We start from the raw sequence: 54,250 nt of genomic DNA on the forward strand, positions 1-54,250 counted from the left end.
GAGATGGAGGCCGCGCACTACGCTCAACACTCAGCCCAGCACACCGTTGGGCTGTCACACCGATAGGTCTCCGGACTCACCGGGGCGGTTCACTCTGAGAAAGCGGGGAACCTCAGCGTTATCCAGCTACACTCGGAACCAGAAGAGCCGCTGATCAGGGGAGAAACTCTGGTCTCGCATGCCTTCACATCACACGTCCTCAGACACGAGCTCGAACCGGGGGGACATCCCCGAGCGCCCGCCTCAACCCAACGATGAAACGTGGTTGAGCACAGCCGAACTCGCAGCGCGGCTGAAGATCCCGGTGAAGACCCTCGCCAACTGGGCCGCCTCGGGAGCAGGGCCGCGCTTCGCCCGAATGGGCCGCCACCGCACAGTGCCGCTCGAATCGAACCCCTGACCTTCTCGATCCGGGGCATTTCGAAGGGTTGCTTCCACGACGGGTGCACGGGATAGCTCTCGACACCGCACTTCTGCGGCCGCGTCGACTGTCGGCCGCGGCAACCCTGTGGGTGAACCGAGAGACCTCGAGACACGACATGGCCAGCAGCTTCCTCGTACCCCTACCTTCGGTGGACCGAGACAGGGTGTCTCGCCTCAGCCGACTGCTCGACGAGGCGAGACCTTCCCCTACCTTCCTGCACCGCCGCCACGGCGCAGGCGTGAACCAGCTTATGCGGCGCAAGATCGTGGATGCGGCAGCCTCGCCCAGCATGGTCGACAACGCGAACCAGATCGTCGGAATACGGGCCCGAGCCGTTTCCAGTCGCTGCCGGAGGTGAGATGGCCGACCTCGTCGAGAGGACCGTGCGATGGGATCCGTAGTCGTGCCGTCGACACGATCCGTTACCGCCGTCGATTCGCACACTGCAGGCGTCCGCCCTACCGACTCGACGGCAGCTGACCGCCCCGAGGTGCGCCGCGTCGACACACTGGACGCCTGATCAGAATCGAAACTGTTGAGTTTCTGTGGAGTCTGGCCAAACCACGTCAAATCTCCGGGTACGAGAAAACCCCCTCCGACCGAGGTCAGAAGGGGTTTTCACTGTCGGGCTGACAGGATTTGAACCTGCGACCACCTGACCCCCAGTCAGGTGCGCTACCAAGCTGCGCCACAGCCCGTCTTGCCCCCGTTGCCGGGTGCTCGAAAAGATTACCGCACGATTCTGCGTAGGTACTAATCGGCTGGTAGAGGGGCTGTTTTGGGGTGTCAGGGGCGCCAGAAGAAGTGGTGGGTGACGCCGCTGGGGCTGAGGACCTGTTCGTGGTGGAAGCGGTCGGTGAGTTCTTCGGGGGTGGTCCAGAGGCGTTCGCCGCGGCCGAGGGTGACGGGGGCGACGGCGACGTGCATGGTGTCGATGAGGTCGGCGTCGAGGAAGGCACGGACGGTGGCGACGCCGCCGCCGATGCGGACGTCCTTGCCGTCGGCGGCCTCGAGGGCGCGGGTGAGGGCGTCCTTCGGGGTGGCGTCGAGGAAGTGGAAGGTGGTGTCGGAGAGGGTGAACGAGGGGCGGGGGTGGTGGGTGAGGACGAAGACGGGGGTGCGGAAGGGCGGGTTGTCGCCCCACCAGCCCTGCCAGTCGTGGTTCTCCCACGGGCCGCGCTGTGGGCCGAACTTGTTGCGGCCCATGATTTCCGCGCCGATGTTCACCGCGTAGTCGCGGGTGATGTAGTCGTCGAGGCCATAGGTGCCGCCAGGGTCGGTGCGGTTGGGCCAGTGGGCGGTGGCGCCCGCCCAGGACATGAAGTCGGCGGGGTCGGCGTGACCGAACGGGCGGTCGAGGCTCTGGCCCTCACCGGCGCCGTAGCCGTCGGTGGAGACCGCGAAGTTCTGGACGCGTACCTGAGGTGACATCGGAGACCCTTCTGATTGCGTTCTGCAAGTAGTTGCGAACGTACTCTAGACTGATCTCGTGACGCAACCAGTTTCGCCGAGAAAGTTGCCGGTGCCGCCGGGGAAGTCGGGCTGTCCGATCAACCGGACGGTCGAGCTGCTCGGCGATCGGTGGAGCCTGATCGTGGTGCGCGACATCATGTTCGGCGGGCACACGCACTTCCGCGAGTTGCTCACGGGCTCGATCGAGGGCATCGCGTCCAACATCCTGGCCGCGCGGCTGGCGAAACTGGTCGAGGCGGGGCTGCTGACTCGCGACGACGATCCGAGTCATCGGCAGAAGGTCGAGTACCACCTGACGGAGGCGGCGATTCAGCTCGTCCCCGTGCTGGCGCAGCTCGGCGCGTGGGGCGCGGCCTGGCTCGAGACCACGCCGGAGCTGACCGTGCGGGCCGAACTGCTGGCCGCGGGCGGGCCGCCACTGTGGGACCGATTCATGGACGAGCTGCGCGGCATCCACCTCGAGCACGCCCCGGCGCCGGCCGACGGCGTCCTGGCGGAGTTGACCGCCGCCCATCTGGCGACGAAGGGCTAGCGCTCGTCAGTACGCGGTGATCCGGAGCGCCCGCATCTTGGCGTACAGCGTGGTGCGCGAGATGCCGAGGTCCTGGGCGGCTTTGACCTTGTTGCCGTTGTTCCTGCGCAGGCCCTCGACGATCACGTCGCGTTCGGCGCGGTCGATCGGAGCGAGCGGGCGTGCCGGTTGCTGGGTGCGGTAGGCCTCCGGCAGGTCGGTGATGACCACGGCGCCGGTTCGCCGATTCCGGACGACGTGGGCGACGACGGCGTGCAGCTCCCGCAGATTTCCCGGCCAGTCGTGGGCGGACATCGCCGCGAGCGCGCCCGGGGTGAAGTGCAGGGAGGGGTCGGCGCCCGCCTCGCGGAGCATCGTGGCGACGAGTTCGGGGATCTCGCCGCGGCGACGGGTGAGTGGCGCGAGCTCGATCCGGTCGGTGCATTCGCCCGCCAGGGCGGCGGCGGGGCCGGACAGCAGCTCGGTGGGGCCGCTGACGAGCACGACACGGGGCAATCGCCGATGGGCGACATGGGTTTTCACCACATCGACGAGCTCGTTCGGTAGCAGTTCCAAGCCGTCGACGCAGACCGAGCCCTGCCGGGTGCGGACCAGGGCCGCGAAGTCCCGCGCCCACGTGTCCGGGCCGTCGAGCAGTGCGTCCGCGGCGGTCAGCACGGTCACCGGCAGGTCGGTGGCGTGGGCGCGCGCGGCCCTCGACCGGCCCGATCCCGGCGGCCCGGTGATCAGCAGGGGCGCACCGGTTTCCGGCGACGGGCTGGGGCGTTTCGGCGCTTGCCGCTCGTGCGCCTCGACACTGAGCAGCGTCCCACCCGCCGCTCCACCGATCCTGGTGGCCTCGACCCGGACGGCGATCCCCGACTCGAGCGTCACGTCGACCACGGCGGTTCGACGGACTTCGGCCGCCAGAATGCGCAGGAGGGTGAGATCGGTGGAGCCGAGCAGGTCGGTCGCGAGCTGGTTGGACATCAGCAGATCGCGGCCGATCGCGACCACGGCTCGCCTGCGGGTCTTGGCGACCTGGAACGCCGCGAGCAGTTCGCGGTCGGAGACGCGGCTGCTGTCGAGCAGACGCTGTTCGATGTCGGCGACCGTCCGGCCGACCAGCGGGGCCAACAGTGGGCTCGCCGCCTCGGCGGCGGTGGAGATGTTCAGGACACCTTCGATCCGCCGGGTCGTCGGGTGGAAGATCGGATGGCCGAAGCAGCTCAGCTGCCGCAGCGGCAGCGCGAAGTGCTCGGCCCCGTTGACCGCGACGCTGGTGCGCGTCTCGAGGACGACGCCGGGCGCGTTCGTCCCGATGACTTCCTCCAGCAGCGAGGCGCCGACATCGACGCCCATGTGATCGAACGTCTGGCGCGCGTGGCTGCTCCCGCACCCGCGGTGCGCGATGTGACCATCGCGGTCGACCACCATCGTCGTGAAATCGGTGCCCTCCAGACGCCGGTTGAGGTCGGCGAGCACGGGCAGGGCGGCGGCCATCAGCGGACTCGTCTCGTCCACCTCGCCGTAGGTGAGCCGATCGAGCGCGGACGACGGCTCGAGGCCTGCCAGCGTCGCCCGGTGCCAGGAGGCCGCGATCGGATCACGGGTGCCGCCGAGGGTGTCGAACTCGCTCATCTCACCACCTCGCTCGCCCGATTCGGTCATGCACAAAGGTAGCAAGCGTGGCCTGGGTCACGACTGTTCAGTTCTTGAACACTCGTGACCTCGCGATATTGCGACTGTGGTCTCCATCACGTCCAACGGCGACGTCGACACGATCAGGAGACCGTCATGAAGACCAAGGCCGCAGTCGTCTACCAGGTAGGCAAGCCGATCGAGATCGAAGAGCTCGAGGTCGACAAGCCTCGCGAGGGCGAAGTGCTCATCCGGTATCTGTACGGCGGGCTCTGTCATTCGGATGTGCACATCGCCCGCGGTGATCTGGAGGCGCGGCTGCCGATGGTTCTCGGCCACGAAGGCGCGGGCATCATCGAGGACGTCGGCCCCGGCGTCACGCGCGTCAAGCCCGGCGACCACGTCGTGTGCTCGTTCATCCCGAGCTGCGGCACCTGTCGCTACTGCGCCACGGGCAGGCAGTCGATCTGCGACATGGGCGCGACGATCCTCGACGGCTATCTCCCCGGCGGCCGTTTTCCGCTGACCGGCCCGTCCGGTGACTACGGCGCGATGTGCATGCTGGGCACCTTCAGCCAGTACGGGGTGATCCACCAGAATTCGTGCGTCAAGGTCGACGACGACCTGCCGCTGGACAAGGCGGTCCTGGTGGGCTGCGGCGTCCCCAGCGGTTGGGGCTCGGCGGTCAACACCGCCGAGGTCGCGCCCGGTGATGTCGTCGTGGTGTTCGGCATCGGTGGCCTCGGCATCAACGCCGTGCAGGGCGCGCGATACGCGGGCGCCAAGTACGTCGTCGCGGTCGACCCGCTGCGGAACAAGCGTGAGCGTGCCCTCGAACTCGGCGCCACGCACGCCTTCGCCGATGCCGGCGCGGCCCAGGAGATGATCGTCGAGCTGACCCGCGGCCAGGGCGCGGACGCCGCGATCCTGATTCCCGACCTGCTCACCGCGGAGATCGTGCAGGCGGGCTTCGACGCCGTCGGCAAGGGCGGCAAGGTCGTGCTGACCGGGTTGAACAAGCTCGACGAGATCAACATCCAGCTGCCGGGCTCGATCATGACCCTGTTCCGGAAGGAACTGCGCGGCAGCCTGTTCGGCGACTGCAATCCGACGGTCGACATCCCGAAGATCCTCGGGCTGTACCAGCGCGGCGACCTCGCGCTGGACGAACTCGTCACCCGCACCTACACGCTCGACGAGATCAACCAGGGCTACGACGACCTGCTCAACGGCCACAACATCCGCGGCGTGCTCGTGCACAGCCATTCCTGACACACCGGAGGCAGAGATGACCGAAGTACTGAACCCGACGGACGCGCCCGTCCTGCCGCAGGTCCGCGACTGGCTGGCAACACCGAAGAAACTGTTCATCGGCGGGCAGTGGGTCGACGCGCTGTCGGGCCGCACCTTCGAGACGCGCGATCCCGCCACCGGGCAGGTCCTGACCGAGGTCGCGCACGCCGAGGCGGCCGACGTCGATCGGGCGGTGCGCGCGGCGCGCACGGCGTTCGAGGGCGAATGGTCGCTGTGGACGCCCGCGCAACGCCAGCGGTTGCTGTTCCGGGCCGGCGAGGCGATCTACGCCAACGCCGAAGAGCTCGCGCAGCTCGAATCGCTCGACAACGGCAAGTCTGCCGCGGTCGCGCAGGCCGTCGACATCACCTGGGTCGCCGAACTGTTCGAGTACTACGCCGGCTGGGCGACGAAGATCGAGGGCCGCACGATTCCGGTGTCGGTGCCGTGGGCGCCCGGAACACAGTGGCACGCTTACACTCTCCGCGAACCTGTCGGGGTGTGCGGGGCGATCATCCCGTGGAACTTCCCGCTGCTGATGGCCGCGTTCAAGATTCCCGTCGCCCTGGCCACCGGCAACACGGTGGTGCTCAAACCCGCCGAGGACACTCCGCTCACGGCCCTGCGGCTCGCGGAGATCCTGGCCGAGGTCGGGCTGCCCGACGGGGTGTGCAACGTCGTCACCGGCTACGGCGACGCGGGTGCGGCGCTGGCCGCGCACGAGGACGTGGACAAGATCGCGTTCACCGGGTCGACCGAGGTCGGCCGGCAGATCGTGGACGCGGCCAAGGGCAACCTGAAGAAGGTCAGCCTCGAACTCGGCGGCAAGAGTCCCCAGGTGGTGTACGCCGACGCCGATCTGGACCTGGCGATCCCCGGAACCGCGTCCGGGTTCCTGTTCAATCAGGGCCAGACGTGCACCAGTGGGACCCGGCTGCTGGTGGAGGACAAGATCTTCGAGGAATTCACCCGTGGCGTCGCCGAGGTCGCCGCGGCGAGCAGGCTCGGACAGGGCCTGAACCCCACCACCGAGGTCGGGCCGCTGGTGTCGCAGACACAGCTCGACCGGGTGCTGGGATATGTCGATCAGGGCCTGCGCGACGGCGCCAGAGCGCTGAGCGGCGGCCGACGCCACGGTGACCGTGGCTATTTCGTCGAGCCGACCGTGCTGGTCGACGTGGACTCCTCGTTCAGCGTGTACCGCGAGGAGATCTTCGGACCGGTCGTGGTGGCGACACCGTTCGACGCCGAACGCGGTGTCGCCGCGGCGGCGAACGACACCCCGTACGGGCTGGCGGCGTCGGTCTGGACGCGAGATGTGTCGAAAGCGCACCGCACCGCGCGCCAGATCAAGGCGGGCACGGTGTGGATCAACGCGCACAACGCCTTCGACGCGGCGCTGCCCTTCGGTGGCTACAAGCAGTCCGGCTGGGGTCGCGAACTCGGGGCGGCCGCGATCGAGGCCTACACCGAGCAGAAGTCGGTGAACGCGTTCCTCGGCTGATCGGTGGTCAGGGCTCCGGTACCGGATTCGGTACCGGAGCCCGTTCGGCTGTCCGGATCTAGCTCAGGGTCTTCAGCGCCGCGGCGTCGTAGGGCTTCAGCTCGTCGGTGCGGCCGGCGAGGACCTTGGCGGCCCACTCGGGGTCCTGCAGCAACGCGCGGCCGATCGCGACCATGTCGAACTCGTCGCGCTCCATGCGGTCGAGCAGGTTGTCGATGCTGCCGAGTTCGGCGCCCTCGCCGGTGAACGCGCGCAGGAAGTCGCCGTCGAGGCCGACGGAGCCGACGGTGATGGTGGGCAGGCCGGTGAGCTTCTTGGTCCAGCCGGCCAGATTGAGGTCGGAGCCGTCGAATTCGGGGAGCCAGTAGCGGCGGGTCGACGCGTGGAAGGCGTCGACACCCGCGGCGACGAGCGGCGCGAGGATCGCCTCGAGCTCCTGCGGGGTGTCGGCGAGGCGGGCGCGGTAGTCCTGCTGCTTCCACTGCGAGTAGCGCAGGATCACCGGGAACTCCGGCGACACGACAGCCCGGACCGCCGCCACGATCTCGGCGGCGAACCTGGTGCGCGCCACGGGATCTCCGCCGTAGGCGTCCTCGCGCCGGTTGGATCCGGCCCAGAAGAACTGGTCGAGCAGATAGCCGTGGGCGCCGTGCAGTTCGACGCCGTCGAAGCCGATGCGTTCGGCCGCCGCGGCGGCCTCGGCGAACGCGCCGATGACATCGTCCAGGTCGGCCTGGGTCATCGCCTTGCCCGCGCCCTCCGTGCCGTCGACGCCGATGCCGGAGGGGCCGACGGCGGGCGCGTCGGCGAACGGCGGCTCGCCCTGGTTGCGGACCATGCCGATGTGCCACAGCTGCGGGACGATCGTGCCGCCCGCGGCGTGCACGTCGGCGGCGACCTTCGCCCAGCCCGCCAGCTGCTCCTCGCCGTGGAAGCGCGGCACGCGGTCACTGTTGCCCGCCGAGTCGTGGCCGACGTAGGTGCCCTCGGTGACGATCAGGCCGACGCCGGCCGCGGCACGGCGGGCGTAGTAGGACCGCACGTCGTCGCCGGGGACGCCGTTGGGCGAGAACATGCGCGTCATCGGCGCCATCGCGATGCGATTCGGGACGGTCAGGCCGTTCAGCGCGACGGGGCGGGACAGGATCTCGGCCGTGCGGGCGAGCTCGGAGGTGGTGACGGTCACAAAGCGCTCCTGTAGCTACTTGACAAAGTCGATGGTTGAGAACTTCAAGCAATGCCACCGTAGGGGGAAGTATTTGAGATAGTCAAGTATTTGCGGATAGGGTGATCCTCATGGCAGACGCTCTCCGCACCGACCCGGCCCAGCTCATGGAGCTGCTCTCGGTGGCGCTCGGCGCCTACTACGGCGATTTCACGGTCGCGGCGGCGAGCGAGAATCTCACCGCGAGCCAGGGCAAGACGCTGACGGTGCTGCGCAGGCGCCCGGCCTCGATGCGCGCGCTGGCCGAGGTGCTGACCTGCGACGCGTCCAATGTCACCGGGATCATCAACCGGCTGGAGAAGCGCGGCCTGGTGCGCCGCGAGACGAGCGAGTCCGATCGCCGCGTGACCACTCTCGTCCTCACGCCCGAAGGTGAGCGTGTCACCGACGCGATCCGCGCGAAGATGAACGCCACGAGGGCGGGCCTGGACCGGCTCAGCGAGGACGAACGGGAGCTGCTGTCCGGGTTGCTGAAGCGGGTGTTCTTCCCGCCACGTGACGCTCCCGCCGAGTGACCCCGCCTCAGGCCTCCAGCAATCCCAGACACGTCAGGTCGCTCACGTACTTCCCGATCAGTTCCGGCCCCAGGTGCGGAATGTCGCGCTCGGCGCCGATCCCGGCCGCGCGCACTGCTGCCCGGAATCCCTCGGCGGGCAGGGCCGATCCGGCGAGCGGGCGCCCCGGACGGCGGTACGCGTGCAGCAACGGGAGCAGAGTGTGTTTGCGCTGATCCTCGGGCAGCGCGCGCAAGGCGGTCTCGAATCGCCGGAACCACTCGTCGTAGTCGGCGATGCGGTCCACGCGATGGCCCGCCTCGATCAGCCAGTCGACGAAGACGTCGAGGGAGATGCCGTCGTCGTGCGGGTTGACGACATCGTAGGTGCGGTAGCCGCCGGTCGCGGCCGCGCCGAGGTCCGTGATCGCGGCGGCGACGAAGTCGGCGGGGAGACCGTCGTAGTGCGCGCGCTGTCGTCGGCCCTGGGAATCGGTGCGGTAGAACGACATCGGGGCCAGCCCGGTCACCAGCACGCTCAGCAGCAGCCGGGTGAACACGTCGGGGACGTTCAGCTGGCCGGGATGCTCGCTGTGCGCCAGGATCATGTCCGAGCGGAACACCGCCACCGGCAGGCCGAAGGTGTCCGACGCGGCACGCAGCAATACCTCGCCCGCCCACTTGCTGTTGCCGTAGCCGTTGGCGTAGGTCTCGTCGACGCGGCGGACGGGGCTCATCGTCCGCACGTCGCCGTCCTCGGCGAACGACTCCCCTTGCGCCGCGACCGCCACGGTCGACAGGTAGCTCACCGGTTTCCGGGTCGCGGTGAGCGCCAGCCGGATGACCTCGGCGGTGCCGACGACATTCGGGCCGAACAGCTGCGCGTACGGCAGCACGTGGTTCACCAGGGCTGCCGAGTGCACGATCAGGTCGACATCCTGGGCCAGGCGCTGCCAGGTGGCGGCGTCCAGGCCGAGATTCGGCTCCCCGATGTCGCCGGGTACCACCTCCAGCGTGTCCGCCGCCAGCGCACGGAAGCGGTCCCTCAGCGCTCCGTCGGTCTCGAAGACGGCGTCGAGCCGGGCGCGGGCGGAGCCGGCATCGCCGCCGCGCACCACGCAGATCACCCGGCCGCCGCGGGGTGCCAGGCGTTCCAGCCAGGTCAACAGCAGGAAGCGGCCGAGGTAGCCGTTGGCGCCGGTGATCAGGACCGTCCGGGCGGCTGTGGCCGCGGCCGGGATGTGGTGTGCCGCTTGCAGAGTGGCGGTGTCCAGGAACGCGGCCAGGGCCAGATCGTCGGCACGGATCGTTGTCGCGTCGACACCGTGGACCGTGGCGGCGTCGACGCGGCGGGTGTCCGGTTCGCGTTCGCGGCGGATGTAGCCGGCGAGCCGGGCGAGGTCGCTGTCCGGGGCGAGCAGTACGTTCACGGGCACGTCGACGTCGAGCAGTTCCCGCAGGAGGGTCGAATACGACAGGGCCGCCAGGGAATCGCCGCCCAGGTCACCGAACCGCGCGTCGGGCCGCAGGTCGGTGGCGGCGCAGCCGAGGACCGCCCTGGCCGCCCGCGCGACCACCTCGTCCACCGAGAGGCCCGCGGCATCGCGGCGCAGACTCGCCAGCTCCGTCTCCTGGTCCCGCGCCACCTCGTCGTAGAGGGCGTCCAGCCGCGCGCCGTAGCGCTGTTTCAGCTTGGGCCGCAGCAGCTTTCCGACGCCGGAGAGCAGGCCGTTCGCGATGGTGAACGGTTCCGGCTCGATCAGGAAGTCACGCGGAATCTCGTAGGGTTCCAGCTCGGCCACCACGGCGACGCGGTGCAGGGCGGCGGCCAGCGCGGCCCGCAGCTGGTCGGCCGGTCGGTCCAGAGCGGCCTCGGTCGGCACCACGACGGCGAGGAGATACGCGCGTTCGCTGCTGCCGTAGACGTAGATCTGGCGCACCAGGTCGGCGCCGGCGAAGATCGCCTCCAGCCGTGAGATCGTGACGAACTCGCCCTGCGACAGCTTGAGCACGTTGTTGCGGCGGTCGACGTAGGCCAGCCGGTCGGGCGCCAGCTCGGCGACGACATCGCCTGTGCGGCAGAAGCCGTCCTCGTCGAAGACCTCGGCCGTCACCTCGGGGCGGCGGTAGTAGCCCGCGATCATGGTGGTCGTCTTCAGCAGCAGCTCACCGCGCGGATACGGCTTGTCGGTGCGGAAATAGCCGAGCTCGGGGACGTCGACGAGTTTGTAGTCCAGCACCGGCGGCCGCATCACCTTGGTGTCGAAGATGACGCCGCCACCGGTCTCGGTGGAGCCGTACCCGTCGTGCAGGCGCAACCGCAGCACCGACTCGACGAAACTCCGCAACTCCGGCGCGATCGGCGCACTCCCGCACAGCACGGTCATCAACCGGCCACCCAGGAACTGCTCGCGCAGTTCGGCTTTCACCTGCTCCCCCAGCGCCGTGAGGTCCGCCCCCGGCCGTGTACGGCGCTCGACCTCGGACCGGAACTGCTGCAGGATCATGTCGCAGACCCGCGGCACCAGAAAGATCTCCGTGGGCCGCACCAGGGCGAGGTCCTCGAACAGGGTCGACATGTCCGGCGCAGCCGCGAAGTATGCGGTACCGCCCCGGGCGAGGGTGGCGTTGAGCGTGAGCCTGGCCGCGATATGACTCATCGGCAGGAAGTTCACAGTGATGACGGCGATCGGGCGCGCCGGCTGCCAGCCCGCGGTGACCAGTCGCTGGGTGTACATCGCGCCCTTGGGCGTGCCGGTGCTGCCGGATGTGTAGATCAGCATGGCGAGGGGGTCCTCCCCCGCCGCCGGCACGGTCAGCGGGGCGGGATCGAGTGACCGGCCACGGCTGACCGTGTCGTCCACGGTGTGGACCGCGATCGTCGACCCCGCTTCAGCGAGCCGGGCGCGTGCGGCCGCGAGGGCGTCGCGATGGTCGCCGTCGTCCGCGTGGTGGTCGAACACCAGCAGGGTGCGCGGCGCCGAGCCCGCGAGGACGACATCGACCGCGATCGCCAGGTGGGCGGTGTCCACCGCGAACACCCGCGGTTGCGTCTCGTCCAGGATCGACCGCAGCTGCGCCGCTCCGGCGCCCGACTGCAGCGGTACCGCGACCGCGCCGAGGTGGATCGTCGCCAGGTCGAGCACGGTGTAGTCGGCGCCGGTGAATCCGAGTGTGGCGACGAAGTTCCCCGCAACGACACCCTCGGCGTGCCACGCCGACGCGACCGCGCGGGCACGGTCCCAGATCTCGCCGTAGGTCAGCAGCTCGAACTCCGGCAGCAGTCTGCGGGTGCGGCGGCCGCCCGCCTCGACCGTTTCGGTGCGCCGGACACCCAGCGCGGGCCGATCACGGTAGGCGGTCATGACAGTGGACACGAGCCGCGCCAGTGGCAGACCCGGGGTGGTGACGATCTCGTGCACGTCCGCGTCCGGGGTCGCGGCGCGGATCTGCGCGTCCTCGGCGTACAGCGACTTGATGCGGTCGGCCAATCGGCCCGCGTCCACGTCGACGGTCATGCCTCGCCCCTTCGCACTCCCACGAGCCGCGGCTCCGCAGGCAGGACGCCACGACGGTCCGCGCGAGTGCGCACGACTCCGTCGGCGTTCGCGATCTCGGTGGTCACCATGGGCCCACAGTACGTGGTACCGGCGGTACCGCGCAGGCGGTTCGGTGGACGGTCCAGCGTTACCACGCCGACGCGACGCCCACTCGCGCCCGAACCCGCGAGCACACCGCCGAGTCGCCGTCGCCCCCTCGGCGGCCCGTGAGAACCGTGCGACGCGGTCAGTCGGCGCCGCGCAGCACGCGCAGTGCCGCCCGCTCGATGCGATCCGCGATCTGTTCGTAGGACCCGTACCCCATCCCCGCGCGCACGAGCGCGCCCGCGTAGATCAGCTCGAGCCATTCGATGACCTCGTCGTCGGCGTCCGGCCCGAGCGCGCGTGCGATCCGGCCGCGGATCTCGATGCCGATCCGGGTGCGCAGGTGTTCGACATCGGGGTCACCACCGAGCAGCGCGCTGGTGACGGCACCCGAGAGCTCCTGTTCGTCGGCGACCAACAGGGCGATGCTGCGCAGCTCGGCGAGCACGCGCACGGTCGGATCCGGGTCCTCGCTGGCGGGCGAGGGCGCGGCGAGCAGACGCCGCCAGAAGATCTCGGCCACCAGGTGTTCCTTGGACGAGAAATAGGTGTAGGCGGTCGCCGTGCCGACGCCAGCCTCCGCCGCGACCAGCCGGATCGTCATGCCGGAGAAGCCATCGCGGGCCAGCACGCGCAGCGCGGCCTTGGTGAGCCGGTCCACGGTGTCGGCCTGCTTGTCGGTCAAACGCCGCCGCGTCGCTTCGAGGCTGATGGAATCGCTTTCGGACATGCGTCTGGATGCTACTCGCCGGTTCGGCGAGGCCGTCCGACCGCATCGCGGGCCCGGCTACTTCTTCCGCCGTTCCTGGGCGATCACCTTGCCGACGGCACCGTCCAGCTTCGTGCCCGCGGGCCAGCCGACGTAATGGCAGAGGAACAGCGCGATCTCGCGGAGCTGTTCCTCGGACAGTTCCGCGTTGCGCAGCGCGGCGCCGATCTGGATCTCGGCGATGTCGAGATGGCCCTGCGCGGTGACTGCGCCGAGCAGCAACAGCCTGCGGTCCCGGACGGACAGCCCGGGCCGCGACCAGATGTCGGCGAACAGATGGTCCGCGGTGACGGCGAAGTGCGCGCCGGGGCCGTCGGCGAAGTCCCAGCCGTAGACCTCGCTCATCTTCGCCAGGCCGCGCTGCCTGGTCTCGTTCGGGGTGGTGCCGTCGGTGGTCATGAGATCTCCTTGTCGAGAACGGATCCGGCGACACCGAGGCCGTCGGCCAGCCGGGCGATCGCCAGCTGCGCCAGCGGCAGGTCGACGCCGAGCCGGTCGCCGAGGTCGACGGCCAGCGACAGATCCTTCTCGCCGAGGTCACGCACGTGGCTGAGGATCGGGAACCAGAAGTCGTCGGGGTCGAGCGGGGCGGTGGTGTCGCGCAGCATGATCGCGCCCGGCCCGCCGGTCACCGCGTCGGAGTGCCGCACCACCTTGCCCAGCGCCGTCAGGCTCAGGCCCGCGGCCTCGGCCAGGCGCTGCGCCTCGGTGGCCGCGGTGAACGAGATGAAGTGAAGCAGGTTGCGCGCCAGCTTCATCCGGGTGCCCGCCCCGACTCCCCCGGCGTGCACGATCAGGTCGGCGAACAGCCCGAAGGGTTCCCTGATCCGCTCGACCGCGGTGTCGGTGCCGCCGACCATCACGGCCAGCGTGCCGCCGGTGGCGCCGGGCGCACCGCCGCTCACCGGCGCGTCGACGAATTCGACGCCCTGTTCGGCGCAGCGCGCGGCGAGCGTCTCCGCGGTGCGGTCGCTGATCGTCGAATGCACGGCGACGACCGTGCCCGGCGCCGCGGTGCGCAGAACGCCGGTGACGACGTCGGTCACCTGCGCGTCGTCGACGACGGTCACGCAGATGACCCGCGCGTGCGCCGCCAGGTCCGCCGGATCGGCGACCGCCCGCGCCCCCGCCTCGACGAACGGCGCCGTGGCCTCGGCACGCACATCGCAGACGGTGAGCCCGCCCGGCCACGCCAGCAGCCGGCGCGCCGTCGGCGTGCCCATGTTGCCCAGGCCGACGAATCCGACCGGGAGATAGCCGCTTTCGGTCGTCATCGGATGATCTGCCCGCCGTCGACGTTGAGGATCTGCCCGGTCACCCAGCTCGCCTCGTCGGACAGCAGGTACAGGCAGGCACCCACGAGGTCCTCCGGCGTGCCCATCCGCTTGATCGGGATGCGGGACACCATGTCCTTCACCAGGTTTCCCGGCGTGACGGTCTGGGTGGCCTCGGTGTCGATGGGGCCGGGCGCGATGGCGTTGATCCGGATCTTCGAGCCGCCGAGCTCGGTCGCCAGCTGCTGGGTGAGACCGTTGATCCCGACCTTGGCCAGCCCGTAGAACCCCGAATACAGCCAGGCCGCCGTGGACGACTGGTTGACGATGGAGCCACCGCCCGCGGCCATCATCGGCTTCCACACCGCCCGCGTCATATTGAGCGCGCCGTCGAGGTTCACGCCCATGAACTTCTTGTAGTAGTCCCACGGCACGGTGAGCAGCAGGTCGAGCTTCATCTCGCCGTAGATCGCGGCGTTGTTGACCAGGTGATCGATGGCGCCGAATTCGGCGACGGCGGATTCGGCCAGGGCGACAGCGGATTTCGGGTCGGCCACGTCGACGTGCCGGAAGACGGCGGTGCCGCCGTCGGCGACGATTCCCGCCGCCACCTCGGCACCGCGCTCGGCATTGAGATCGGCGACGACGACATTGGCCCCCTCCGCGGCGAGTGCGGTGGCGTAGGCCGCGCCGATGCCCTGCGCCGCGCCGGTGACGATCGCGGTGCGACCGGTGAAACGTGCCATGGTGGTTCAGCTCCTGTGGATGGTGGGGGTCAGGCGGGCGTGGCGACGAGCTTGGTCTCGAGGTATTCCTCGAAACCGGCGACGCCCATCTCCCGGCCGATGCCGGAGTGCTTGTAACCGCCGAACGGCGCGTCGGCGTGGTACCAGAGGCCGCCGTTGACGCTCAACGTCCCCGTCCGCACGCCCGCGACCACGCGCTCGACGCGCTCGGGATCGGTGCCCCACACCGAGCCCGACAGCCCGTAGGGCGATTCGTTGGCCAGCCGGATCGCGTCGTCGTCCCCGTCGTGCGGGATCACGACGAGCACCGGCCCGAAGATCTCCTCCTGCGCCACGGTCGCCGTGTTGGGGAGTCCGCTGATGACGGTGGGTTCGACGAAGAACCCGCGTTCGCGATCGGCGGGCCTGCCACCGCCGGTCTCGATCCGCCCGCCCTCGGCCCTGGCGAGCTCGAGGTAGCGCTCCACTCTGGCCCGCTGCTGCGCGGAGATGACCGGCCCGCACACGGTTCCGGCGTTCGTCGGATCACCGGCGGCGAGCCCCGACAGTGTCGAGGCCGCGGCGGCGACAGCGGCGTCATAGGAGGCCCGCGGCACCAGCAGCCGGGTGGTGAGCGCGCAGCCCTGGCCGGCGTGCACGGCCACGGTGAACGCGGTGTAGCTCGCGGCCGCCGCGATGTCGGCGTCGTCGAGCACCACCGCCGCAGACTTGCCGCCGAGCTCGAGGAAGGTCCGCTTGAGGGTGGCTGCGGCGCTCGCCATCACCGCGCGACCGGTCCTGGTCGACCCGGTGAAGGTGATCATGTCGACGCGAGGGTCCTCGACCAGCCGCGCGCCGACACCGTGATCGGACGAGGTGACGATGTTGAGTACGCCCGCGGGGATGTCGGTGTGTTCGGCGATCAGCGGACCGAGCACGGCGGCGCACCACGGCGTGTCCGGCGCGGGCTTGAGCACGACCGTGTTGCCCGCGGCGAGCGCGGGCCCGATCTTGGCCAGGTTGATCTGGTGCGGGAAGTTCCACGGCGTGATCGCGCCGACGACGCCGACGGCCTCGCGCCGGATCACCCGCCTGCTGGCGACGCCCATCAGCTCCCTGGTGCCGAGATCCGTTTCCCACGTGTAGTTCTCGGCGAGATCGGCGGCGTAGGAGAGGTCGGCGATCGGGCCCTCCAGCTGCGGTCCGCTGGTGAGCATCACCGGGGTACCGACCTCGGCGATCGTGAGCTCACGCAGTTCTTCGAGGTGTTCGCCCATGACGTCGCGCAGCTGACGCAGGCAGCGGGCACGGAAGGCCGGGTCGCGCGACCAATCGGTCTCGTCGAAGGCCGTGCGGGCCGCGCCGATCGCGGCGTCCATGTCCGCGGCGGAGGCGTCGGCGGCATAACCGAGCACTTCCTCGGTGGCCGGGTTGATCGTCGCGAAGACGCCGGAACCGCCGGGGATCAGCTTGCCGCCGATCAGCAGGGGCGTGCCGTCGGCGGGGACGAGGCCGTTCATAGCAAGGCTCCGATACTTGTCTGGACAGGTGTACGGAATATAGTTCGGATGACGGAAGGGCCGCAAGGAAATCGGCGTCATTTGTCCGAACATAAGTCTGTAGTAGCATCCAGACACATGTCCGAAATCGCGCCTACCGGCATCGAGGCCACTCGACGACGCTTGACCGAGAAACAGGCCGACACCGTGGACCGCCTGACCGCCGCCGCGATCGAGGTGCTGTCCCGAGAGGGCTACTCCGGCACCACGATCCGGCTCGTCGCCGCCGCGGCGAGCGTGGGCACCGCCACGGCGTACACCTACTTCTCCTCCAAGGAACACCTCATCTCCGAGGTGTTCTGGCGCCGCCTGGTCGCCATGCCACCGCTGGACGACACCGCGGCCGACCCGACGACACGGGTCGTCGCCGTGCTGCGGCAGGTCTCGATGCTGGTGGCCGACGAACCCGCGCTGGCGGGCGCGGTCAGCAGCGCGCTGCTCGGCGACGATCCGGACGTGCGGCACCTGCGCCTGCGCATCGGCACCGAGATACGCCACCGGCTCGCCGGCGCGCTGGGCACCCGCGACCCGGAACAGCTGGCGGCACTGGAACTCCTGTACTCCGGCGCCCTGCTCCAAGGCGGCATGGGTCTGCTGTCGTACGCCGAGGTGGCCGATCTGCTCGAAGCCTGCGCGCGCCGCCTGCTGACGGATCCCGCACCCGGCGCCTAGCCGTCGGCGAATCCACGGAAACCTTGTCGCGCGACAGTCGCCGTAGTACTGTCCAGACACATGTCCATCATTTGTCTGGACATCATTCCGGGAAGGATTCCCCATGACGCTGGCCATTCCGCGGCGCGTGTCCGGAGGCGAGGAAGACCACGGGCATCTCACAGAGTTCCGCACCGACCCGATCGCGTTGATGCGCCGCGTGCGCGCCGAATGCGGCGACGTCGGAACCTTCGAACTCGCCGGGCGCACCGTCGTGCTGCTCTCCGGCGCCGAAGCCAACGAGTTCTTCTTCCGCGCCGGTGACGACGACCTCGACCAGGGCGCCGCCTACCCGTTCATGAAGCCGATCTTCGGCGAGGGTGTCGTGTTCGACGCGCCACCCGAGCGCCGCAAGGAGATGCTGCACAACCAGGCCCTGCGCGCCGATCACATGCGTGGGCACGCGAGCACCATCGCCCGCGAGGTCGACCGGATGATCGCGAACTGGGACGACGAGGGCGAGATCGATCTGCTCGAGTTCTTCGCCGAACTGACCATCTACACCTCCTCGGCGTGCCTGATCGGCGTGAAGTTCCGCGATCAGCTCGATTCCCGGTTCGCGCACCTCTACCACGAGCTCGAGCAGGGCACCGACGCGCTCGCCTATGTCGACCCGTACGCGCCGATCGAGAGTTTCACCCGCCGTGACGCCGCGCGCGCCGCGCTGGTGGAGCTCGTGCAGGCGATCATGGATCAGCGCGCGGCCGCGCCGCCGCCGGGCAAGGGCGAGCGCGACATGCTCGACGTCCTCATGTCGGTGCCCGATGAGAACGGCGCGCCGCGGTTCCCCGCGACCGAGATCACCGGCATCTTCATCTCGATGATGTTCGCCGGTCACCACACCACCTCGGGCACCGCCGCCTGGACCGTCATCGAACTGCTGCGCCACCCCGAACTGCTGGAAGCGGTGCGGACCGAGCTCGACGAGCTGTTCGCCGACGGCTCCGAGGTGAGTCACCATGCGCTGCGCCAGATCCCGCGGCTCGAGGCCGCGCTCAAGGAGACGTTGCGGTTGCACCCGCCGCTGATCGTGCTCATGCGGGTGGCGCGCGGGGAGTTCGAGGTGTGCGGGCACAAGATCTCCCCCGGGGACATGGTGGCCGCGACACCGGCGGTGTCCAACCGGATCCCGGAGGACTTCCCCGATCCCGATGCCTTCGATCCCGGCCGCTATCTCGATCCGCGCCAGGACGACATCGTCAACCGGTGGACCTGGATCCCGTTCGGCGCGGGCAGGCACCGCTGCGTCGGGGCGCCGTTCGCGCTCATGCAGCTCAAGGCGATCTTCTCGATCCTGCTGCGGGACTGGGAGTTCGAACTCGCGCAGCCCTCGGACACCTATCGCAACGACCACTCGAAGATGGTCGTCCAGCTGCAACAGCCCTGTCGCGTCCGTTACCGTCGCAGGCAGCGCTGAACACCGAGGGCATCCCGCCCGTCGGCATCGCCAGGAGGAACCGTGTCAGCGCCGTCGATACCCAGCGGATTCGATTTCACCGATCCCGCGCTGTGGGAAACCCGCAACCCCGTCCAGGAATTCGCCGAACTGCGCCGCACCGCGCCGGTGTGGTGGAACGCGCAGACCGACGCGCAGTCGGGCGGCTTCCGTGACGGCGGCTACTGGGTGGTCACCAAACACGAGGACATCAAGGAGATCTCGCGCAATCCCGACCTGTTCTCCTCGCAGCGCAAGGGCTCGGTCATCCGGCTGCCCGGTGAGGTGACGCCCGAGCAGATCGAGCTGACGAGCGCGCTGCTGCTGAACATGGACCCGCCCAAGCACACCAAGATCCGGCGCATCGTCTCGAAGGGCTTCACGCCGCGCGCTGTGGAGAGCTTGCGCGCCGCGCTGACCGAGCGGGCGCAGGCCATCGTGCGCGCGGCCGCGCGCACCGGCGGCGGCGACTTCGTGGAGCAGGTGGCCTGTGAGCTGCCGCTGCAGGCCATCGCCGAACTGATCGGTGTCCCGCAGGAGGATCGGCGCAAGCTGTTCGACTGGTCGAACCAGATGCTCAACTACGACGACCCCGACTACGGCGACGCCACCACCACCGACGCGTCCTCGGCCGCCGCGATGGACATCCTCGGCTATGCCTGGAACATGGCCGAGCAGCGCCGTGCCGAGCCGCGCGGCGACATCGTCAGTCAGCTCGTGCACGCCGACCTCGACGGTGCGGCGCTGGGGTCGGACGAATTCGGGTTCTTCGTCATCCTGCTCGCGGTGGCAGGCAACGAGACCACCCGCAACGCCATCACCCACGGCATGAAGGCGTTCGTCGACCACCCCGAACAGTGGGAGCTCTACCGCAGCGAGCGGCCGGGCACCGCGCCCGACGAGATCGTGCGGTGGGCGACGCCGGTGACGGCGTTCCAGCGCACCGCGACCGCCGACACCGAGCTCGGCGGACAGCGGATCCGCGCGGGCGACCGGCTCGGCTTGTTCTACAGCTCGGCCAATTTCGACGAAGACGCCTTCACCGATCCGTTCCGCTTCGACATCCTGCGCGACCCCAACCCGCATCTGGGTTTCGGCGGCACCGGGGCGCACTTCTGCATCGGCGCCAACCTGGCCCGGCTCGAGATAGATCTGATCTTCCACGCCATCGCCGAGGTGATGCCGACGCTGTCCGAGGTGGCGCCGCCGCAGCGGTTGCGGTCGGGCTGGATCAACGGCGTCAAACACTGGCAGGTCGACTACGGAACGGGGGTGTCGTGATGCGGATCGCGTTGCTGTCGTATCGGAGCAAGGCCCACTGTGGCGGGCAGGGGGTCTACGTCCGGTACCTGAGTCAGGGGCTCGTCGACCTCGGCCACGAGGTGGAGGTGTTCTCGGGGCAGCCCTATCCCGAGGAACTGGACCCGCGGGTGCGGTTGACCGAGGTGCCCAGCCTCGATCTCTACCGTGACGACGACCCGTTCCGCACCCCGCGTCCGCGCGAGATCCGCGACCGCATCGATCTGCTCGAGGTCGCCACCATGTGGACGGCGGGCTTCCCGGAGCCACGGACCTTCAGCCTGCGCGCCGCCCGGCTGCTGGCCGGGCGCGTCACGGATTTCGATGTGGTGCACGACAATCAGTGCCTGGGCTACGGTCTGCTCGACATCGCCGAGCGGCTGCCGCTCGTGGCGACGGTCCACCATCCGATCACCCGTGACCGCGCGGTGGATCTGGCCGCGACTCCGTGGCGGCGCCGCCCCTTCGTGCGGCGCTGGTACGGGTTCCTCGGTATGCAGCAGCGGGTGGCCAGGCGGATTCCGGACCTGATCACCGTGTCCACCTCGTCCGCCGACGACATCGCCGCGGACTTCGGGGTGGCGCCGGAGCAGCTGCGGACGGTGCCGCTCGGCGTGGACACCGCGTTGTTCCGGCCGCGCGAGACCCCACGGGTGCCCGGCCGGATCGTGGCGGTCGCCAGTGCCGACAAGCCGCTCAAGGGGATCGCGCACCTGCTGCACGCGCTGGCCCGGCTGCGTCACGGACACGAGGTCGAGCTCCGGCTGGTCGCCAAGCTCGAGCCGAACGGCCCGACCGAGAAACTCATCGCCGAGCTGGGCCTCGCCGACATCGTCACCCCCGTCAGCGGAATGAGCGACGAGGAGCTGGCCGCCCTGCTGGCTTCCGCGGAGATCGCCTGCATTCCTTCGATGTACGAAGGGTTTTCGCTGCCCGCCGTCGAGGCGATGGCCAGTGGCACGCCGCTGGTCGCCAGCCGGGCCGGCGCACTGCCGGAGGTCGTCGGTGGCTGCGCCACCCTGATCCCGCCCGGTGACGTCGACGCGCTCACCGACGCGCTCGGCTCGCTGCTGCGCGATCCGGACCGGCGGCACCGGATGGGCGCCGACGGCAGGCGGCGCGCCCTCGATCTGTTCAGCTGGTCGGCCGTCGCCGCGCAGACGGTAGCCGTTTACGACCGGGCGATCGACCGCTTCCACTCCCCCGACTCTCCCGACTCTCAGGAGGCTTCATGCTGACCGTCGACTTCGATCGCCTGGGCGTCGGCCCCGGCACGCGGGTGATCGATGTCGGCTGCGGCGCGGGGCGACACGCGTTCGAGGCCTACCGCCGTGGCGCCGACATCGTGGCCTTCGACCAGAACGCCGACGATCTGGCCGGGGTGGACGCGATGTTCGCGGCGATGGCCGACGCGGGCGAGGCGCCGGAGTACGCCAAGGCCGAGGCCGTGCGCGGGGACGCGCTCGACCTGCCCTACGGCGACGGCGCATTCGACGTGGTGATCGCCTCGGAGATCCTCGAGCACGTGCCCGCCGACGACCAGGCGATCGCCGAGCTCACGCGGGTGGTGAAACCCGGTGGCGCGCTGGCGGTCACGGTGCCACGCTGGCTGCCCGAACGGATCTGCTGGGCGCTGTCGGACGAGTACCACGCCAACGAGGGCGGGCACGTGCGGATCTACCGCGCCGACGAACTCCGCGACAAGATCACCGCGCACGGCCTGCACCCGGTGCATCAGGACTACGCGCACGCCTTGCACGCGCCGTACTGGTGGCTCAAGTGCGCGGTGGGCGTACGCGCGGACGACAATCCCCTGGTTCGCGCCTATCACCGGCTGCTGGTGTGGGACATGATGTCGGCGCCCGCGCTGACCCGGACCGCGGAGCGTCTGCTGAATCCGCTCGTCGGAAAGTCCGTCGCCCTGTACTTCACCAAGCCGGAGGTGCCGCGATGACCGGGGACCTCCCAGCCGTGCCGGGCGTGCTCTCGGCCCGCGAGCTCCGCCGCACCGCCGAAACCATCGCCGCCACACAGGAACCCGACGGCGCGATCCCGTGGTTCACCGGCGGCCACACCGACCCGTGGGATCACATCGAATCCGCGATGGCCCTGACGGTCGCCGGAATGTGGACCCAGGCCCGCGAGGCCTACATCTGGTCGGCGAAGACGCAGCGTGACGACGGGTCGTGGCCGATGCAGATCCGCGCGGGCCTGATCGAGAACCACGACGCCGACGCCAACTTCTGTGCCTACCTCGCGACCGGTGTGCTGCACGCGCTCACCGTCACCGGTGACACGGACTTCGCGGCCGAGCTGTGGCCGACGGTGCGGGCGGGCATCGACTTCGTGCTCGGCCTGCAACGGGGCGAGCACGGTGAGATCCACTGGTCCGCAGGCGAATCGGGAACATCCGGGGAGGCGCTGCTCACCGGCTGCTCGAGCATCCATCACAGCCTGGGCTGCGCCGTGACCCTCGCCGAGCGGATGGGTGACCCCCGGCCGGACTGGGTGCTGGCGCGGCGCAGGCTCGGGCACGCCCTGCGGCACCATCCGGAAGCCTTCCTGGACAAGAGCCGCTACTCCATGGACTGGTACTACCCCGTGCTCGGCGGTGCCCTGCGTGGCGAGGCCGCCCGCGCGCGCATCGCGCGGCACTGGGACGAGTTCGTGGTGGCCGATCTGGGCATCCGCTGTGTGTCCGACGCGCCGTGGGTCACCGGCGCCGAGACCTGCGAACTGGTGCTCGCTCTCGACGCCATCGACGACACCGCCAGGGCCACCACGCTGTTCGCGGCGATGCAGCACCTGCGTGATTCCGACGGATCCTATTGGACCGGATTGGTTTTCACCGACGGCAAGCGCTGGCCGGAGGAGCGCACCACCTGGACAGCGGCCGCGGTGATCCTGGCCGCCGACGCGCTCAGCCGCACCACCGCCGCCAACGGCATCTTCCGCGACGCCCTCGCGGACTGAGCGGGCTCAGTGGCAGGCTGCGGTGCGCTGCAGGATGCGCAGCGAACCCGTCACCGACAGTTCGGCGAATTTGCCACTGTCGAGTGCGCGGCGGTAGATGTTGTACGGCGCGCGACCACCGTCGGCGGGATCGGGGAACACATCGTGGATGGCGAGCAGACCACCGCCCGCCACCCAGTGCACCCACTCGTCGTAGTCGCGCTGCGCGGCCTCCTCGGTGTGGCCGCCGTCGATGAACAGCATGGTCAGCGGCGTGCGCCAGATGCGCGCTGCGGCCGAGGACGGCCCGATGACGCCGATGACCGTGTCCGTCAGCCCGGCCCGGATCATGGTGCGCCGGAACGCGGTCACCGTGTCGAAGACGCCGGTCTCGGGGTCGACGAGCCCGGTGTCGTGGTACTCCCAGCCGGGCTGATGCTCCTCGGAACCGCGGTGATGGTCGACGGTGAACACCGTGGCGCCGGTTTCGCGCGCGGCGGCGCCGAGATAGATCGCCGACTTGCCGCAGTAGGTGCCGATCTCCAGGATCGTTCCGGTCCCCGCGTAGTCGCGGGCGGCGGCGTAGAGCGCGCGCCCCTCGTCCGCGGGCATGAAGCCGGTGGCCTGCTCGGCCAGGGCGAACAGCGCACCGGTTGCGGCGGAGATCTCGTCGACGGGTCGTCCCATGCCCCACGCTAACACAGCGACTGGAATACAATCCGGACTACTGTCCAGCGACTTGCCGGACAGCGCCATCCCAGGAGGAATCTCGATGAAGACCCGCCTCAACTGCCCGTGCGGCACCCAGATCAACGCGACCGACGAGGACGACCTGGTCGCGCAGACCCAGGCGCACCTGGCCGAGAACCACCCCGACCACGACTACACGCGCGACGAGATCCTCTTCATCGCCTACTGATCCGGGGCTATTTCGCCGGCAAGGTGTGCTGCAGCCCGCCCACCTCGGTGATCTGCCAGCCCGCGGCGCGGTCGATGGTGAGCGAGTAGGTGACCGTGGTCGCCACGCCCGCGGGGTTCTGGGCGCTGGTGGACACGACCGTGAAGTAGGCGTTGACCTTGTAGACGCCCCCGGATTCCGAGGTCACGTCCGCCGAGAGCGGCGTCGCCGTCGAGGTCCACTGCAGCGGCAGCAGGATCTGTTCGAGCTGGGGTGCGGTGGCGTCGAACTTCGCGGCCAGCTGCGGTGACGTCCCGGCGCGCAGGCGGGTGAACCACGCGGCGACATCGCGGTAGTCGATGGTCGAGGCGCCGACGCCGTAGTCGGTCGCGATCCGCTCGGCGTGCCGGTCGTCGGCCGCGCGCGCGTCGCGGTCGGCGATCGTCGATCTCGCCGAGAAGTACAGCGTGGCGAAGGTGATCGTCGTGACGGCGAGTAGCACGACGGTGGCCGCCACCAGCACGCTGGAGACACAGATCGCTACCGTGCGCGGCGGCCGCTCGGTGGGCTCGGTCGTGGCGGGTTCGACTGTCGCTGTGCTCATGCGCTTCCTTCGCTGGCTATCTGACGGCGATGCGGAACCGCACGGTGCCGTCGGGGTCCACGCTCCGTAGGGCCTGGTCGATCAGGGTGCTGAGGTCGATCGCCGGCGCGCGGTGCACCGCGTCGGTGACCACCGGGCCGAGGATCTGCTCGAGTGGCGCGATGCTCGGGCCGATCTCGGCGATCAGGTCGTTCAGGCGGGCGAGGAACGGCACCAGGCCGTCACCGGTGACGTAGTCGGTCAGCGGCCTGCTCTCCACCAGGGCCGAGCCCGATTCGACGATCGCGCTGAGGGTGACGCCGAACTCGCCGAACTTCGGTCCCGCGGCGCCCAGCGACGGTCCGAGCCAGGCCATGTCGCCGCCGAGGGCTTGGATGTCGGCGAACAGCCGCCGGATGAGGTCGGTGCGGCTGAGCAGTGTCGCCGCCAGCAGGTTCGACGACCGGTGCAGGGTCGTCATGGCCGTCTCGGTGCCGGTGAGCGCGCGGTCGACGGTGTCGACCAGGCGGGCGATCGCCTCGGGCCGGATCTGCGCGAGCAGCTCGACCAGTTTCGCCGACAGCGCGGTGATGCTCATCGGCACGTGGATCCGGTCGGCCGGAACCACCTGTCCGTCTTCGAGATACGGCCCGTCGCCGGAGGTGGGAGCGAACGCGAGGTAGGGCTCGCCGAGCGCCGAGAGCTGTTCGATCCGGATGTCGCAGGCGAGCGGGACGCGGTGGCGGCTGTCGATGCTCAACCGCACCCGGACGCCGCCGGCCTGCTTGCGCACCGACTCGATCTGTCCGACGCGCAGTCCCGCGAGCAGGACCGGCGCGCGCGGTCCGAGCCCGCCGGAGGTGTCGAGATCCATCTCGACGGTGAGGAAACGCTGCCGCGGGTCGACGCCGAGCACCCCGACCGACATGTACCCGACGCCCAGGAGCAGCACCGCGGCGATCGCCGACAGTGACAGCGCGGCACGGAGATTCATCGCACCGCCCCGATCATCCGCAGGGTGTCGACGACGCGGCCGGTGCGCTCCGCCGCGCTGATCGTGCGCGGACCGAGGCCGACGTCGACGAGGTCCACCTTCGGGCCGCGTGCGCCGAAGGGCACCAGCTTCGTGTTGATCAGGTCGACGAGGGTCTTCATGTTCGAGGGCGCCGAGGTGTCGAGCGGGGCGCTGCCGAACAGCACGGGTACCACCGCGCGGGTGGTGTCGTCGAGCGAGGCGAGCAGCGGGCCGAGCCATTGCGCGCTGGGCGCGACCGGGCCGAGCGCGGTGAGCACGAAGATGACGCCGATCTGCGCGTTGACGGCGTCGGTGGTGTGGTCGACGCCGTAGGGCGTCAGGAGTTCGTCGAGCATGGGCAGGTTCTGCCGCATGCCTTCCTCGACCGTGGCCTCCATGCCGTCGAGGAGGGCGTCGACGGAGTCCAGGTTCGCGCCGAGATCGGTGAGGTCGGCGCCCACCACGCCGGCGATCCGGGCCGTGTCGCGTGGATCCGCGGGCATGAGCCCGTTCGCCGTGCGGATGATGGTCTGGAAATCGGTGACGGCGCCGCTGCCGAGGAAGCTCGCCAGGCTCGCCAGGATGTCCTCGATCGGCGGGGCCTGGGTGGTGTCGGCCAGCGGGATGGTCGCGCCGTCGGGGAGGGTGGCGCCGCTCGGCGCGGCGGGTTCGGTCAGGGCGATGTGGACGTCGCCGAGTGGGGTCTCCTGGCGCAGTACGGCGATGGTGCCGACCGCCAACCGCACCGACCGCCGGATCTCGACCTCGGCCACGGCGTATCCGGGGCGGGCGGCCTGGTCGGTGGTCGCGGCCACCGGGTCCACCAGGGTGACCCCGGTGAGCCTGCCCACCCGCACGCCGGCGGCGATCACCTTGGCGCCCTGGGGCAGGTTGAGGACATCGGCGAATTCGATGCGCAGGCGGTAGGTCGGTCCACTCGTTCCCGTCCCGGGGACCGGGATGTCGGCGGGCCGGAACCCACAGCCGGTACCCGCCAGCACCATCAGCAGGACCAGCAGTCCGTGGACGGTCCCGCGTCGCAGTAGGGTCATCGCGCGCTCACCCCCGCGAGGAGTACCGGCAGCGCCGGAATCGTCATGGTGCCGTCGGCGGCCGCCGCGCACCCCTGCCCGGTGACGGCGCGCACCGCCGCGCAGATCCCGGCCGAGTCCTGGTGCGGCAGAGCGAGTCTCGGTGGCGCGTAGCCGATCGTCAGCTGGCCGCTCGCGGGGTCGACCGCGCCGGCGAATCCGGTGGCGAGCGCGGGAGTCATGGCGATCACCTCGGCCAGCGAGGCGACGCCTGCCGCGATCATCCGCGACAGATCGGGCACGGACTCCAGGGCGCGCAGCGCGGGCGAGCCGAACATCATGACCACGTCGTTGAGCTGGGGCAGCAGGTCGGCGAGGGTCGCGACGATCTGGATGATGGGCGGGAAGGCGATCGTGACGATGTCGTCGAAGGTCTGCGGCAGCCCCGAGACCGTGGTCTCCACCTGTGCCCACCCGCCGCGCGCCCGCTGGGCGAGTTCGGCGAGCGCGTCGAGCAGCTGCCCGAGGTGCCCGATCGCCGCGTCGGGTGCGGCCAGTGCCCGGCTCAGCGCCAGGATCATGGCGTTGAGCTGTTCGCCGGTGCCTGCCGTCGCCGCGTCCAGGGCGTCGAGCCCGGCGCCGAGGGCGCCGCGCTGCGCCGGATCGCCCGTGCCGTTGAGCTGATCGGCCAGTCCGGCGAGCGCGTCGAAGGTCTGCGACAAGCTCTTGGGCGTGAGCGTTCTGGTGATGCACGCACCCGGAGACATGCCCGGCCCGGCGGGTTCGGCGCCGATGAGTTCGAGGCGGCGGTCGGCGATCAAGGTGTCGCTGACGGTGACCGCACCCACGTCGGGCGGGAGCTTCCGATCGGCGCGCACGGTGAAGTCGACCCGCGCGGTCGCGCCGACGACGGCGATCGCGGTGACCCGCCCGACGGGCACGCCGAGCACCGTCACCGCACTGCCCTCGTAGAGCCCGATGCTGTCGGGCATGTCGGCGCAGTAGCCGCGCGTCGCCGGATGGGGCGTGCTCCATCGCAGGCCGAGGGCGACGGCCAGGACCAGCGTGAGGACCACCGCGACCGACATCAGCCCGCGCGCACCGAGTAGCGCCTTCATCAACAACCCCCGCCCGGCAAAGGAATACACACCGAGGGAGCCGGGATGGTCGCGCCGGACTGGTCGACGCTGATCCCGCCACCGGGCGTCAGCAACGGCGCCACCCGCTCCCGCAGGGCGCGCACGGCGTCCAGCAGCGCGCCGAGCCGCCCACCGAGCTGTTCGAGCGCCGGGATGGCGTCGGCCAGTGGTTGCGCGCGCTGCTTCAGCGAGTCGTCCCAGGCCCGGCCCAGCGGCGTGAAGTCCCGCAGGACGACCGCCAGGTCGCGCAGGGACTGCGCCACCTGCACCTTGTTGGTCTGGATGATCTGCTCGAGTGTGCCGAGGGTGATCAGCAGCCTCGCCAGGACGTCGGCGTTGGTGGCGAGCGCGGTCAGGTACTCGTCGGCGATGGCCAGGGTCCGCGAGATGTCGGCGTTCTGCTCGTCCAGAATGACGACCAGGTCCCCCGCCGCCCGCACGGCCGAGCGGACGGCGTCCGGGCTCTTCTCGATCGAGGTGGACAGTGCCGCCAGGTCCCGTCGCACCGTGCTGCCGTCGATCCGCCGCACCGGCTCGACCGCGTCCTGGAAGGCCTGGGTCAGGTTGTACGGCACGATGACTCGCTCGCGCGGGATGACGGCGTCGCCGAGGGGGCGCGTCCCGGCCGGGAGCACGGCGACGTAGTAGCCGCCGACGAAGGTCAGCATCCGGATGTCGAGGGTCGTCTGATCACCGAGGAAGACGTCCGCGGCGACGGTGAAGTCCATCCGGACCCGGTCGGCCAGCAGGGTCAGTGCGGTGACCTTGCCGACGGGGATGCCGGCGAGGCGCACGTCGTCGCCGGGCCGGACCGACCCCGCCTGGGTCAGCTCGGCGGAATGGACACGCTCGGGCGAGGTTCCGGTGACGGACACCGCGCCGATCCCGGCGAGCAGGACCACGGCGGCACAGAGGCCCGCGATCCCCCAGCGCAGGTCACCGGCTCGGGGATCGCGGGTGCGACGCCGGAAACCGAACGCGCGCAGTGCTATCGGTGACACAGGACCACCCCCTGCCCGGCCATCAGCACCCGCAGCGGCTCGGGTGCCTGGGTGGCGCCGTGCGTACAGACCAGGCCGGGCCCCGTCGCCGGACCGGCCTGGGCCATCGCCTGGATCAGCCCGGGCAGGTCGTCGAACGCGGCGACGGCGGCGACGGGATCGGGGAAGGCGGCGCGCAGTACGGCATCGAGGTCGCGGCCGGGCTCACCGGTCACCCCGAGCACGGTGAGCATGCTGCGCAGCGGCTGCAGCACCGCCGGGATGCCGACGGCGAAATCGACCAGGCCGGGAAGTTTCTCGGTGATGGTGACGAACAGGTTGGTGAGGTTGGTCAGCAGCTTCATCGCGTTGCCCGACTTGCCCCCGAGGTGGTCGGCGACCTGGGCGAGGTTCGCGGCCAGCGTCGACAGCACGGCCTGCCGGTCGGAGGCGTGCCTGCTCACCGTGTCGATCGCCTCCATGGCCGGACCCAGTCCCGTGCCGTCGCCGTCGACGACCGCGAGAATGCTGGTCGCGAACCGGTTCAGGTCCTCGGGCGACAATTGCGCGAGCACGGGCTGCAGACCCTTGAACAGCCGGGTGATATCGAAGTCGGGCACCGTCTCCGCCGTGCCGAACACCACGGCGGGATTGCGGCGGTCGCCGAGCTCGGCCGGCTGCCGGACCTCCAGATACCGGAATCCGGTGAGGTTCTGGTACCGGATCGCGATCGTGGTGCCGGCGTAGAGCGTCCGCTCCCGCAGCACCGTGAAGCGGACACGCGCCAGCGCGCCGTCCAGTTCGACCGCACGCACCTTGCCGACCTGCACCCCGTGGAGGCGCACGTCGTCGCCGGTGCGCAGACCGTTCGCGTCGGTGAACAGCGCGGTGTAACTGTCGGTTTCGCCGTCGACGGGCCGTTCGATCACGCGCAGCACGCCGGCGAGCGCCACCCCCATCAGCACCGTCGCCAGCGCCACCCGCAGCAGCAGGCTCCGTGTCGTCATCAGCGGCCTCTCTCACCGAGCAGCGCGGCCAGCGGTGCGGCCAGGCCCGGCACACCGTCGAGCTCGACCGCGGCGCGCAGGACCGGGCCCTGCGGGGTGCCGACGAACGCGCTGTCGAGACGGTCGAGCAGGTCGCCGAGTTGGCCGCCGGTGCGCTCCGGCGTGCTGACCGAGCCCGCCAGCTGGTCGAGGACGAGGGTCGTCATCGGCAGCAGCCCGCCGAAGTGCTGCCGGGAGGTGGTCAGCAGCTCGGTCACCGTCGGCAGCAGCTGGTACTGGATGTCGGAAAACATCCGGCCGAACTTCTCGAGATGCTCGGGGGTGCTGAGGTATTCGTTGGTGTAGTCGGCGTAGAGCAGGGTCAGACTGCCGGTCAGCATCGGCGGCAGACCGGTGAGCGCGGAGCCGAACTGGTCGAACAGCAGCGACGGTGCCAGCCGCTGAGTTTCGGTGAACGAGCGCACCGTCGCGCCGATGGCCGCCAGCAGCGGGGAGAAGGCGGTGAGATCGCGCGAGATGGTGTCGAGCAGGTCGGCGAGTTTCGGGGTGAGCACCTGGTCGGTGAGTCCACCGGTGGCGGTCAGCAGAGCCGAGAGCGTGGCATCGCGCACCCGGTCCCCGTCGCGGCCGGTCAGGTCGACGGTCGCGCCCTCCGCCAAGGGGACACCGCCCTGGCCGGGGTGGAGTTCGACGGCGCTGATGCCGAAGAGACTGCCCGGCGCGTAGTCCACGGTCAGCGCATCCGACAACCCGAACAGCTGAGAACCACTCAGCGTCAGCCCGATTCGCTGCGCACCGTGCCCGGCAAAGTCGATCTTCTCGACGGTGCCGACGCGCACGCCGTCGAGCCGCACGTCGGTGCCCGGCGCGACGCCGGCGCCCACCTGGCCGACGAGCAGAGCGACCCGGATCTCGTCGGCGGGCCGGTCCTCGGGCACCGCGCGCCAGACGGCGAGGCCGAGCACCGCCATCACGACGGCGATCGTGCCGAGCAGCCGGGCACGACGCGGCCCGACCTCGGTGCCGGGCAGAGTGTAGGCAGGCATGGCATCACCCGGTGAAGGTCACGGGAGACCGGAATCCCCACAGCACGATGGTGGCGACCATGTCGAGGGCGATGATCGACACCAGGCTGGCGCGGATCGCGCGCCCCGACCCGATGCCGACGCCCTCGGGGCCGCCGGTGGCGAAATAGCCCTGGTAGCAATGGATCAACACGACGGCCACCGCGAAGACCATCACCTTCACGGTCGCGGCGAACACGTCCCAGCCGACGACGAACTGGTCGAAGTAGTGGTCGTAGGTCCCCGACGGAGTGCCGTGGATCGTGGTGACGATCAGCGCGCAGGAGGCATAGCTGAGGATCAGCGCGACGACGAAAGCCGGTGCGACGGCGATGATCCCGGCGATCACCCGGGTCGTCACGACGAACGGCACCGACCGGATGCCCAGCGACTCGAGCGCGTCGATCTCCTCGGCGATGCGCATGGACCCGATCTCGGCGGTCATCCGGCACCCGGCCTGGGCGGCGAACCCGATCCCGGCCGCGATCGGCGCGAGTTCGCGGGTCACACCGAACGCCGAGATCAGGCCGCTGAGCTGACCGAGCGAGAGCAGATTCAACGCGCTGAAGGCCTCGATGCCGATGGAGGCGCCCATCGCCGCGCCGAGCAACAGCATCAGCGGCACCACCCCGCCGCCGATGATCACCGAGCCACGCCCCCAGGTCATGTCCGTGACCATGGTGATCGTCTGCCGTCGATAGCGCAGCAGGGTGTAGGGCACCGACGACAGCACCTGCCAGCCGAAACCGAGCGCGAAGCCGAGGGAGTCGATCGGACCGAGCGGGCGCACCCTGGCCCGCCGCAGCCGCCCCACCCAGCGCAGGCCGACCGGAAAGTACGGAGCCGCCGCCATCATGCCATCCGTACCGGGAAGAACATCGTGACCACCTGGGTGATCACGGTGTTCAGCACGACCGCCGCCGCGATGGACATCACCACGGCGGCGTTGACGCCGTCGGCGACACCGCGCGGCCCGCCGGTGGCCTCCAGCCCGCGCTGGCAGGCGATGACGACGACGAGGAACCCGAAGATCAGCGCCTTGATCAGCGAGACCCACAGGTCGATCGGCGTGGTGAAGGAACCGAACGACTGCCAGTAGCTGCCGGGCGTCACCTCGAGCGCCGCCACCGCGACCACGAATCCGGACGCGACGCCGACGCAGATGATCAGGATGTTGAGCAGCGGCGCCACCAGCATCATCGCCGCGATCCGCGGCACGACCAGTCTGCGGACCGGGTCGACCCCCATCACCCGCAGCGCGTCGACCTCTTCGCGGATGGTGCGCGCGCCCAGGTCGGCGGCGATGGCGGCCGCGCCCGCCCCACCGAGCAGCATCGCGGTGGCCATCGGCGCGCCCTGTTTGATGACGCCAAGTCCGCCCGCCGCGCCGATCATCGAATCGGCGCCGAGTTCGGAGACGATATTGCCGACTTGCGCGGAAACGATGACGCCGAACGGAATGGCCATCAAAATACTCGGCACCGCGGTCACCCGGATCAGAAACCAGGCCTGGGCGAGTGTTTCGTGAATCTGGAAACGACCGCGAAGGGCATCCGCGGCGCCCAGCGAGACGGCGCTCGCGCCGATACGCAATGCGCGCCCGAGCGTGGCCACGCTGGAAAGGACCGTGGCGGAGAAATTCTGGCGCAGAATGCGCGCGGCGCCGGCCTGGTCCGCACCACCGTCGGGCGGTGCGACTTCGCCGTCAACCCGTGCCATGCGGGTGACCGTACCATATGATCTAGACCACATTCCAGACACTGTTCCAGATTCATGACCAGCTTTTCGGATCGCCGGAGAAGCATCCGCCGGACCCTCTCATCGAGGCGTGAATATGCTCCACACCAGTACTTTTGACCGCACCGACAGAAGGGAAGCGGTCCACGGCGGGAGACGGGAACCTCGGCGAAAACGTTGTGCGGGGCACATGTCGGTGGTACCGTCCAGACACATGTCCAGCTACGTGTCTCTCTCGGGTCGCCACCGGCCCGACACTGTCGGGGACGTCCGATTCGAACCGGGGTGTTCGCGATGACCAGCGCCACTGTCGAGCCCGTGCGTTTCGATCCGTACGATTACCGATTCCACGAGGATCCGTATCCGACATACCACCGGTTGCGGACCGAGGCGCCGCTTTACCACAATCCGGATCTCGGTTTCTGGGCGCTGTCGCGCCATTCCGATGTGATCGCGGCATTCCGCGACAATCACCGGCTTTCGAGCGCGAATGGAGTGTCCCTCGATCCGGCGGCCTGGGGACCACACGCGCACCGGGTGATGTCCTTCCTGGCCATGGACGATCCGCGGCACATGCGCATGCGCAGGCTCGTCTTCAAGGGATTCACCCCGAAGCGGGTGGCCGAGATGGAAGACCGTATCCGCGAGATCACCTTGGCGCACCTCGAACCCGCGCTCGCGCGTGGACGTTTCGACTGGATCGACGAGGTCGCCGGCAAGCTGCCGATGGACGTCATCTCCGAGCTGATGGGTGTGCCCGAGGCCGATCGCGCCGAGATCCGGCGACTGGCGGACCTGGTGGTGCACCGGGAAGAGGGCGTCCTCGACGTGCCCGTCGAGGCGATCGAATCCTCGATCACGTTGTACGGCTACTACGCCGACATGGTCGCCCAGCGCCGCGCCGCACCCCGCGACGATCTCACCTCGGCCCTGCTCGAGGCCGAGATCGACGACGACACCCTCACCGACGAGGAGATCATCGGCTTCATGTTCCTGATGGTCGTCGCCGGCAACGAGACCACCACCAAGCTGCTCGGCAACGCGCTCTACTGGGCGGGCGCCGACCCCGCCGAATACGCGAAGGTCGCCGCCGACCCCGACCTGGTCGCGGACTGGGTGGAGGAGACGCTGCGCTACGACACCTCGAGCCAGATCGTGGCGCGCACCGCCACGGCCGACCTGGACTACCACGGCGGCACCATTCCGGCGGGGGCCAAGGTGCTGCTGCTGATCGGCTCGGCGAATCGGGACCCGGCGGCCTTCGCCGACGGCGACAGCTACCGGATCGACCGCAACGACGGCGGCGCGCTCGCGAGTTTCGGTGCGGGCGTGCACTTCTGCCTCGGCGCGCACCTGGCCCGGCTGGAGGCGACCGTCGTGCTCGGCGAGTTCGCGCGGCGCGTCGCGCGCTACGAGGTCGAGCACGGCGGCATCGCGCGCGTGCACTCGACCAATGTCCGTGGCTTCGCACACCTTCCCATCACAGTAGAGGTCCGCTAGTGCCCCGATTCGAACCCAACCCCGACCGCAGGCCCGCGCTGGTGGCGGGCGCGTCCTCCGGGATCGGCGCCGCGACGGCCGTCGCGCTGGCCGCGCTCGGTCACCCGGTGGCGCTGGGCGCGCGCCGCGCGGACCGGTGCGAGGAGCTCGCCGCCAAGATCAGGGCCGACGGCGGCGAGGCCGTCGCACACCGGCTCGACGTCACCGATCCCGCGTCCGTCGACGCGTTCGTGACCGCCGCGGAGGCGGCCCTCGGCCCCACCGAGATCCTCGTCTCCGGCGCGGGCGACATCGAATTCGCGCTGGTGGGCGAGATGGATCCGGAGCGGTTCCTGCACCAGGTGCAGGTGCATCTGGTCGGCGCGCAACGGCTGATCCACCGGGTGCTAGCCGGCATGACGGCGCGCCGCCGCGGCGATCTCGTGGTGATCAGCTCCGACTGCGCGGACAATCCGCGCCCGCGCAGCGGCGCCTACAGCGCGGCCAAGAACGGGCTGGAGGCGATGGTCGGCCAGCTGCGCATGGAGTTGGAGGGCAGCGGAATCCGGGCCTCGCTGGTGCGGCCGGGCCCGACGCTGACCGGCATGGGCATGGACTCGACGCCCGAGGTCGTCGGTCCGCTGCTGCGGGACTGGAAGGACTGGGGGTTCGCCCGGCACCCGTACATGCTCAAGCCCGAGCATCTGGCCGACGCGGTCGCGACCGTGGTCTCGGTGCCGCGTGGCGCGCACATGGTGCTGGTCGAGGTGCAGCCGGAGGCGCCGCTGCGGCCGCTGCCCGCCGAGGAGGGGAGCGCGTCATGAGAATCGTGGTCGACGCCGACCTGTGCCAGGGGCACGCGGTGTGCCAGGACGAGGCGCCCGCGGTGTTCTCGGTGCCCAAGCACGGCACGGTCGAGATCACCGACCCCACCCCGGATCCCGCGCAGCACGACGCCGTGCGGGCCGCGATCCGCTGGTGTCCCACCCGAGCGTTGTCGATCGTCGACGGTGGCGATGCCGACTCCACACCGAAAGGCACAGACTGATGACAGGTTTCGAGCGGGCCGAACTCGACGAGATGGTGCGGCGCTGGGTCGTGGAGAACCAGCGGTGCGAGGAGAAGGGCGACTGGAAACCCCTCGCCGAGATGTACACCGTCGACGCCACCTACGGCTGGAACTACGGGCCCAAGCAGGAATTCATGGCGGTCGGCCGCGCGGAGATCCGCGATCTCGCCCTCGGACAGGAGATGGCGGGGCTCGAAGGCTGGACGTATCCGTATCAGGAGTTCGTGGTCGACGATCGCAGTGGCACCGTCATCGGATTCTGGAAGCAGATCAACGAGCGCACCCGCGCGGACGGCAGGCACTACTCGCCCGAGGGCATCGGCGGCAGCTGGTTCCGGTACGGCGGCGACTTCCAATGGTCCTGGCAGCGTGACTTCTTCGACTTCGGCAACGTCTCGGCGATGTTCCTCGACATGATCACCGACAACGCGCTCTCCGCCGGAATGCAGCAGCGCATCGAGCGCTCGGTCTCCCGCGATCCGCTGCCCGGCTGGTATCGCGTCGGCGAAGCACCGGCGTCGCTGTGGTGACACCGGTGAGCCGGTACGCGGCGCTGACCCGGGAGCAGCTGGCCGCACTGATCCCGGAGCTGCTGCTGTGCGGTCACCTCATCGACCGATCCGGCATGGCGCACACCATCGCCGCGTTCGGCCGGGCGGGGATGACCGAGGTCGCCATCGAGGAATGGCAGCTGGCCAGCCCCGTCTACACCCGCCGGATGCGGCGCGCGCTCGGCATCACCGGCGACGGCGTGGAGACCATCTTCAAGGGACTGCAACTCGACATCGGGGCGCCGCCGCAGTTCATGGACTTCCGGTTCCGGGTCGACGACCACGATCACGGCGAGTTCTGGCTCGACCACTGCGGTGCGCTCGCCGATGTCGAGCCGATGGGCGAGGAGTTCGTGGTGGCCATGTGCCACGACATCGAGGACCCCACCTTCGACGCGACAGCGCTGGCCACGAACCCGCACGCCCAGGTGCGCCCGGTGCACCGGCCGCCGCGTACGCCCGCGGACCGTACTCCGGTGTGCGCGTGGACCGTTGTCATCGATCCCGCCCACGTGCCACCACCGGTCCCCCGCCTCGCGCCGATCCTGGCGGAGTCCGCGGCGGCGGGCCTCGACCTCGCCGCGATCGACCCGGCCGAGGAGGGCCGGGGCGACTACACCGGCCCGCTGCTCAGCGATCTGCGCTTCGCCGACTTCTCGCACTCGGCGCTGCGGCGGATGGCCGACGAGATCAGCCTCCAGCAGCATCTGCTGACGCTCGGTTTCCTGCTGGCGATCCGCGAACGCGCCGACGCCGAGACCGCGCTCGCCATCGGACGCAAACAGTTCACCGGCATCGCCGGGCTCACCTCGGAACGGCTCGCCCGCTGTCTGCGCGTCGGCGACGGTCGGGCCGATCTCGCGGCCGTGTTGCGTGTCCATCCCGCGCTGAACCCACTGGGCTACACGGGGATCGAGATCGAGGCGACGGATTCCACTGTGCGCGTCCGGTTTCCGTCCGCGAGCGGAGCGATCACCGACGGCGCGTGGCCCGCCCTGCTGACGCCGGCGGACCTGCGTCCGCTCGACGCGCTGATCCGCGGGGTGAACCCGCGCTTCGCCGCCCTGGTCGGCGTGGTCGACGAGCACGGCTGGACCGCCGAGATCGACCTGGCCGACCAGCCGTTCCGCGAGGCGTCGGAGGTGGCGGTGACCCGCTTCAGCACGGGCGCGGGTTTCGTCTTCGCCGACCGCGGCACCCCCTTGCCGCTCACCGTCGTGTGAGCGGACCGCCGAGAGATGGACTGACATGGCCAACACCTTCGCCGACCTGTTCGAGCACTCCGTCGACGCGATGCCCGACCGGGTGGCGCTGATCCAGGGCGAACGCCGCACGACCTACCGCGACCTCGACATCCGGGCCAATCGGCTGGCGAGCCGGCTCGCCGCCCTCGGTGTCGGGCACGGGACCCACGTCGGCTTCCAGATGCACAACAGCATCGAGACCATGGAGACGCTGATCGCCTGCTTCAAGCTGCGGGCGGTCCCGGTCAACATCAACTACCGGTACGGGCCGGCCGAACTCGCCTACGTCTACGACAACGCCGACCTCGAGGTGCTGGTGTATCACGCGAGCTACGCCGACGCTGTCGAGGCGGCCCTCGGGCGCACGCCGGCCGTACGGCGCTCGATCTGCGTGGACGACGACAGGTTCCTCGGTGCGCCCGATTCCGGCGCCCTCGCCTACGAGGCGCTGATCGAGACGGGAAAGCCCTTTCGCCCCACGGTGACTCGCAGTGCCGACGACCTGTTCATGATGTACACCGGCGGCACCACCGGCATGCCGAAGGGCGTGATGTGGCGCCAGGAGGACATGTGGCGGGTCCTGGGCGGCGGCGTCGACTTCTACAGCGGCGAGCCGGTGCGCGACGAATACCAGCAGTCCGAGGCGGGCGCCGCGGCGGTGCAGGCCACCTGGTTCGTGCTGCCGCCGCTGATCCACGCCGCGGCGATGATGCCCACCTTCACCGCGCTGTGGTCAGGCAACGCGGTGATGCTCGAACCGCGCTTCGACCCGGCCCTGGTGTGGCGGGCGGTCGAGGCCCAGCGGCCGCACGTCCTGGTGATCACCGGCGACGCGATGGCCCGGCCCCTGCTCGACGCCTTCGACGACCATCCGGTGGACGCGTCGTCGCTGCTGGTCATCGCCTCCGGGGCGGCGCTGCTGTCACAGCCGGTGAAGAACGCGCTGCTGGAGAAGTTCCCCACCACGATGGTCTCGGACTCGATCGGCTCCTCCGAGACCGGCTTCGGCGGTATCGGCTTCGCCCAGAAGGACGACAACCCGGCCCGTGGACCCCGGGTGCAGACCGGGCGTGGCGCGGTGGTGGTCGGCACGGACGGCAGGCCGGTCGGCCCCGGCGAGGAGGGCTGGCTGGCCAAGACCGGATCGGTGCCGCTGGGCTACTACAAGGATCCCGAGCGCACCGAGCGGCTGTTCAAGACCGTCGACGGCGTGCGCATCGTGGTCACCGACGACCGTGCCCGCGCCGAGGAAGACGGGTCGATCACCCTGATCGGCCGGGGCAACATGGTGATCAACACCGGCGGCGAGAAGGTGTTCCCCGAAGAGGTCGAAGCCGTCGTCAAGGCACACGAGGCCGTCTACGACGCCGTCGTGGTCGGGGTACCGCACCCGCGGTGGGGACACCAGGTCGGCGCGGTGATCTCGGCGCATCCCGGCCGGTCCGTGGACTTCGACGCCCTGCGCACACACACCCGCGCTCACCTCGCGGGATACAAAGTGCCCAAACAGATCTGGGTGGTGGACAGCGTCTCCCGCTCCCCCAGCGGCAAGCCCGACTACCGGTGGGCCAGGGAGCAGGTGGCCGCACGCGCGGCCGACCACGCGGCCGACTGACGCCCCCGTATGCCATCATCGACTAGAACGAGTTCTAGAAATGTCGCGAGGAGGCGAACGTGGGTACTGTGCGATCGGTGCGAACGGGGCCGTTCCTCGTGCCCGCCGTGGACGAGTTTCCCGGCGGCCGGATGCTCGACCTCCCCGGCCGCGGGCGGACCTACGTCGTCGACATCCCCGGCCCGCCGGACGCGCCGGTGCTCGTCCTGCTGCACGGCACCGCCTGCACGGCCGCGCTGAACTGGTTCCCGGCGCTGGAGACCCTCGGCGAGCACTACCGCGTCGTCCTGTTCGATCAGCGCTGGCACGGACGTGGCATCCAGTCGCCGCGGTTCCGCCTCGACGACTGCGCCGACGACGTGGTCGCGGTGGCCGACGCGCTGGGCGTGGATCGATTCGTCTGCGTGGGCTATTCGCTGGGCGGCATCGTGTCGCTGCTCACCGCGCACCGGCACCCGGACCGGGTCGCGGGGCTGGTGCTGTGCACGACGCCGTATCGCTTCCAGGAGAAGTGGCGCGAGCGGGCGTTCCATCGCGGATTCGCCTCGGTGACCGAGGCGCTGGGCGAGTATCCGTACCGGCGGGCCCGGCGGCTGACACGCGCCCTGCCGGAAGTGCCGCCCGCGCTGGTGCCCGGGCAGCTACGCCGCTGGGCGATGGGCGAATTCCGCAGTACGAGCGGGTGGGCGCTGGCTCCGGTGCTCGCCGAGATCGGGACCTTCGACGCCACCGCGTGGCTGTCGGAGCTGCGGATGCCGACGGCGGTGGTCATCACGACCAAGGACCGGGCGATCCCGGTGTATCGGCAGATCGAACTCGCCGCCGCGATCCCGGGGGCGAGTGTTCATCCGGTCGCGGCCGGACACGCGGCGTGCGCTGTCGCGCCGCACCGGTTCGTTCCGGTACTGGCCGACGCGTGCCGCGCGGTCCTCGCGCGGCGGTAGTCGCCTGACCTGTTCGACGCCGGTGGCGAACAGGCCGGTCGGGCGGGTGGTCAGCCCCTGGCGCGGGCCGCGGCCAGCAGATCGTCGACCACGGCGGGCACGGCGGCCGCGAGCGCGTCGACGTCGGGGACCAGATCGCGACAGGCGATGAAGCCGAAATCCAGGTCGCCACAGTTGGACAGCACGGTGACGGTGAGCCCGGCGCCGTGGAAGACCGGACCGAACGGGTACATGCCGTCCACCCGGACGCCGAGGAAGTACAGCGGCATCGGCGGGCCCGGCACGTTCGAGACCACCAGGTTGTGCACGACCGGGTGCCGTTCGGCCAGCTTCAGTGACGAGTACACGCGGGAGGCGAGCCGGAAGGTGTTGGGCGGGGCGTACTTCGACCAGTCCTGCAGGAAGTCGGCACCGATCAGGTCGTGTTCGGCCTTGGCCTCCCGGTTCGCCACGGCCAGCGCCTCGAGCCGCTCCACCGGATCGGCGAGGTCGGTGCCGAGGCGGCAGAACAGCGTCGAGACCTTGTTGATGCCCTCGGTGTGCCGGGTGGATTCGTGCACCGACACCGGCACGGAGGCGATCAGGGACCGGTCGGGCAGCGCGTCGTGATCGGCCAGGTAGCGCCGCAGCACCCCACCGACGACGGTCAGCACGACGTCGTTCACCTTCACTCCGAACGCGGCCTTGATCTCCTTGATCGCATCCAGGTCGGTCTTGGTGAACGAGACCGCTCGGGCCGCGGTGACGGCCTGGTTGAACGGGGTGCGCGGCGCCGAGAACGGCAGTTCCATGCCCTTCTGGTCGTTGCGCCGCCGCTGCGCGAACCCGGCGACCATCCCCAGGGTCTTGGGCACCATGCCGAGCATGCCGGCCCGCGCCGGGAAGCGGACCGCCGCGCGGGCGGCGAGCTCGAGATCACCGGGTACCGGTTCCGGTTGCCACGGTTCCGGTTCCGGCCGGGACAGGCCCGGTTCCAGGTCGCACAGATGCATCATCATGTTGGTGCCGGTGATGCCGTCGACGGCCGAGTGGTGGTACTTGCACACCACCGCCACCTTGCCGTCGTCGAGCCCCTCCACCACCGACATCTCCCACAGCGGCCGAGCGCGGTCCATCGGCGTGCTCGCGATGTCACCGATCAGCTCGGCGAGAGCAGCCGTGCCACCGGGCTCCGGCAGCGCGACGCGCCGGATGTGGTTGTCGATGTCGAAATCGGCGTCGTCCACCCAGAGTGGATGGTCCAGATTGAACGGCACCGGATGGACCCGGCGGCGCATGTGCGGGATGAGCGGTAGGCGTCTGCCGAGCTCGGCGCGGAGATGGTCGAACGAGTACGGCCCGTCGGCCGGGTCGAGGATCAGCAGGGCGCAGACGTGGAGATGCTGGGTGTCGGTCTCCAGATAGAGGAAACTGGCATCCAGTCCGGTGAGTCGTTCCATAGCCGAATCCTACTAGAACACGTTCTAGTTTTGCCCGCCGAGCGAGCCGAACGCGACGACCCTCACAACTGGTACGCCGGTGCCGCGAAGGGCATCCGCGCGCTCATTCGCCCGTGTGCGCGAGAACCGCGGCGGACAGTCAGCCGGCCAGGAATCGCAACAGTTCGGTGGTGACGACGTCGGGGTTCTCCTCGACGAGCCAGTGGCCGGCGTTCGGGACGTCCACGGCGCGGACGATGTTCGTCATGCGCGGGGCCGCGGTCGCGCGGACCGGGTCGAGCTGGCCCTGCGCGGTCATGAGCAGCGTCGGGATGGCCGTCGGCGCGGAGTCGATCGTGTCGCGGACGTCGCGGTCGAGGGTTCGATACAGCTCGAAGCCGCCGGTGAGACTGTCGGGCTTGCCGTAGGTGCGCGCGTACTCGTCGATATCGGCGGCGGTGAACGGGGAGGTCCGCGCCGTTCCGCCGAAAGCCGTTCCACCGAAGGACACTTGGGGATAGAACAGCGAAAGATACTCGCGCACATCGTCGGCGACCACCGCTTCGGGGACCGCACGCTGCGAGTGGAAAGCGATGTGCCAGCTCATGGAACGGTAGGTGGCCGCGTCGATCGCCGGCCCGGGGAGCGGGAGGTCGAGGTAGCCGAGGCGGGCCGTGTCGGCGGGGAACCGGCTGGCGTACTGGTAGGCCACGGCGGCGCCGAAATCGTGGCCGATGATCCGCGCGTCGCGCACGCCTAGATGCTCGGCGACGAGGGTGTGGACGTACCGGGCCAGCGTGGCCTTGCTGTAATCCGTCGGCACGCCCGTGCTGTCGCCGAGTCCGGGCAGATCGATGGCGTAGACCGTGTGCTTCTCGGCGAGGGCGGGCATGATCGGCCACCAGCCGTACCAGGTCTGCGGCCACCCGTGCAGCAGCACCACCGGCGAACCGCTGCCGCCGGTCACGTAGTGCATTCGCACGCCGTCGACGTCGGCGAATTCGTGCCGGAAGGTCTGGTCGAAGGCGGGGTCTCCGTGGGTGACCCGCGCGTACGCGGGCACCTCCTCCGCGGCCGTGGTGACGCAGGCCGCGGAGCAGAGGGTGAGCAGGGCGACGAGGGCGGCGATTCCCGCCGCTCGGACTGAACGAAGGGCTGTGAGCATCGGTGCTTCCTGGTGGTCGACAGTGGCGATCCGGACCGCAAGCGTCACCCATAGCGCGCAGAAATAGCAAGGATGGTTGCCAATTCAGCAAGTTGGTGGGTTTCGAGACTTCGCGAATGTCGTTGCAGTGGTTCGATGTTCGGTCGGGGACGCGCCCGGTAGGGTTCAGTGATCGTCCCGGGAGGACCACCGCATGGCACAGCTTCAGCATCGGATCGACGCGATGGCCGACGACTCGGGATTCCTCGGCCTCGTCGACCCCCACGCGTACACCTCGTTCGTGGGCGAAGACTGGACCTTGGAGTCACTGTTCGAGCGCGTCGAATCGGAGATGCGGCAGCGGACGATACTGCTCTGGGGAACCGGCGGCGAGGAGCAGTGGCGGATCGACCTCTCGGATTCGCCTGTCGATCCCCGGCTGCCGATCATCCGGCAGATCACCGGCCCCATCACCGTGACGCGCGGCGAGTTGGTCGTGGTCACTCTGGACACGGTCACCATGGCTGCCCAGTTCGCGGACTCCGCCGTGGACGACGACAGGGACAGCTACGGGTCCGGTATCGAGCTCCCCGACGGCGACTATCTCTGCACCATCAGTCAACTGACCGATCCCGAAGCGGAACGCGCACACGACGGCCCGGACTTCCACCTCCAGCTGATCACCGGACGAACCGCACCATGGCTCGGCGTCCCCTGGTCCGAACTGTGACGCTCCGGCGGAAGACCTTGTCGATCCTCTGATCACCGTCGCAGCCCCGCGCGATACAGGTCGCGCAGCAGGGCGACCTCCGCGCCGTGGTGCAGCAGTTCGCGGTGGCCTCGAGCAGGAAGATCACGTGACCGAGCCGCCACGCGATGGTGGTGACCGGTGCGGGCTCGGGTGGCGGGACGGCGAAGTCGCCGACGAACCCTCCCGCGACCGGATTTTCCGCGGATCCGGCGGCTCGGGCATACTGTGGATGGCGGCCGTGCACATCTCCGGCCCGGGTGACCATCCGCGTCGCCTGGTAGCGCCGTTTCCGCGGGAACCGCGACGATCTCCACGCACGCCCGATCCCCCTTTCGAGAACACCCACGGCCGATGACGCATCGGCCTCCTGTCCCCACACCATCGATCGGAGTGAATGTCCATGGGTACCACCAGGATCACCGAGGGCGGCGAACGCGCGCTCATCGAGAACACGCTCGACCGCAACCGCGAGGCGCTCGTGGCGACCGTGCGCGGACTGTCCGAGCAGGACGCGCGCCGGCGGCTCGTCGCGTCGCTGACCACCCCGATCTCGCTGCTCAAGCATGCGGCCGCGGCGGAGCGGATCTGGTTCCAGCGGTTCTGGGCGGGACTCGACGAGTCCGCGTGCGATGGATACTCACGGCGGGACGAGGGGACCTTCGCGGTCGCCGACGACGAGACGGTCGCCGACGTGATCGCCGAGTACGAGCGCGCCGGGCTGCGGTCCAGGGAGATCGCGGCCCGCTTCGACCTCGACGACACGATCGACATTCCGGGTGAGGGCACCGTCAGCATGCGGTGGACCCTGCTCGCCATGATCGAGGAATTCGCCAGGCACGCCGGGCACGGCGATATCCTGCGGGAACAGATCGACCGCCCGGCGCCCTGATCGCCCGGGGTGGCGGTGGTCGGTGTCGACGCTCGACAACAGGAGGATCCGGTGGCACGCGAACTGGTTTACACAGGCTTCATGTCACTCGACGGGGTGGTCGATTCGCCCGGCGGCACCGTCGAGGGGCACCGCAGCGGCGGGTGGGTGATGCAGACCGAGTTCGTGCCCGAGGCGTTCTCGCTCAAAGGCGAGGAGCTCGCCGACACCACGGCGCTGATGTTCGGCCGCCGCAGCTACGAGGCCTTCGCGCCGATCTGGCGCGACTCCGAGGATCACGCCGCCTACAAGGATCTGCCCAAGTACGTGGTGTCCTCCTCGCTGTCGCAGGATCAGCTGATCGACGGCTGGGGCGAGATCACGATCCTGCGCGGCACCGACGACGTCGCCGCGCTCAAGCGGACAGAAGGCGGCGCCGTCTACATCCACGGCAGCGCCGAGCTCGCCAGGGGCCTGGCCGACGCCGACCTGATCGACCGCTACAACCTGCTGGTCTTCCCGGTGCTGCTCGGCGCGGGCAAGAGCCTGTTCAGCCACGCCGACCGCCCCAAACAGCAACTGCGCCTGCGGGATTCGGACAGCTACCGCAACGGCGTCACCAAACTGATCTACGACGTCGAGCACTGAGCGGCGCGTCAGCTCTCCGCGGCCGCGGTGATCTGATCCAGCGACACACCCTTGGTCTCGGGCACCCGCCGGTAACAGAACACCAGCGACAGCGCCGAGACCGCGGCGAAGATCAGGAACATCGCCGAGGCGCCCCACCGCTCACCCAGCGGCGGGAACACCAGGGAGACAACGAAGTTGCCCGCCCAGATGATGAAGGTGGTGATGCTCATCGCCGTCGCGCGGATGGGTGCGGGGAAGATCTCCGACAGCAGCAGCCAGGTCGGTACGCCGACGCCGACCTGGAACGCCGAGATGTAGACGACCATCAGGACCAGCAGCAGGTAACCGGTGGTGGAATTCTGCGTCATCCGCTCGACGAAGGCCATGCCGAGCAGCGCGACGATCATGACCGCCAAGCCGAGGAACATGAGCGGACGGCGACCGATCCGGTCGATCAGCGTCATGCCGATGAGCACACCGAGCACCGCGCCGACACCGATCCCGATCGAGGACGTGACCGCGGCGTTGTCGCCCATTCCGGCGGCCGTCAGCGTGGACGGCGCGTAGTACACCACGGTGTTGACGCCGACGAATTGCTGAATCACGGCCAGCCCGCACCCGGTGATGAACAACGCGCGCACCTTCGGTTTCCCGAGCTGCTCGCGCAGGCTCTGTTTCACCGCCGCGTCGGCGGCCGCGGATTGTTCGATCTGCTGAATGGTCGGCTCGACATTCTCCGGGTAATAGGAGCGGCGCAGCACCTTTCTGGCGTCGTCCTCCCTGCCTTTTCCCAGATACCAGCGCGGGGAATCCGGCATGAAATACATGCCGGCCACGAGCGCGACCGCGGGAATCACCGCCATCGCCAGCATGAGCCGCCAATTCCCGGTCGGCGCGAGCGCCGCGTTGATGACGTAGGCCAGCAACTGCCCGCCGGCGATGGCCAAACTGTTCATCGACACGAGCCGGCCCCGATAGGTGGCCGGCGCGATCTCCGAGACGTACATCGGGACCACGAGTGAGGCGGTGCCGACCGCGACGCCGAGGAACAGCCGCGTGATGATCATGGCGGTGGGTCCGGGCGAGAGCGCCTGGGCCAGCCCCGCGACGAAGAACAGCACGCCGGCGAACAGCAGGGTGGCGCGCCTGCCCCAGCGATCCGCCATCCACCCACCGGAGATCGAGCCGATCGCCGCGCCCACCAGCAGCGAACTGGTGATGACGCCGACCTGGGTCTGGCTGAGGCCGAAGTCGGGCGTGAGGAAGACGAGCACGCCCGAGATGACGCCGGTGTCGTACCCGAACAGCGCCCCGCCGAGCGCGGCGATACCGACGACGGTGAGCACGAATTTCTTGATTCTCGCGCGCTGGGCGACGCGTTCGGGCGAGTCGTCCGGCGGCGCGGGCGGCTCGGTCACCGGCGACACCGCGACCCGTTTCGTGTCCTCGCGCACCACACCCGTCGGCCGCACCGGGGTATCGCCACTCGGCCGGATGAGATGGTCGGCCGGACCGCGGGCGACGTGCACCGGCGGAATCACTCGCGGGGAATCGGTCATGTCCACACCTCCGCCGAATGGGTGCACTTCGATTCCTGCACTGTAATCGAGCGACCGGACCGTCGGGTAACTCGATATTCGCCCGGAATTCGACCGCGCGGCGATCGACACCTATTTGACGGTCATATCGTGACCAATGACGAGCCCGAATGCGCCATCCTGGAACGACCGGCAGCCGGTGGTTGCCGGGCCTGCGGAGCGCGACACGGCGAGGATCGCGGGTTACTCGCCGCCCCAGTTACCCATCAGCTACCTTCGCCGGGTGGCGACACTCATGATGCCGAGCGACCTCGACGCACCAGCCATCACCGACGATCCAGCCGACGCGGTCGGCTGTTCGTACCACTGCGCCGATCGATATGTGGTGGGACGGGAGAAGATTCGGGAATTCGCCCGCGCCGTGCAGGACGGTCACCGCGCCCACTGGAGCGAGTCGGCGGCCGGGGAGCTGGGTTATCCCGGCCTCGTGGCGCCGCCCACGTTCACCTCCGTCCCCGCGTTCCTGGCGCAGATCGCGATGTTCGACCATGTCGCGCACGGGTACGACATGAGCCAGATCATGCAGACCGACTATGTCGTCACCTTCGGCAAACCCGTTGTCGCGGCGGACGAATTGACGTTCGCGGTGCATTTCGAATCGTTTCGCCGCGCTTTCGGCGGCGACATCTTCCGGTTCCGCTGCGAGGCCGTCGACGGTCACGGGGAACTGTGCCTGTCCACCTGGACGACGTTCGTCGGCAGACCGGACGTGGACACCTCGGCCGCCCGCGCCTGCGCGCACGTGATGATGCAGAACGTCCGCCAGGCCGCACCAGCACGGCGCGCACGCACCGGCGGCGGCGCCACGCGAGCCGCGGGTGACCAGCGCCGCCGGATACCGCATTCCGGTCGACGCGATCGCGGTGGGCGACGAACTCCCCACGCGCACCGTCACTCTCACCCCGGGCGATCTGGTCAACTACGCCGGTGTCGCCGGCGACCCGAACCCGATCCACTGGAATCACGATGCCGCCGCGGCGGCGGGCCTGAAAGCGCCGGTGGCCCAGGGCATGCTGACGATCGGCCTCGGCGCGGGATTCCTCACCGCCTGGACCCGCGACCCCGGCGCCCTGCGGGCGTACGCGGTGCGCCTGACGAGCCCGGTCTACGTCGGCAACGCGGGCGCGTCGATCGAGTACACCGGCAGGGTGAAATCCGTCGACCGCGCGGCGCGCACCGCCACCGTGGCCCTGGCCGCGCACAGCGCGGGCAAGAAGATCTTCGGCCGCGCCACCGCGACGATCGGCCTCGGCGCCTAGCCGGGCGCGGTGGAGCCCGCGCGGGGAGACGGCTGATCGCGGCGCGGCGGGACGCCGTCCATGATCTCGGTCCACCAGGTGTCGAGCGGGCTGGGTTCGGGCCAGACGACGGCGGGTTCGGCGGGAACGGTGACGGGATGTCGATCGGTGGTGTGCATGGCGGTCCTCGGATGCCGGGTCGAACGATGGCCGGACCGTCGCGGTCCGGCCACCTGGTCGAGTAACTCCCTGGGGACTGATCAGGCGTTGATGGCCTGTGGCTCGCGGTGCCGCGAGATCTCGATCTTGCGGGGCTTGGCCCGCTCCGCGACCGGGATCGCCAGCCGCAGGACGCCGTCGCGATAGTCGGCGCGGATCTGGTCGGTGTCCAGGCTCTCGCCGAGGAACAGCTGCCGGCTGAACACGCCGCGCGGACGTTCCGCGGCGATCATGGACCGGTCGGCGTCGATCTCCGCGCGCGAGGCGCGCACGGTCACCACATTGCGTTCGACATCGAGATCCAGCGAATCCGGGTCCATTCCCGGCAGATCGAATTCGACGATGAACTCGTCACCGTCGCGCCAGGCGTCCATGGGCATGGCCGCCGGACGAGCCGCTGTGCCGAACACCTGCTGTGTCACGCGATCCAGCTCTCGGAACGGATCGGTACGCATCAACATGGTCGCCACCTCCAACTCACTCCTATCTCGGTAGGCTCCAAATCAGATAACCTGTGTAATCTGACATAGATATTATCTAGCACTCTACCGAGGAGAGTGCAAGTATCGAAGACAAGTAACCTGACAGGAGAAAGACGGGAAGCGAAGAGAGGAACAGATGGTCTCCCCCTCCGACGGCCTGCCGACAGCCGGGCAGGCCGTGTACGCGATCTCGGTCGCCGCCGAGCTGGCCGGGATCGGTGTCCAGACGTTGCGCCTCTACGAGCAGCACGGCCTGATCACGCCGGCCCGCAGCGCCGGTGGCACGCGGCGATACAGCGGCGACGACCTGACCCGCCTGCACCGCATCACCACGCTCACCGGCGAGGGCGTCAACCTGACCGCGGTCGCCCGCATCCTCGAACTCGAGGACACGGTCGCCGCGCTGCGCGCCGAACGCGACCGGCTCCGCGCGCGCCGAAAGTAGCGCGCTACGCGGGCAGGTCGATCAGCTCGGCCAGGCGCGCGCGGTGGTGACCGGCGGTGCCGAGGGCGATCTGGTCGGCCTTGGCGCGCTTGAGATACAGGTGCGCCGGATGCTCCCAGGTCATGCCCATGCCGCCGTGCAACTGCACCGCTTCCTCCGCGGCGTGGACCGCGACATCGCCGCAGTAGGCCTGGGCGACACTCGCCGCCACCGCGAGGTCGGCGTCGTCCGCCGCGAGCGTGGCCGCGGCGTATCTGGCCGCGGCAGCGGCGGATTCGATCTCGGTGTAGAGGTCGGCGAGCCGGTGTTTGATCGCCTGGAAGCCGCCGACGACGCGCCCGAACTGGCGACGTTCCTTCAGGTAGGCGACCGTATCCTCCAGGCACCACCTGGCCACGCCGTACTGCTCGGAGGCCAGCAGCGCCGCCCCGGCGGTGAGCGCGCGCCGTACCGCGTCGGCACCGTCACCCGCCACGCGCCGCGCCGGCGCCGCGCGCAGGGTGAGATCCGCCAGCTGACGGCTCATATCCAGGGAAACGACCGGCGCGAGTTCGGCATCGGCGGCAGCGACCGCGTAGAGCGCGATCCCGTCGGGCCCGGTGGCGGGCACCAGCAGCACATCGGCTTCGAGCGCGCCCGCGACACTGGTCACCGTGCCGCTGAGAGTGCCGTCGGCGCCGAGGGCGAAGGTGGGGATCGGCTCGTCCGGCGCCAGCGACAGCGGCACCGCCAGCGCCGCGGTCCGCTCCCCCGCCGCGAGCGCGCCGAGCAGCGGGTCGGCGGCGCCGAGCAGGGCGGTGGTCGCGACGACCGCGCTGGTGAGGAACGGCACCGGCGCGGCGAACCGGCCGAGCTCCTCGAGCACCACGGCGGCCTCGCGGGCCGATGCGCCCGCGCCGCCGAGTTCCTCGGGGACGAGCAGTCCCGCCAGGCCGAGGTCGACGGCGATGTTCTTCCAGAGACCAGCGACCAGCGCGCGGTCGCCGTCGTAGAGCGCGGTGACCGCGGCGGGTGCGCAGTGCGTGGACAGGACCGCGGAGACGACGCCGCGCAGCTCGTCCTCCACCTCGGTGTAGACCAGGTTCAGGTCGTTCATCGCGCGATGTCCTTCCAGGGGCGGTCCTTGTCGGTCCGCGGTTCGGCGGGGAGGCCGAGCACCCGCTCGGCGACGATGTTGCGCAGGATCTCCGAGGTGCCGCCCTCGATCGAGTTGCCCTTGGCCCGCAGGTAGCGGTAGCCGGCGTCGCGGCCGTTGAAGTCGACGGACTCGGGCCGCACCATGGTCCAGTCGGAGTAGCGCAGGCCCTGCTCCCCCAGCAGCTCGAGTTCGAGGCCGGACAGCTGCTGCGCGCATTTCGCGAAGATCAGCTTCATCGCCGAGCCCTCCGGACCCGGCATCCCCTTGGCCAGCTTCTGCTGCAGGCGCGCGCCGGTCAGCCGGGCGACCTCGGCGTCGACCCACAGGCGCAGCAGCCGATCGTGCAGTTCCGGGGTGCGCCGGTCGGGGTGCGCGCGCCAGGTGCGGGCGACCACGCCGATCATGCCGTCCTCGCGCGCGGAGTCCTTGCCGCCGATCGCGACCCGCTCGGTGTTGAGCGTGGTGTTGGCGACCCGCCAGCCGTCGCCCTCGGCGCCGAGGCGCTGCGTGTCGGGCACCCTGGCATCGGTCAGGAAGACCTCGTTGAACTCGGCCTCCCCGGTGATCTGCCGCAGCGGGCGCACCTCCACCCCGGGCTGGGTCATATCGATGAGGAAGAAGGTCATGCCGCGGTGCTTGGGGATTCCGGTGTCGGTGCGGGCCAGCAGGATCGCGAACTGCGCCAGATGCGCGCTCGAGGTCCACACCTTCTGGCCGTTGACGACCCACTCGTCGCCGTCGCGGACCGCGCGGGTGCTCACGTTGGCCAGGTCGGATCCGGCGCCGGGCTCACTGAACAGCTGGCACCAGATCTGTTCGCCGGTCCACAGCGGACGCAGGAACCGCTTCTTCTGTTCCTCGGTACCGCAGGCGAGGATCGTCGGGCCCGCCATGCCGAGCCCGATGACATTGGCGCTCGGATTGTTGTCCGGCGCACCGGCTTCGGCGAACAGGCGGTCGACCTCGGGCTGCCAGCCGCGCGACAGGCCGAGGCCGCCGTGCCCGGCCGGGAAGTACACCCAGGCCAGTCCGGCGTCGTAGCGGGCGCGCAGGAAGTCGAGCCGGTCGGTGGTGGCCGGGTCGTTGGCGGCGAGGAATTCCTCGATCCGCCCGGTCAATTCGTCGAGGGTCATCGCGTCTCCCGCTGCCTGCTCAGCTCGCTCTTGGCGAGCGCGTTCTTGTGGACCTCGTCCGGGCCGTCGGCGAAGCGCAGTGTCCGGATGCCGGCGTAGGCCGCGGCGAGCGGGAAGTCCTGGGACAGCCCACCGGCGCCGTGGACCTGGATGGCCTTGTCGAGAATCCACTGCACGGTGGACGGGGTGGCGATCTTGATCGCCTGGATCTCGGTGTGCGCCCCCTTGTTTCCGACGGTGTCCATCAGCCAGGCGGTCTTGAGCACCAGCAGCCGCAGTTGTTCGAGCTTGACCCGTGATTCGGCGATCCAGTCACGGATCACACCCTGCTCCGACAGCGGCTTGCCGAACGCGACGCGCTGCTCGGCGCGGGCGCACATGAGCTCGACGGCTCGTTCGGCGATACCGATCGAGCGCATGCAGTGATGGATCCGGCCGGGCCCGAGGCGGGCCTGGGCGATGGCGAAACCGTCGCCCTCCCCGCCGATCAGGTTGGCCGCGGGCACCCGGACATCGGTGAACGACAGCTCGGCGTGCCCGCCGTGGTCGTGGTCGTCGTAGCCGAAAACCTCCATGCCGCGCTGGATTTCCAGGCCGGGGGTGTCGCGGGGCACGAGGATCATCGACTGCTGGCGGTGCCGTCCGGCCGAGGGATCGGTCTTGCCCATGACGATGAAGATCCGGCAGTTGGGGTTCATGGCCCCGGTGATCCACCACTTGCGGCCGTTGAGGACGTAGTCGTCGCCGTCGCGTTCGATCCTGGTGGCGATGTTCGTCGCGTCCGACGACGCGACATCGGGTTCGGTCATCGCGAAGGCCGAGCGAATCCGCCCGTCCAGCAACGGTTCCAGCCACCGCTCGCGCTGGGACTCGTCGCCGAAGAGCGCGAGCACCTCCATGTTGCCGGTGTCGGGCGCGGCGCAGTTGAACACCGCGGGCGCCAGGTGCGCGCTGCGGCCGGTGATCTCGGCCAGCGGCGCGTACTGGGCGTTGGTCAGGCCCGCGCCGTGCTCGCCGGGCAGGAACAGATTCCACAGACCGCGGCGGCGGGCCTCGGCGCGCAGCTCGGCCAGCACGGGCACCGAGTCCCAGGCCCAGCGGTCGTCCAGCCGCGCGATCTGCGCGGCGAACTCCGCTTCGGCCGGATAGACGTGGCTGTCCATGAATTCCAGCAGCGTGGCACGCAATTCCTCGGTGCGCGCGTCGTAGGCGAAGTCCATCAGCGATGCTCCTTCAAGGCGGTGCGGCCGGTGTCGAGCAGGGGTTCGACCGCGTCACCGAGGGCATCGAAACCCGCGCCGACGGTCTGCCCGTGCAGGAAGCGGTAGTGGATGCCTTCGATGATCACGGCCAGTTTGAACGCGGCGAGGCCGAGGTAGAAGCCGAACCGGGACATGTCGCGGTCGCTGCGCGCGGTGTAGCGCGCGATGATCTCGTCCTCGGTCAGGAACCCGGGGGCCGAGGTCGCGTCCGCGACGACGGCGTTGCGCCCGAGCTGCTCGGCCAGCCGCCCGTAGACGACCATCAACGCCAGGTCGGTGAGCGGGTCACCGAGAGTGGCCATCTCCCAGTCGATCACGGCCGCCGGGCGGTCCCGGTCGTCGACGAGCACGTTGTCGAGCCGGTAGTCGCCGTGCACGATCCCCACGGTCGATTCGGCCGGGACGTCGGCGGCCAGGAGCGCGTGCAGCTCGTCGGCCAGCGGCAGGTCGCGGGTCCGGGAGGCGTCGAGCTGCTTCTTCCAGCGACTCACCTGACGGGTGAGAAAGCCCTCCGGCCTGCCGAAATCGGCGAGCCCGACCGCGGCCGGGTCGACGGCGTGCAGGTCGGCGAGGGTGTCGACCAGCGCGGCCGACATCGCCCTGGTGCGTCGCGGTCCCAGGTCGGCGAGTTCGGCGGCATGCCGGTACGGCCGGCCGTCGACCAGTTCCATCACGTAGAACGGCGCGCCGATGACCTCGGCGTCCTCGCACAGCGCGTACATGGCGGGGACCGGCACCGAGGTCTGCCGCAGCGCCGCCATCACCCGGTACTCGCGCGCCATGTCGTGCGCGGTCGCCAGCACATGGCCCAGCGGCGGCCTGCGCACGATCCAGGACGACGTGCCGTCGCCGACCGTGTAGGTGAGGTTTGACCTGCCGCCCGCCAGCACCTGTCCGGTGAGTTCGGCGCCGACCCCGGGGACGGTCGCGCGCAGCCACGGGCCGAGGCGGCCGAGATCGAGGCCGGGCAGCTCGGTGCCGGACGCCATCACGCCACCACGAGCGAGACGGTCTCGACCACGCAGACCGGCTTGTCGCCGCCCTCGCGCTCGATCACGACCTTCGCGGTGACCAGGTGCCCGCCCGCCCCCGGCGCGACCGAGACGAGCTCGACCCCGGCGCGCACCTTCGACCCGACCGGAACCGGCGCGGGGAAGCGCAGCTTGTTGGACCCGTAGTTGACGCCCATCTTGACGCCCTCGATCCGGTAGATCTCCGAGACCAGCATCGGCACCAGCGACAGGGTGAGGTAGCCGTGGGCGATGGTGGTGCCGAAGGGCCCCTGCGCGGCCTTCTCGGTGTCGACGTGGATCCACTGGTGGTCACCGGTCGCCTCGGCGAAGGTGTTCACCTGATCCTGGGTGACGGCATGCCACTCGGAGTAGCCGAGGTGGGTGCCGACAGCGGCTTCGAGCTCGGCCAGACCGTCGAATGTCCTCATGCCTTGGGACCTCCGGCCACGTAGAGCACCTGCCCGGAGACGAACCCCGCGCCCTCGCTGACGAAGAACGACACGGCGTGGGCGATGTCGTCGGGCACGCCGGTGCGCGCGACCGGGATCTCCTTGGCCGCGAAGGCCTTGAAGTCCTCGAACGGGACACCGATCCGCGCGGCCGTGGCCGCGGTCATCTCGGTCTCGATGAAACCGGGCGCGATGGCGTTGGCGGTGACGCCGAACTTGCCGAGTTCCAGGGCCAGGGTCTTGGTGAAGCCCTGCACACCCGCCTTGGCGGCGGAGTAGTTGGCCTGGCCGCGGTTGCCGAGCGCCGAGGTGCTCGACAGGTTGACGATGCGGCCGAACTTCGCCTCGGTCATGTACTTCTGGGCGGCCCGCGTCATCAGGAACGCGCCGCGCAGGTGCACGTTCATCACGAGGTCCCAGTCGTCGGTGCTCATCTTGAACAGCATGTTGTCGCGGATGACGCCCGCGTTGTTGACCAGCACGGTCGGCGCGCCGAGCTCGGCGGCGACCCGCTCCACGGCGGCCGCGACAGCGGCCTCGTCCGAGACGTCGGCGCCGATCGCGATCGCCCGGCCACCGGCGGCCTCGATCTCCGCCACGACCGGCTTACAGGCGGCCTCGTCGAGGTCGACGACCGCGACGGCCAGGCCGTCGGCGGCCAGGCGGCGGGCCACGCCGGCGCCGATGCCGCGGGCCGCGCCGGTGACGATGGCTGTTCTGGTGGTGGTGCTCATGGAATTCTCCTCCTGGGGATGGTGGTTCAGACGCCGCCGGTCAGCGTGATGCCGCCGTCGACGACGAGCAGCTGACCGGTGATCCACGCGGCGTCGGCGGACAGCAGGAATGTCACCGCGCCGGCTATATCCTCGGGCACGCCCAGCCGCTTCAGGGGGTAAGCGCTGGAAACTTCCTGCTCACGCCCCTCGTAGAGCGCGGTGGCGAACTTGGTCTTCACCACGGCGGGCGCCACCGCGTTGACGCGGATGTCCGGGCCGAGTTCCACGGCCAGTTCCTGGGTGAGGTAGGTCAGCATCGCCTTGCTGGCGCCGTAGAAGCCGATGCCGGGCGCGGGCTTGATCCCCGCCACCGACGACACGTTCACCACCGAGCCGCCGTGCTCGCCCATCCACGCCTTGTGCACCTGCTGGGTCCAGGCCAGCGCGGCCAGGCAGTT

Annotated in this window: 55 protein-coding genes, 1 tRNA gene and 2 pseudogenes; 25 read left to right on the forward strand and 33 right to left on the reverse strand. The window is 69.8% G+C overall.

Translation table 11 applies throughout. The features are described from left to right. Positions 1 to 178 precede the first annotated feature (178 nt). Positions 179 to 400, forward strand: coding sequence for a helix-turn-helix domain-containing protein (locus AB0H56_RS30150; RefSeq protein ID WP_357169631.1), 222 nt, complete (start codon positions 179 to 181; stop codon positions 398 to 400). Between the two features lie 648 nt (positions 401 to 1,048). On the opposite strand, the gene AB0H56_RS30155 is transcribed toward AB0H56_RS30150, so the two are convergent. Then, positions 1,049 to 1,122: transfer RNA gene (locus AB0H56_RS30155), tRNA-Pro, on the reverse strand. Between the two features lie 88 nt (positions 1,123 to 1,210). After that, positions 1,211 to 1,855, reverse strand: coding sequence for a dihydrofolate reductase family protein (locus AB0H56_RS30160; protein WP_357169634.1), 645 nt, complete (start codon positions 1,853 to 1,855; stop codon positions 1,211 to 1,213). A 58-nt stretch (positions 1,856 to 1,913) separates the two neighbouring features. Between AB0H56_RS30160 and AB0H56_RS30165 the strand changes: the two genes are divergently transcribed. Beyond that, positions 1,914 to 2,429 (forward strand): helix-turn-helix domain-containing protein, encoded by a 516-nt coding sequence (locus AB0H56_RS30165; RefSeq protein WP_357169637.1) that lies wholly within the window; start codon positions 1,914 to 1,916, stop codon positions 2,427 to 2,429. A 6-nt stretch (positions 2,430 to 2,435) separates the two neighbouring features. Here AB0H56_RS30165 and AB0H56_RS30170 read toward each other — a convergent pair whose 3' ends face one another. Further along, positions 2,436 to 4,049, reverse strand: coding sequence for a helix-turn-helix domain-containing protein (locus tag AB0H56_RS30170; RefSeq protein ID WP_357169640.1), 1,614 nt, complete (start codon positions 4,047 to 4,049; stop codon positions 2,436 to 2,438). Between the two features lie 156 nt (positions 4,050 to 4,205). On the opposite strand from AB0H56_RS30170, the gene AB0H56_RS30175 reads away from it, so the two are divergent. Together AB0H56_RS30175 and AB0H56_RS30180 are read left to right on the forward strand one after the other, a co-directional pair. Then, the gene (locus tag AB0H56_RS30175; protein ID WP_357169643.1) at positions 4,206 to 5,321 is read left to right on the forward strand and encodes an NDMA-dependent alcohol dehydrogenase; all 1,116 of its coding nucleotides are present in this window, start codon (positions 4,206 to 4,208) and stop codon (positions 5,319 to 5,321) included. Between the two features lie 16 nt (positions 5,322 to 5,337). After that, positions 5,338 to 6,846 (forward strand): aldehyde dehydrogenase family protein, encoded by a 1,509-nt coding sequence (locus AB0H56_RS30180; RefSeq protein ID WP_357169646.1) that lies wholly within the window; start codon positions 5,338 to 5,340, stop codon positions 6,844 to 6,846. Between the two features lie 58 nt (positions 6,847 to 6,904). On the opposite strand, the gene AB0H56_RS30185 is transcribed toward AB0H56_RS30180, so the two are convergent. Continuing rightward, the gene (locus tag AB0H56_RS30185; RefSeq protein ID WP_357169649.1) at positions 6,905 to 8,032 is read right to left on the reverse strand and encodes an NADH:flavin oxidoreductase; all 1,128 of its coding nucleotides are present in this window, start codon (positions 8,030 to 8,032) and stop codon (positions 6,905 to 6,907) included. Positions 8,033 to 8,142: 110 nt separating this feature from the next. Here AB0H56_RS30185 and AB0H56_RS30190 point away from each other — a divergent pair, with 110 nt between their 5' ends. Then, complete coding sequence (locus AB0H56_RS30190) at positions 8,143 to 8,586, forward strand: MarR family transcriptional regulator (RefSeq protein ID WP_357169652.1); 444 nt, start codon at positions 8,143 to 8,145, stop codon at positions 8,584 to 8,586. 7 nt (positions 8,587 to 8,593) lie between these two features. Here the strand turns inward: AB0H56_RS30190 and car are convergent, their stop codons facing one another. From car to AB0H56_RS30220, 6 genes are all read right to left on the reverse strand, one after another. Next, positions 8,594 to 12,082, reverse strand: coding sequence for a carboxylic acid reductase (car, locus tag AB0H56_RS30195; protein ID WP_357169655.1), 3,489 nt, complete (start codon positions 12,080 to 12,082; stop codon positions 8,594 to 8,596). A 268-nt stretch (positions 12,083 to 12,350) separates the two neighbouring features. Further along, entirely contained in the window at positions 12,351 to 12,938 is a 588-nt protein-coding gene (locus tag AB0H56_RS30200; protein ID WP_357169658.1) for a helix-turn-helix domain-containing protein, read from the reverse strand. A 57-nt stretch (positions 12,939 to 12,995) separates the two neighbouring features. Continuing rightward, positions 12,996 to 13,376 carry a carboxymuconolactone decarboxylase family protein gene (locus AB0H56_RS30205; RefSeq protein WP_357169661.1) on the reverse strand — a complete coding sequence of 127 codons (381 nt, stop codon included), beginning with the start codon at positions 13,374 to 13,376 and terminating at the stop codon, positions 12,996 to 12,998. Further along, a complete protein-coding gene (locus AB0H56_RS30210) occupies positions 13,373 to 14,251 on the reverse strand; it encodes an NAD(P)-dependent oxidoreductase (protein ID WP_357169664.1) in 879 nt (292 codons plus the stop codon). Before AB0H56_RS30210 ends, AB0H56_RS30205 begins: the two co-directional genes overlap by 4 nt. Continuing rightward, positions 14,248 to 14,997 (reverse strand): SDR family oxidoreductase, encoded by a 750-nt coding sequence (locus AB0H56_RS30215; protein WP_357169666.1) that lies wholly within the window; start codon positions 14,995 to 14,997, stop codon positions 14,248 to 14,250. The genes AB0H56_RS30210 and AB0H56_RS30215 overlap by 4 nt, the downstream gene beginning before the upstream one ends. Before the next feature lie 29 nt (positions 14,998 to 15,026). After that, the gene (locus AB0H56_RS30220) at positions 15,027 to 16,496 is read right to left on the reverse strand and encodes an aldehyde dehydrogenase (protein ID WP_357169669.1); all 1,470 of its coding nucleotides are present in this window, start codon (positions 16,494 to 16,496) and stop codon (positions 15,027 to 15,029) included. Positions 16,497 to 16,613: 117 nt separating this feature from the next. Between AB0H56_RS30220 and AB0H56_RS30225 the strand changes: the two genes are divergently transcribed. The 6 genes from AB0H56_RS30225 to AB0H56_RS30250 all read left to right on the forward strand — a co-directional run bounded on the left by AB0H56_RS30225 (position 16,614) and on the right by AB0H56_RS30250 (position 22,953). After that, entirely contained in the window at positions 16,614 to 17,207 is a 594-nt protein-coding gene (locus tag AB0H56_RS30225; RefSeq protein WP_357169672.1) for a helix-turn-helix domain-containing protein, read from the forward strand. A 103-nt stretch (positions 17,208 to 17,310) separates the two neighbouring features. Continuing rightward, the gene (locus tag AB0H56_RS30230) at positions 17,311 to 18,663 is read left to right on the forward strand and encodes a cytochrome P450 (protein ID WP_357169675.1); all 1,353 of its coding nucleotides are present in this window, start codon (positions 17,311 to 17,313) and stop codon (positions 18,661 to 18,663) included. A gap of 42 nt (positions 18,664 to 18,705) precedes the next feature. Beyond that, positions 18,706 to 19,962 carry a cytochrome P450 gene (locus AB0H56_RS30235; RefSeq protein WP_357169678.1) on the forward strand — a complete coding sequence of 419 codons (1,257 nt, stop codon included), beginning with the start codon at positions 18,706 to 18,708 and terminating at the stop codon, positions 19,960 to 19,962. After that, complete coding sequence (locus AB0H56_RS30240) at positions 19,962 to 21,218, forward strand: glycosyltransferase family 4 protein (RefSeq protein WP_357169681.1); 1,257 nt, start codon at positions 19,962 to 19,964, stop codon at positions 21,216 to 21,218. Before AB0H56_RS30235 ends, AB0H56_RS30240 begins: the two co-directional genes overlap by 1 nt. Further along, positions 21,212 to 21,934 carry a methyltransferase domain-containing protein gene (locus AB0H56_RS30245; protein WP_357169684.1) on the forward strand — a complete coding sequence of 241 codons (723 nt, stop codon included), beginning with the start codon at positions 21,212 to 21,214 and terminating at the stop codon, positions 21,932 to 21,934. Before AB0H56_RS30240 ends, AB0H56_RS30245 begins: the two co-directional genes overlap by 7 nt. Then, positions 21,931 to 22,953, forward strand: coding sequence for a prenyltransferase (locus AB0H56_RS30250; RefSeq protein WP_357169687.1), 1,023 nt, complete (start codon positions 21,931 to 21,933; stop codon positions 22,951 to 22,953). Before AB0H56_RS30245 ends, AB0H56_RS30250 begins: the two co-directional genes overlap by 4 nt. 6 nt (positions 22,954 to 22,959) lie before the next feature. On the opposite strand, the gene AB0H56_RS30255 is transcribed toward AB0H56_RS30250, so the two are convergent. Further along, positions 22,960 to 23,619, reverse strand: a complete 660-nt coding sequence (locus AB0H56_RS30255; RefSeq protein ID WP_357169690.1) for a class I SAM-dependent methyltransferase — start codon at positions 23,617 to 23,619, stop codon at positions 22,960 to 22,962. Between the two features lie 85 nt (positions 23,620 to 23,704). Between AB0H56_RS30255 and AB0H56_RS30260 the strand changes: the two genes are divergently transcribed. Further along, entirely contained in the window at positions 23,705 to 23,851 is a 147-nt protein-coding gene (locus tag AB0H56_RS30260) for a DUF1059 domain-containing protein (RefSeq protein ID WP_110041026.1), read from the forward strand. 7 nt (positions 23,852 to 23,858) lie between these two features. Here the strand turns inward: AB0H56_RS30260 and AB0H56_RS30265 are convergent, their stop codons facing one another. The 9 genes from AB0H56_RS30265 to AB0H56_RS30305 are packed head-to-tail and all read right to left on the reverse strand — an operon-like array spanning position 23,859 to position 32,410. Continuing rightward, the gene (locus AB0H56_RS30265) at positions 23,859 to 24,434 is read right to left on the reverse strand and encodes a hypothetical protein (protein ID WP_357169693.1); all 576 of its coding nucleotides are present in this window, start codon (positions 24,432 to 24,434) and stop codon (positions 23,859 to 23,861) included. Positions 24,435 to 24,450: 16 nt separating this feature from the next. Next, a complete protein-coding gene (locus AB0H56_RS30270; protein ID WP_357169696.1) occupies positions 24,451 to 25,407 on the reverse strand; it encodes an MlaD family protein in 957 nt (318 codons plus the stop codon). Further along, positions 25,404 to 26,480, reverse strand: coding sequence for an MlaD family protein (locus AB0H56_RS30275; RefSeq protein WP_357169699.1), 1,077 nt, complete (start codon positions 26,478 to 26,480; stop codon positions 25,404 to 25,406). Before AB0H56_RS30275 ends, AB0H56_RS30270 begins: the two co-directional genes overlap by 4 nt. After that, entirely contained in the window at positions 26,477 to 27,577 is a 1,101-nt protein-coding gene (locus tag AB0H56_RS30280) for an MlaD family protein (protein WP_357169702.1), read from the reverse strand. The genes AB0H56_RS30275 and AB0H56_RS30280 overlap by 4 nt, the downstream gene beginning before the upstream one ends. Beyond that, a complete protein-coding gene (locus AB0H56_RS30285; protein ID WP_357169705.1) occupies positions 27,577 to 28,599 on the reverse strand; it encodes an MlaD family protein in 1,023 nt (340 codons plus the stop codon). Before AB0H56_RS30285 ends, AB0H56_RS30280 begins: the two co-directional genes overlap by 1 nt. Next, a complete protein-coding gene (locus AB0H56_RS30290) occupies positions 28,587 to 29,585 on the reverse strand; it encodes an MlaD family protein (RefSeq protein ID WP_357169708.1) in 999 nt (332 codons plus the stop codon). Before AB0H56_RS30290 ends, AB0H56_RS30285 begins: the two co-directional genes overlap by 13 nt. Further along, positions 29,585 to 30,631: an MlaD family protein gene (locus AB0H56_RS30295; protein ID WP_357169711.1), complete on the reverse strand. Its 1,047-nt coding sequence runs from the start codon at positions 30,629 to 30,631 to the stop codon at positions 29,585 to 29,587. Before AB0H56_RS30295 ends, AB0H56_RS30290 begins: the two co-directional genes overlap by 1 nt. Positions 30,632 to 30,635: 4 nt before the next feature. Then, positions 30,636 to 31,502, reverse strand: a complete 867-nt coding sequence (locus tag AB0H56_RS30300; protein WP_357169714.1) for an ABC transporter permease — start codon at positions 31,500 to 31,502, stop codon at positions 30,636 to 30,638. Continuing rightward, positions 31,502 to 32,410 carry an ABC transporter permease gene (locus tag AB0H56_RS30305; RefSeq protein WP_357169717.1) on the reverse strand — a complete coding sequence of 303 codons (909 nt, stop codon included), beginning with the start codon at positions 32,408 to 32,410 and terminating at the stop codon, positions 31,502 to 31,504. Before AB0H56_RS30305 ends, AB0H56_RS30300 begins: the two co-directional genes overlap by 1 nt. 270 nt (positions 32,411 to 32,680) lie before the next feature. Between AB0H56_RS30305 and AB0H56_RS30310 the strand changes: the two genes are divergently transcribed. The 7 genes from AB0H56_RS30310 to AB0H56_RS30340 are packed head-to-tail and all read left to right on the forward strand — an operon-like array spanning position 32,681 to position 39,288. Next, positions 32,681 to 33,886: a cytochrome P450 gene (locus AB0H56_RS30310; RefSeq protein ID WP_357169720.1), complete on the forward strand. Its 1,206-nt coding sequence runs from the start codon at positions 32,681 to 32,683 to the stop codon at positions 33,884 to 33,886. After that, on the forward strand, positions 33,886 to 34,689 hold the full coding sequence (locus AB0H56_RS30315) for an SDR family oxidoreductase (RefSeq protein ID WP_357169723.1): 804 nt from the start codon (positions 33,886 to 33,888) through the stop codon (positions 34,687 to 34,689). The genes AB0H56_RS30310 and AB0H56_RS30315 overlap by 1 nt, the downstream gene beginning before the upstream one ends. Further along, positions 34,686 to 34,913, forward strand: a complete 228-nt coding sequence (locus AB0H56_RS30320; protein ID WP_357169726.1) for a ferredoxin — start codon at positions 34,686 to 34,688, stop codon at positions 34,911 to 34,913. The genes AB0H56_RS30315 and AB0H56_RS30320 overlap by 4 nt, the downstream gene beginning before the upstream one ends. Next, entirely contained in the window at positions 34,913 to 35,464 is a 552-nt protein-coding gene (locus AB0H56_RS30325; RefSeq protein ID WP_357169728.1) for a nuclear transport factor 2 family protein, read from the forward strand. Before AB0H56_RS30320 ends, AB0H56_RS30325 begins: the two co-directional genes overlap by 1 nt. Next, positions 35,458 to 36,708: a hypothetical protein gene (locus AB0H56_RS30330; RefSeq protein WP_357169731.1), complete on the forward strand. Its 1,251-nt coding sequence runs from the start codon at positions 35,458 to 35,460 to the stop codon at positions 36,706 to 36,708. The genes AB0H56_RS30325 and AB0H56_RS30330 overlap by 7 nt, the downstream gene beginning before the upstream one ends. Positions 36,709 to 36,733: 25 nt before the next feature. Beyond that, positions 36,734 to 38,344, forward strand: a complete 1,611-nt coding sequence (locus AB0H56_RS30335) for an acyl-CoA synthetase (RefSeq protein ID WP_357169734.1) — start codon at positions 36,734 to 36,736, stop codon at positions 38,342 to 38,344. A 59-nt stretch (positions 38,345 to 38,403) separates the two neighbouring features. Then, positions 38,404 to 39,288, forward strand: coding sequence for an alpha/beta hydrolase (locus AB0H56_RS30340; protein ID WP_357169737.1), 885 nt, complete (start codon positions 38,404 to 38,406; stop codon positions 39,286 to 39,288). A 50-nt stretch (positions 39,289 to 39,338) separates the two neighbouring features. Here the strand turns inward: AB0H56_RS30340 and AB0H56_RS30345 are convergent, their stop codons facing one another. Then, the gene (locus AB0H56_RS30345) at positions 39,339 to 40,727 is read right to left on the reverse strand and encodes a wax ester/triacylglycerol synthase family O-acyltransferase (RefSeq protein ID WP_357169740.1); all 1,389 of its coding nucleotides are present in this window, start codon (positions 40,725 to 40,727) and stop codon (positions 39,339 to 39,341) included. A gap of 139 nt (positions 40,728 to 40,866) precedes the next feature. Next, entirely contained in the window at positions 40,867 to 41,871 is a 1,005-nt protein-coding gene (locus AB0H56_RS30350) for an alpha/beta hydrolase (protein ID WP_357169743.1), read from the reverse strand. 193 nt (positions 41,872 to 42,064) lie between these two features. Here AB0H56_RS30350 and AB0H56_RS30355 point away from each other — a divergent pair, with 193 nt between their 5' ends. Further along, positions 42,065 to 42,580: a hypothetical protein gene (locus AB0H56_RS30355; RefSeq protein WP_357169746.1), complete on the forward strand. Its 516-nt coding sequence runs from the start codon at positions 42,065 to 42,067 to the stop codon at positions 42,578 to 42,580. Between the two features lie 32 nt (positions 42,581 to 42,612). On the opposite strand, the pseudogene AB0H56_RS30360 reads toward AB0H56_RS30355, so the two are convergent. Then, positions 42,613 to 42,809, reverse strand: a pseudogene (locus AB0H56_RS30360) (DinB family protein); the annotation flags it as partial. Positions 42,810 to 43,001: 192 nt separating this feature from the next. On the opposite strand from AB0H56_RS30360, the gene AB0H56_RS30365 reads away from it, so the two are divergent. Both AB0H56_RS30365 and AB0H56_RS30370 read left to right on the forward strand, forming a co-directional pair. Further along, on the forward strand, positions 43,002 to 43,490 hold the full coding sequence (locus AB0H56_RS30365; RefSeq protein ID WP_357169749.1) for a DinB family protein: 489 nt from the start codon (positions 43,002 to 43,004) through the stop codon (positions 43,488 to 43,490). Positions 43,491 to 43,541: 51 nt separating this feature from the next. Next, positions 43,542 to 44,117, forward strand: coding sequence for a dihydrofolate reductase family protein (locus tag AB0H56_RS30370; RefSeq protein ID WP_357169752.1), 576 nt, complete (start codon positions 43,542 to 43,544; stop codon positions 44,115 to 44,117). A gap of 8 nt (positions 44,118 to 44,125) precedes the next feature. Here the strand turns inward: AB0H56_RS30370 and AB0H56_RS30375 are convergent, their stop codons facing one another. After that, complete coding sequence (locus tag AB0H56_RS30375; protein ID WP_357169755.1) at positions 44,126 to 45,658, reverse strand: sugar porter family MFS transporter; 1,533 nt, start codon at positions 45,656 to 45,658, stop codon at positions 44,126 to 44,128. Between the two features lie 277 nt (positions 45,659 to 45,935). On the opposite strand from AB0H56_RS30375, the pseudogene AB0H56_RS30380 reads away from it, so the two are divergent. Both AB0H56_RS30380 and AB0H56_RS30385 read left to right on the forward strand, forming a co-directional pair. After that, positions 45,936 to 46,259 (forward strand): annotated as a pseudogene (locus tag AB0H56_RS30380) (MaoC family dehydratase N-terminal domain-containing protein); the annotation flags it as partial. A 256-nt stretch (positions 46,260 to 46,515) separates the two neighbouring features. Then, complete coding sequence (locus AB0H56_RS30385; RefSeq protein ID WP_357169758.1) at positions 46,516 to 46,956, forward strand: MaoC/PaaZ C-terminal domain-containing protein; 441 nt, start codon at positions 46,516 to 46,518, stop codon at positions 46,954 to 46,956. On the opposite strand, the gene AB0H56_RS30390 is transcribed toward AB0H56_RS30385, so the two are convergent. Next, positions 46,953 to 47,114, reverse strand: coding sequence for a hypothetical protein (locus AB0H56_RS30390; RefSeq protein WP_357169761.1), 162 nt, complete (start codon positions 47,112 to 47,114; stop codon positions 46,953 to 46,955). The genes AB0H56_RS30385 and AB0H56_RS30390 overlap by 4 nt on opposite strands. A gap of 81 nt (positions 47,115 to 47,195) precedes the next feature. Continuing rightward, complete coding sequence (locus tag AB0H56_RS30395; RefSeq protein ID WP_357169763.1) at positions 47,196 to 47,615, reverse strand: HSP20 family small heat-shock protein; 420 nt, start codon at positions 47,613 to 47,615, stop codon at positions 47,196 to 47,198. A gap of 157 nt (positions 47,616 to 47,772) precedes the next feature. Here AB0H56_RS30395 and AB0H56_RS30400 point away from each other — a divergent pair, with 157 nt between their 5' ends. Further along, a complete protein-coding gene (locus AB0H56_RS30400) occupies positions 47,773 to 48,081 on the forward strand; it encodes a MerR family transcriptional regulator (protein WP_357169766.1) in 309 nt (102 codons plus the stop codon). Between the two features lie 4 nt (positions 48,082 to 48,085). Here AB0H56_RS30400 and AB0H56_RS30405 read toward each other — a convergent pair whose 3' ends face one another. From AB0H56_RS30405 to AB0H56_RS30435, 7 genes are all read right to left on the reverse strand, one after another. Then, on the reverse strand, positions 48,086 to 49,177 hold the full coding sequence (locus AB0H56_RS30405; protein WP_357169769.1) for an acyl-CoA dehydrogenase family protein: 1,092 nt from the start codon (positions 49,175 to 49,177) through the stop codon (positions 48,086 to 48,088). Continuing rightward, complete coding sequence (locus AB0H56_RS30410; protein ID WP_357169772.1) at positions 49,174 to 50,352, reverse strand: acyl-CoA dehydrogenase family protein; 1,179 nt, start codon at positions 50,350 to 50,352, stop codon at positions 49,174 to 49,176. Before AB0H56_RS30410 ends, AB0H56_RS30405 begins: the two co-directional genes overlap by 4 nt. Then, positions 50,349 to 51,572 (reverse strand): acyl-CoA dehydrogenase family protein, encoded by a 1,224-nt coding sequence (locus tag AB0H56_RS30415; RefSeq protein WP_357169775.1) that lies wholly within the window; start codon positions 51,570 to 51,572, stop codon positions 50,349 to 50,351. Before AB0H56_RS30415 ends, AB0H56_RS30410 begins: the two co-directional genes overlap by 4 nt. Continuing rightward, the gene (locus AB0H56_RS30420) at positions 51,572 to 52,603 is read right to left on the reverse strand and encodes a phosphotransferase family protein (protein WP_357169778.1); all 1,032 of its coding nucleotides are present in this window, start codon (positions 52,601 to 52,603) and stop codon (positions 51,572 to 51,574) included. Before AB0H56_RS30420 ends, AB0H56_RS30415 begins: the two co-directional genes overlap by 1 nt. Beyond that, positions 52,603 to 53,055, reverse strand: a complete 453-nt coding sequence (locus AB0H56_RS30425) for a MaoC family dehydratase (protein ID WP_357169781.1) — start codon at positions 53,053 to 53,055, stop codon at positions 52,603 to 52,605. Before AB0H56_RS30425 ends, AB0H56_RS30420 begins: the two co-directional genes overlap by 1 nt. Continuing rightward, a complete protein-coding gene (locus AB0H56_RS30430) occupies positions 53,052 to 53,810 on the reverse strand; it encodes an SDR family oxidoreductase (RefSeq protein ID WP_357169784.1) in 759 nt (252 codons plus the stop codon). Before AB0H56_RS30430 ends, AB0H56_RS30425 begins: the two co-directional genes overlap by 4 nt. 26 nt (positions 53,811 to 53,836) lie before the next feature. Then, a partial coding sequence (locus AB0H56_RS30435; RefSeq protein WP_357169787.1) for an SDR family oxidoreductase occupies positions 53,837 to 54,250 on the reverse strand: 414 nt, incomplete at its 5' end.

Origin of the sequence: Nocardia sp. NPDC050717 (assembly GCF_040654275.1) — a bacterium.
GTDB lineage: Bacteria > Actinomycetota > Actinomycetes > Mycobacteriales > Mycobacteriaceae > Nocardia.

What these genes read in the sequence shown, in the direction of transcription:
- AB0H56_RS30395 (WP_357169763.1), bottom strand. Translation starts at nt 47,615, where the DNA reads ATGTTGATGCGTACCGATCCGTTCCGAGAGCTGGATCGCGTGACACAG.
- AB0H56_RS30170 (WP_357169640.1), bottom strand. Translation starts at nt 4,049, where the DNA reads ATGAGCGAGTTCGACACCCTCGGCGGCACCCGTGATCCGATCGCGGCC.
- AB0H56_RS30220 (WP_357169669.1), bottom strand. Translation starts at nt 16,496, where the DNA reads ATGAACGGCCTCGTCCCCGCCGACGGCACGCCCCTGCTGATCGGCGGC.
- AB0H56_RS30245 (WP_357169684.1), top strand. Translation starts at nt 21,212, where the DNA reads ATGCTGACCGTCGACTTCGATCGCCTGGGCGTCGGCCCCGGCACGCGG.
- AB0H56_RS30310 (WP_357169720.1), top strand. Translation starts at nt 32,681, where the DNA reads ATGACCAGCGCCACTGTCGAGCCCGTGCGTTTCGATCCGTACGATTAC.
- AB0H56_RS30205 (WP_357169661.1), bottom strand. Translation starts at nt 13,376, where the DNA reads ATGACCACCGACGGCACCACCCCGAACGAGACCAGGCAGCGCGGCCTG.
- AB0H56_RS30260 (WP_110041026.1), top strand. Translation starts at nt 23,705, where the DNA reads ATGAAGACCCGCCTCAACTGCCCGTGCGGCACCCAGATCAACGCGACC.
- AB0H56_RS30270 (WP_357169696.1), bottom strand. Translation starts at nt 25,407, where the DNA reads ATGAATCTCCGTGCCGCGCTGTCACTGTCGGCGATCGCCGCGGTGCTG.
- AB0H56_RS30180 (WP_357169646.1), top strand. Translation starts at nt 5,338, where the DNA reads ATGACCGAAGTACTGAACCCGACGGACGCGCCCGTCCTGCCGCAGGTC.
- AB0H56_RS30390 (WP_357169761.1), bottom strand. Translation starts at nt 47,114, where the DNA reads ATGCACACCACCGATCGACATCCCGTCACCGTTCCCGCCGAACCCGCC.
- AB0H56_RS30325 (WP_357169728.1), top strand. Translation starts at nt 34,913, where the DNA reads ATGACAGGTTTCGAGCGGGCCGAACTCGACGAGATGGTGCGGCGCTGG.
- AB0H56_RS30215 (WP_357169666.1), bottom strand. Translation starts at nt 14,997, where the DNA reads ATGGCACGTTTCACCGGTCGCACCGCGATCGTCACCGGCGCGGCGCAG.
- AB0H56_RS30255 (WP_357169690.1), bottom strand. Translation starts at nt 23,619, where the DNA reads ATGGGACGACCCGTCGACGAGATCTCCGCCGCAACCGGTGCGCTGTTC.
- AB0H56_RS30290 (WP_357169708.1), bottom strand. Translation starts at nt 29,585, where the DNA reads ATGACGACACGGAGCCTGCTGCTGCGGGTGGCGCTGGCGACGGTGCTG.
- car (WP_357169655.1), bottom strand. Translation starts at nt 12,082, where the DNA reads ATGACCGTCGACGTGGACGCGGGCCGATTGGCCGACCGCATCAAGTCG.
- AB0H56_RS30240 (WP_357169681.1), top strand. Translation starts at nt 19,962, where the DNA reads ATGCGGATCGCGTTGCTGTCGTATCGGAGCAAGGCCCACTGTGGCGGG.
- AB0H56_RS30415 (WP_357169775.1), bottom strand. Translation starts at nt 51,572, where the DNA reads ATGGACTTCGCCTACGACGCGCGCACCGAGGAATTGCGTGCCACGCTG.
- AB0H56_RS30365 (WP_357169749.1), top strand. Translation starts at nt 43,002, where the DNA reads ATGGGTACCACCAGGATCACCGAGGGCGGCGAACGCGCGCTCATCGAG.
- AB0H56_RS30335 (WP_357169734.1), top strand. Translation starts at nt 36,734, where the DNA reads ATGGCCAACACCTTCGCCGACCTGTTCGAGCACTCCGTCGACGCGATG.
- AB0H56_RS30420 (WP_357169778.1), bottom strand. Translation starts at nt 52,603, where the DNA reads ATGGCGTCCGGCACCGAGCTGCCCGGCCTCGATCTCGGCCGCCTCGGC.
- AB0H56_RS30150 (WP_357169631.1), top strand. Translation starts at nt 179, where the DNA reads ATGCCTTCACATCACACGTCCTCAGACACGAGCTCGAACCGGGGGGAC.
- AB0H56_RS30355 (WP_357169746.1), top strand. Translation starts at nt 42,065, where the DNA reads ATGGCACAGCTTCAGCATCGGATCGACGCGATGGCCGACGACTCGGGA.
- AB0H56_RS30425 (WP_357169781.1), bottom strand. Translation starts at nt 53,055, where the DNA reads ATGAGGACATTCGACGGTCTGGCCGAGCTCGAAGCCGCTGTCGGCACC.
- AB0H56_RS30300 (WP_357169714.1), bottom strand. Translation starts at nt 31,502, where the DNA reads ATGGCGGCGGCTCCGTACTTTCCGGTCGGCCTGCGCTGGGTGGGGCGG.
- AB0H56_RS30375 (WP_357169755.1), bottom strand. Translation starts at nt 45,658, where the DNA reads ATGACCGATTCCCCGCGAGTGATTCCGCCGGTGCACGTCGCCCGCGGT.
- AB0H56_RS30320 (WP_357169726.1), top strand. Translation starts at nt 34,686, where the DNA reads ATGAGAATCGTGGTCGACGCCGACCTGTGCCAGGGGCACGCGGTGTGC.
- AB0H56_RS30400 (WP_357169766.1), top strand. Translation starts at nt 47,773, where the DNA reads ATGGTCTCCCCCTCCGACGGCCTGCCGACAGCCGGGCAGGCCGTGTAC.
- AB0H56_RS30345 (WP_357169740.1), bottom strand. Translation starts at nt 40,727, where the DNA reads ATGGAACGACTCACCGGACTGGATGCCAGTTTCCTCTATCTGGAGACC.
- AB0H56_RS30225 (WP_357169672.1), top strand. Translation starts at nt 16,614, where the DNA reads ATGTCCGAAATCGCGCCTACCGGCATCGAGGCCACTCGACGACGCTTG.
- AB0H56_RS30405 (WP_357169769.1), bottom strand. Translation starts at nt 49,177, where the DNA reads ATGAACGACCTGAACCTGGTCTACACCGAGGTGGAGGACGAGCTGCGC.
- AB0H56_RS30430 (WP_357169784.1), bottom strand. Translation starts at nt 53,810, where the DNA reads ATGAGCACCACCACCAGAACAGCCATCGTCACCGGCGCGGCCCGCGGC.
- AB0H56_RS30265 (WP_357169693.1), bottom strand. Translation starts at nt 24,434, where the DNA reads ATGAGCACAGCGACAGTCGAACCCGCCACGACCGAGCCCACCGAGCGG.
- AB0H56_RS30200 (WP_357169658.1), bottom strand. Translation starts at nt 12,938, where the DNA reads ATGTCCGAAAGCGATTCCATCAGCCTCGAAGCGACGCGGCGGCGTTTG.
- AB0H56_RS30190 (WP_357169652.1), top strand. Translation starts at nt 8,143, where the DNA reads ATGGCAGACGCTCTCCGCACCGACCCGGCCCAGCTCATGGAGCTGCTC.
- AB0H56_RS30410 (WP_357169772.1), bottom strand. Translation starts at nt 50,352, where the DNA reads ATGACCCTCGACGAATTGACCGGGCGGATCGAGGAATTCCTCGCCGCC.
- AB0H56_RS30280 (WP_357169702.1), bottom strand. Translation starts at nt 27,577, where the DNA reads ATGAAGGCGCTACTCGGTGCGCGCGGGCTGATGTCGGTCGCGGTGGTC.
- AB0H56_RS30295 (WP_357169711.1), bottom strand. Translation starts at nt 30,631, where the DNA reads ATGCCTGCCTACACTCTGCCCGGCACCGAGGTCGGGCCGCGTCGTGCC.
- AB0H56_RS30350 (WP_357169743.1), bottom strand. Translation starts at nt 41,871, where the DNA reads ATGCTCACAGCCCTTCGTTCAGTCCGAGCGGCGGGAATCGCCGCCCTC.
- AB0H56_RS30275 (WP_357169699.1), bottom strand. Translation starts at nt 26,480, where the DNA reads ATGACCCTACTGCGACGCGGGACCGTCCACGGACTGCTGGTCCTGCTG.
- AB0H56_RS30230 (WP_357169675.1), top strand. Translation starts at nt 17,311, where the DNA reads ATGACGCTGGCCATTCCGCGGCGCGTGTCCGGAGGCGAGGAAGACCAC.
- AB0H56_RS30175 (WP_357169643.1), top strand. Translation starts at nt 4,206, where the DNA reads ATGAAGACCAAGGCCGCAGTCGTCTACCAGGTAGGCAAGCCGATCGAG.
- AB0H56_RS30210 (WP_357169664.1), bottom strand. Translation starts at nt 14,251, where the DNA reads ATGACGACCGAAAGCGGCTATCTCCCGGTCGGATTCGTCGGCCTGGGC.
- AB0H56_RS30250 (WP_357169687.1), top strand. Translation starts at nt 21,931, where the DNA reads ATGACCGGGGACCTCCCAGCCGTGCCGGGCGTGCTCTCGGCCCGCGAG.
- AB0H56_RS30160 (WP_357169634.1), bottom strand. Translation starts at nt 1,855, where the DNA reads ATGTCACCTCAGGTACGCGTCCAGAACTTCGCGGTCTCCACCGACGGC.